Source organism: Olivibacter ginsenosidimutans (assembly GCF_039542865.1).
GTDB classification, from domain to species: domain Bacteria; phylum Bacteroidota; class Bacteroidia; order Sphingobacteriales; family Sphingobacteriaceae; genus Olivibacter; species Olivibacter ginsenosidimutans.
This window is the reverse complement of the sequence record NZ_BAABIQ010000036.1, coordinates 57,672-115,342: the sequence shown is the minus strand read 5'-3', so window position 1 is coordinate 115,342 and position 57,671 is coordinate 57,672. Positions and strand designations below refer to the sequence as shown.

Genomic DNA, 57,671 nt, shown 5'->3' with positions numbered 1-57,671 from the left:
GTACCTGGAATTGACTACCGTTTACTTTGGGTAACACATCGCGTCCAATAGTGGTCATTAATAGCGCCGCTAAACTGCAAATGATCAATAAGTAGGCAATAACGATTACCTTTCGGTAAGGTATCATGCGTTCAATGAAGCGTAAATACCGTATTCTTAACCGCTCAAAATAGCTGACCTTACCGTTAGGATTTCGGTCTGGTGATTCCACTGCAGTTATCTTTTGTTCTATTTGTGCCTGTTTATCGTCACTAATAAGTCCAGCACGATCAAATTCTTCTGCATCCGTTAAGTTGTCTCCATTTGGTTTTTGATGATGTTTCCCTTTCATAATCCAGTTAGCCATGATGGGTACAAAGGTTTGGGCTAAGAAATAGGAAACAACCATACTAAAGCCAATGGCTAATGCTAGGGGTAAGAATAATGATCCGGGTATACCGCCCATGGTAAAAGCAGGTGCAAATACTGCTAAAATGCAGAAGAGAATGAGTAGTTTTGGGAAAGCAATTTCCTTACAGGCATCCCAAATGGCCAGCGCTTTTGGTTTACCCATATCCAGGTGTTGGTGGATATTTTCGATGGTTACCGTACTTTCGTCTACCAAGATACCGATGGCTAAGGCCAAACCACTTAAGGTCATGATATTGATGGTTTGTCCGAAAAGATTTAAGAAAAGCACACCCGATATAATCGATGTAGGGATGGTTAAGATGACAATAAGTGCGCCGCGTATGTCGCCCAAGAAAAGGACCACCATTAAACCTGTTAAGATTGCTCCAATGGCTCCTTCACTAAGTAGGCTTTTTACCGAATTCATAACATAGATCGACTGGTCAAATTCGTAGCTTACCTGCACATCTTCTGGGAGTTGGCTTTGTATTTTGGGAATAGCGGCTTTCAGATTTTTAACCACCTCCCAGGTTGAAGCATCGGCACTTTTAGCGACATTGAGGTATACCGAACGTTTGCCATTAACTAATGCATAACCTGAGGTAATATCAGCGGCGTCTTGCACGGTAGCCACGTCGCGTAGATACAAATTCTGGACACCATTTTTGAATAAAGGAATATTTTCAAAATCTTTAATGTTTTTGAGCAGTGTATTTGTTGGGGTAATATAGTTTTTATCGCCTATACGTACATTGCCCGAAGGAGCTGTCTGGTTGTTCAATTTTAACGCTTCAACCAATTGGTCAGGTGTCATATTATGGGAGCGTAGCAGCTTCGGATCGGCGTTAATGACAACAGTCCGCACATTTCCTCCAAAAGGTGGGGGAGCCACTAAGCCGCTAATAGAGGTGAAAGAAGAGCGTACATAGGTATTAGCCAAATCAGCCAGTTCATTATTGCTTCGCGTTTTACTGCTGAGCACCAATTGGCCAACAGGTAGGGTAGAGGCATCAAATCGAATAATAAAAGGTGGGTTAGAGCCTGGAGGAAATATAGCCTGTATCCGGTTGGTAAAAGAACCCAATTCAGCCGCCGCTTGAGCCATATTGGTGCCCGGATAGAAATTTAATTTCATAAGTGTTAATCCCTGGATATTTTTGGTTTCGATACTTTTCAGTCCGTTTGTATACAATAAGATATTAATGTATTGCTTGGCAAAGAAAGACTCCATCTGCTCGGGCGTATAACCTGTAAAGGGATGGGAAATATAGATTACAGGCATATCCAGTTTAGGAAAGATATCAATCTTAATGGAAGTAACTGCTTTTATTCCGAAGAAGAATAGCCCTGCCACAATAACCATTATGGTTATAGGTTTACGTAATGCAAAGCGGATAAGATTCATGATTTTTGTAAAATATTAATGGTTGTCAAACGTAAAAAACGATTACTCTAGGGAATAATCTTTTCTGTGAATAAGCTAAAATCTCCAGTAGCCGCCGCTTTATACAACAGGGCTTGCCAAACGTTGTTATAGGCAATATCACGATCCGTTTCAGCTCTGATTAAGGTATAAAGCGCCTGTGTCACATCTACTAAATTTGTTAAGCCATTTTTGTAGAGTACTGACTTTTGTAGAAAAGCATCAGAGGCCGCTTTAACTTGTATCGGAACCTCGTGGTAATTGTGCAGGGCGTTTTGTATTTTGGTTTCAGATAATGCCTGTTGTGCTTTTAGCTGTTGTTCAGCGAGCTCAAATTCATTAGCCAAAGCTTCGTTAACAAAATATTGGCTTTTTACTTGTTTTGATACCCGTAAGGGTTGTGTGATATTCCAGGTTAAGCCAACACCGATTAAGTAATTGGTGCGTGTGGGTTTAATGCCATCGAAATAATTCGATGTATACGCATGCTGATCGAGGGTATAATCATTTCCGAATCCAGATCCTCGGGTTTGGAAAATGCCAATTAATGAAAATGAGGGGTAGTATAAGGTTTTTAAGTAATTTCGTTGTTCCTTACCCAGCGCGATGCGTGATTGATACCATTGCAGGATGGGATGCTTCGTTGTATCCATAGCCGTCTGTTCTTCTATCCCCTGAGGGATATGCGCGATGAATACGCTATCCAGTATAAAGGTTTGTGATGGTATACCCATTAATTGAGCAAGTAGGTTACTTTTCTCCTGTTCAAAATCTTTAGCTTTGGTAAGCGCAATTTTAGCATTGGACACTTCGGCATTTGCCAGGGATGAGTCGACTCCGGCAATCAGACCATTGCGTGCACGGGTGACGACCACTTGCCTAAAAGTGTCTGCTCGGTGGAGATTTTTTTCGTATGATAAGGTAAGTTTCTGAGCAGCAAGTAAGTTAAGGTAGGCTGCCGCAACTTTTACTTGATGATTAAAAAGCTCTTGTTGCAGGTCTTTATCGTCTCGATTTGCAATTCCTTGAGCTACTTTTATCCGTTCCTTAGCTTTTCCAAAGGAAAAGAATTCCCAATTCATATTGGCCAAATAAAGCGAACCAAATGCCGCATTCCAATTTTGATTGGGAAGAGCTGGCCCGGATGATGCTACGCCGTAGCCACCAAAACCATAAAGTGGTCCATTTTGCCCGTTTATAGTGCCATAGTCTTGTTGGCCACTTAAAATTAAATTGGGTAAATAATCCCGTTTAGCCTGATCTACTGCAATTGACGATGCGTGCGCATAATTTGCTTTAGCTTTAAGGGTACCGTAATTATGTACGGCCAATTGCAAGGCTTGTTGCAGTGATAATTTTTCCTGTGCTGGTGAGTGTACGGCTGAGAATAGTAGTAAAAGGCTTGAAATACAAAGTCTTATTACTGATTTTTCTGTAGATTTCACGAAGACAATTAACGTATTAGTATCTGTTGTAAATCTGCAGCGTAATTTTGAAGACAATTTGAAGAAATCGCCCAAAATTCATTTATTTTTGTTGCCGAATTGTAAGAATTTAATTACTTAATAGCGGAGATGAGTGCAAATTAGCAACGGTTTTTTGTGAAACAGTTTGCGGAGCAAATATGACGCTTACAATATGCCGCTCATTTTCATAAATATAAGAAACTTCAAAATTGTTTAATTCACAAATTCTTTTCACGATGGAAAGCCCTAAACCGATGCTATTACTGCATTGGTCACTTTTCTTAAACCGTTGAAAGAGTTCTGCTGTCGGGCAGAAGGGAGCGGGCCCCGTATTACTGATATAGATTCCGGTTTGATTGACAGTCAGATCAATAACTCCATTTTTCATATTATGCCGAATAGCGTTGCTTAGTAAATTATCAAAAAGCATATCCGCTAAGCTTGCATTCATTTTGATATAGACGTGTTTGTCAATTTGCGGTACGAAGCTTAATTCTTTGATGGCTATACGATCTTCGTAAATCGTGGCCAGTTCGCGAACATAACGTGTAAAGTCAATGTCTTCAGCTGCCTCAAATTCATGGTTTTCAAGCTTTGTCAGCAGCAGCAAGGAGTGGTTGATTCTGGATAGTTTTTCGATAGCATTTTGCATATCTGCTAACAACACGGCTTGATCACTTTGGATATTAGTTTCCGTCAGCAGCTCGAGTTTAGTCCGTAAAATGGCCAAAGGCGTTTGTAATTCGTGCGAGGCATTTTCACTGAATTCTTTCGCTAAACCGTATTCCTTAATGGCTTTGTCGGTCATTTTTTTGAGAAAACAATTTAATTCTTTAAATTCCTGGGTCGCGGTTGGAACCAATGTTAACGGTTGCTTTTTCTTGATATTAAATTTCTGAATATTTTTCAGGGTTTGGTTAAATGGAGAAAGGATTTTCTTCGATACCAGTCGTACAGTTAATAATACAACCAAACTCGTTACGAGTATCTTTAGAATAGCTGTTTGTAGCATGCCGTTAAGCAATTGTCGAGATTGCATCACGTAATTATAGGATGATATACTATAATTTACACCAGCAATGGTAAAATAAGAAGTAACGGTAATCCGACATTCATCGGCTTTATTGGCATGGTTATATGCTGTCTTTTCTACCTGTACTTTTTCATTCGGCAAAGCTGTCTTTATTTGTCGAATTTCGATTGGTCTTCCCTGGGTATATTGAAAAGGTGTAATGTCATTTTTTAATCGATGGGCTATTTCTTCATTTACTGCCTTTAATCGTTCGATTTCTGAGTTATCAATACGTTTACGAATACCATTAAAAGTATTGAACATACTGATGGGGGTAATGATCAATATAATGCCGACAAACCAAAGTGTAAATTTATTCGCTAACTTCATTGCAGCTGGTTTATTCCTTGTTGGTATTGAATTTATATCCCAAGCCATAAACGGTATCAATATAATCCATACCTCCTGCTTGATTAATTTTTTTTCGAAGATTTTTTACATGTTGATAAACGAAATCTACATTGCTTAGATTATCGGTATAATCTCCCCAAAGGTGATTGGCAATTGCTTGTCTGGATATTACCCTATTTTTATTCACTAAAAAATATAATAACAGTTCAAATTCTTTACGGGTAATGTCTACTTGTTTTTTATTGACAATTAACTCAAAAGTATTGGTATTTAAGTGTAGTTCTTTAAAGGATAGGACATGATCTCCATCAAGGTTTTTCCGTCGGTGAATGGCCCGTAAACGCGCATGTAGTTCGGGTAGGTGAAAAGGTTTCGTCAGATAATCGTCGGCTCCGCTTTCCAGCCCTTGTATTTTATCATCTAATGCTCCCTTTGCCGAAACAATAAGTATGGAACTTTTAATTTGCTTGTTTTTAATAAAATGGAGAAGATCTAAACCATTTCCATCAGGCAGCATAATATCTAACAAAATGCAATCGTACGAATAGAAAAGCAGCTTTTCACGTGCTTCCACTATCGTATAAGCCAATTCACAGATGTAATTTTCGTGAGCAAGATAGTCATAAATACTACTGGCAAGTTCTTTATTATCTTCGATAGCTAAGATCTTCATATGGATCTTTAAATGGTGATAAATGTACTAATCTTTTAATAAAAATGGAGTAGTATTCGCTATAGAGAAGCAAGTTATTATGAAATTTTGAATGAATTTTGAAGTAGGAGGATTGAAAATTAGGTGCGCATGACCTTATTGAGTGCCATAGGTATGGCTAGTAAATCATAATCATTGGTGTAAACCAAGTATTTAGTTTGCCAGGTTGGATTAAATTTCTCTTTGAATTCCCTTAATCCCTTATAGTGTTTAAATTGTTGAAGCTTTTCATAGGCAAATTTAATCGTTTTTTGCGGAATACCTTCTGGTGCTTCAATACCTGAAAAAGGCGCAAGCCCCATATTTAGCTGTTCATACCCCTCTTCTTTAGCATAATTGATTAATGCAATGATGATACTATCCATATCGCCGTTTGGAGCATCGGCTGTTTTTCGAATAAGATCATATGTGATCTCGCCAGGTGCATAATCCGGAATGATATTTAAAAAGCTAACCACCTTTTCATCGTTATTTTCTAAGGTGATAATGACCTGCTGCTTCAGCTCGTCTTTGTCAAATGCTCCCTGCGAAAACACCATTTCCTCCCGCTGAAGAAGGCCTAACCATTCATCTGAAACAGACTTTAATTTTTGGATCAGACCTTCTTTAATCGGAGGAGAATAGATGTGCGTCGTAAAACCTTTTTTCTGAACGTTGTTGAGTGCGTTACGTAAAGACTTATTATTTTTTCCTTCTAAGGTGAATTGCTGCACCTTAACAATCGCTTCCTGACCAATAGGAAGCCATTTCTTTTTCAACTGTCCAAAGAGATTTAAACTGTTTTCGTCTATACGATAATAGATCGCCTTTAAACTGTTTTGAAGGCAGAAGGATTCAAAGGCAAGAATAATTTGTTCCTTTATGGCCAGTTCGGGAGGGCAAACCGGTTCATGTAAAACAACGGCAAAGTTGCCGCTGATTTTATAGGAGATCAAACTAGGCGTATCCTCACTAAAAAAGAGCAGTTTATCCGTAGCGATTTTAAAATGATCAACGGCCGACTGACCGTAAGTTGAAAGGATAAGTTGAGCTTTATTTCGTTCTTCCTCTTTTAATTGAGGGGTAAAAATATAAGGTTGGATGAAAGAATAGAAAAGGAAAAGAAGGGCAGACACGCCGAAAATGTTAATTGAATAAACAAATAGCTGAGCAAATTCTGTATGTGGGTTTAAATATGCTGTATCCAAAAGAACGAGACAAGCTAGGGAATTGATAAAAGATTCTATTAACGTAAAATCGTGATGGAAGTGAGTTGACTTGAGTAAATAAAATCCGATAGTTCCATAGATTAATACAGAAACGATGATGATCATAGCTGTGGCTATACTGAAGGTTTGGAGTTTTTTGTTCCCTTTAATATAGTACTGTTTGTACGTAAATAAAAGTGTAATCAGTGTAAAAAGTGCCAAGGACGCTTCCTCATAATCTATCGCTTTGGTGAGATGCCCAATGAACGAAAAGCAGCATAAAAAGAGCGCAATTATCCAAGCATTTCGCAATCCCTTTATTAAAAAAGCTGAGCAAATGAGCAGTAATATTCCCATTAGTAGCACCATATAATTAGAGAAATGGATAGTGACACTTGGTATAAAATGATGTAGGGTACGCATTCTGCTGGCAACAGCAGGTGTTAAAACGGAAGCAATATTAACCAGGCCTAAGGTAAGCAGTAAAATTGAGGGAAAAATGCGCAAGAATAAATTGCCCGCTTGAAAGACAAAACTCAACACGCCAAAAAACAAGGGTAACCAAAATTCGAAGAGTCGATAAAGGAGTGTGATGGTTAGGGCCTCCGTAGTGCTGAAACCAAATTGCCCCAAAATGGCTGTTAAAGAGATTTCAACCGCTCCAATACCTCGCATGAATGGAGAGATACACATAAATAGTGTCGCAATGACGTAACCTAAAATAGCGGTTGTGAATTGATTATGGAAGCCTTGCGCTTCCATGGCTATCAGCAAATGCGTAATTCCGACAAATTCAATAAAAGCCGAATATCCTAGGGTAATGAGTAAATGCTTTTTACTAAACCTTTCCTGCTTTAACTCCGACAGGATCGTTTCTGCGGCAGGGAAGTATCGTGTAAACCATTGATAGATGATTCCCTGTGTATAGATCGAATAGCTTACATAGATGATCAGTAAGAGGAGTATAACAAGAATAAAAAAGGCTTCCGTCATACCGGTGTAATGTCTATTGATAAATGTACTATATAGCAGTACCGGGACAGCCAATAATACAATGGAGAGGATACCGATTGTACCATATATATAAGATGCAAAATTTATTTTGGTTTTGCTTATTCCTTGTTTTTCTATCTCTTTAGTAAAAAAAACTAAAGAGGTAATACCACCTCCAGGCAGAAAGACACTAACTAAATTTCGTTTTAAAAAAAGGGAGATGGCCATTTTTAGGGAAATAGTTTTTCCAACCGACTTGAAGCTATGCACATACATCAAAGCTTGAAAAAGTACATAAATGAAAACAATCATTATTCCGGCCGATAGCCAACCTAAATCGCTTTGTGTGATTGCCTTTTTGACACTTATTAATTCGCCACGTTGTTGTCTTAAAAAGTAAATTCCGAATAATATAAAGAAGAAGCCTAAAATTTCTTTTATATAATAGGTTCGTTGTTTCAGTTTTTTTCTTAGACTTTCATGGTGGGTATCTACGGATAAAACGCCTTAAACTTAAGAAAAAGGTGTTAAAGTAATATTAAATAATCCATTTTCCTGCCACCCGAGATGCGGTAGATTTCCTCAAGGTCGTGGTGAACAAAATCTTTGATTATTCTTTGGTTATAAGGGAGAAACTGTTATTTTTGCAATCCTTTTTAGATTTGAAAGAGGAGAGGTGTCCGAGTGGTTGAAGGAGCACGCCTGGAAAGTGTGTATACGTCAAAAGCGTATCGAGGGTTCGAATCCCTCTCTCTCCGCATCCTAACAAGGAAAACATATCAAAACCCTATAAATAGCAGTATTTATAGGGTTTTTGCTTTTATAAGCCTTCCTAAATATTTCAGATTTCCTATTTCGTGCGAGACCCCAGCGAGACCCTAAAAATTGGTCTTCTAGGGTCTCGCTCAAATGTACAGGTTTGCACCTATACACACCTTGCCATCAGATGAACATCTTGACAGCAAGGCAAGTAAGAAATAAATTGAATAATGAAATAAAGCACCACCACCATGAAAGCAAATCTCACCCTCCACATCTATGCACGAGCAGCAAAAGCCAATGCTGCAGGTCTACATCCCTTGTATGTCCGGATAACAATCGATGGCAAGAGAACAGAATTCTCCAGCAAAAGATTTATCAATCCTAAGCAATGGGATCCAAAAATGATGAAAATGAAAGGCAGCAGCGAAGAAGCCCGTACAATTAACAGCTACCTTGAAACCATTAAAAGCAAAGTCAACCAAACCCAGATCATACTCGAGTATCAGGAAGAGCCAGTCACACTAGAAAAATTCATGAATGCGTACGTCGGAAAGAAGCTAGAAAAACAAAGGACATTAATCCCCATATTCCAGGATCACAACAAAAGACTAAAATCCCTTATAGGTGTAGAGTATTCCGCAGGCACACACGAACGCTATGAAGTATCACTCAAGCATACCCAAGACTTTATACAACACCAATATGGCGTTCGAGATATTCCACTACATAAAATCAATCATACCTTTATTGCAGATTACGATTTCTATTTGCGCACCGAAAGAAACTGCAGCAACAATACCACCGTCAAGTACATCAAAAACTTCAAGAAAATAATCCGTATTTGCATCGCCAATGGCTGGATAAGCCAGGATCCATTTCTTCATTACAAAACTAAGCTACAGGAAGTCGAACGCGGAGTCCTCACCCAGGAAGAGTTACAACAACTGATGGACAAAACATTCAGCATTGAACGACTAGAACTCGTCAGAGATATTTTTCTTTTCTCCTGTTATACCGGCTTAGCCTATATTGACGTTAAGCAACTCACCGAAGCCAATCTGGTAAAGGGGATCGATGGACAATTATGGATTAGCACACACCGGCAAAAAACCGATACTCCTTCCAAAATACCCCTACTAGATACCGCTCAATATATTATTAACAAATACGCGGATCATCCAAAAAGCGTTAATGAAAACACCTTAATTCCGATACTCAGCAATCAGAAAATGAATGCCTATCTCAAAGAAATAGCTGACATCTGTGGAATTAAAAAAGAACTCACCTACCATTGTGCACGGCATACATTTGCCACAACTGTCACCCTTTCCAATGGAGTACCCATTGAGACAGTATCCAAAATGCTCGGACACAAAAGTATCCGTACCACACAGCATTATGCGAAAATTACAGATCGAAAAGTAGCAAACGATATGCAAAATCTTAAGACAATACTACAAGGTGGGATTAAACAAACCCACTCGGACAAGAAAATTGGATAGCCATCAGAGCTCTTTTGATAACAGAACGAGCGAATATCTTTTATATCTTATTCAGATATAGATCACCATTAAAACCAAACTATGCATAAAACTCTACTAACGATCAACGAAGAAATCAAACATTACGTAGCAGACATCGAACAAGCGAATGCGCATGACTATTCCAAAATCACCGAACTGATGATTAGGTATATTTCTGATCGGCTACAGGTCGTGAAAGATAGATTCGAGCAGGACAAAAGCATTACTCCTGATGAAGAGATATTCTATTTCAAGAATATCAAATGCCATTTATTGGCATTGATCCAATATTACACGCTGGTGCAGAAGATCGAACTGAAAAAACCTCCGTTGCGTAAGAAAAAGCTAAAGCAATATTATCTCAACACACTCTATAAAATCAAAAAGAAACTACGAAAACAGCAGTTTTTCTATAACTATTACAAAGCCAACCTAAGCCAGTTAGACAATCAGTTTTTTCGACGGATCGACCACGACCTATTCGTACCTGCCGGTTCTTTTATCCTGGACATCGATAAACGTAACAATACACCTACTGTGCATATATTCGCCAAAGTGGAAGCATACGAAATGCTGCGGCACTATCTCAAGAAAAAGATTAAAGGCTATGGTGCGGGAAGCAAAAAGATACCACAAGCAGTTCTGCCAGCTCCCGTATTAAAATGGACCATATCCAAAACCGATCTGATCGAACTGATCTATGCGCTGCATGCATCAGGAACATTTAATAATGGCAAAGCGGATATCAAGGAGATTGCCGAGTACTTCCAGCAGGTTTTTAATGTGGAGCTTGGTCAATATAACCGCGTGTTCTATGATATCCGGGCGCGCAAGATCAACAAAACCAAACTCTTGGATAACCTGAAAGAGAATCTAATCAAACGAATTAAAGAAACTGACAATGAATTATTTATGTAATAATTTTTCACAACTTGTTAACAAGTTGTGAAAAATAGTCTTGTTTAATATGGAATTTTGCTGTTCACCAATCTATAAATATCATGGCAGTAGAAATTATTACCAAAGAAGATCTCATGAGGTTTAAGTATGAGTTGCTCAGCGAACTCCAAACACTCTTATCCAGCAAAATGCACCAACCAAAGAAATGGTTAAAGACCAGAGAAGTGGCAAAGATGCTGCAGATATCACCAGGTACCCTGCAGAACTACCGCATCAACGGAACTATTCCGTTCAAGAAGTTCGGGAACACCATTTACTATTCCCTTGCAGAAATTGAAAAACTGTTGGAGGAGGGTGGCAACAAACATAATTAATGTCCATCACATCAAATTTTATAAGCATGAACTACATCAAGCAACTGACACACTTTTTCAATAAGGCGCAGGCTGACGAGGATTTTTCCGCTACACATCTCAGTCTTTTTATGGCGCTCTTCCAATTATGGAACCAAGCACGCTTTGCCAAACAGATACAGATCATCCGGGACGACGCTATGCGTCTGGGAAAGATCAATTCCAAAGCGACTTATCACAAAGCAATGGCTTATCTGCATAAGCAGGGGTATATTGACTATCGCCCGTCTTACAATCCGTACAAAGGAAGTACGATTATTTTTTTTCCTCCACAATTGGCACACATTGAACCAAACGCTGAACCGGTTCAAATGCTGTCCACAAGACCAATAAACGAGCCATATAATAAACTATATAGTACTAGTATTATCCATGATAATACTAGTGATCTATCGATAGATAAAAATAAAGAGAAAAATCAAAAAACAGCAAGTTCAAATCAAAGCCAACTCTTATTTCCTAAAAAAGAAAAAGATTCCGCGCAAAAACTATTCTCGAATGAAAACACAATACCACCGCCATCAGAGCAAGTAGAAAAATTCTTTTTAGCAAACCAGTCTACCCTTCAGGAAGCCCACCGGTTCATGAATCACTATACGGCCAATGGCTGGCTCGTTGGTGGTAAGAGTCCGATGAAGGACTGGAAGGCGTCGGCCAAGAATTGGATCGGTAACAGTATCAATTTCACCAAATCTGCAAATTATGGAAAGTCAAACCGTGCGCAACAGCTCCACACCAGTACCCGAAAGAATTATTTCGAGCCACTATGATTACGGTAAGGTTTTCCAGTTTATTGATCAGAAGGGTAAGGAATTATATGGAAGTCGGTTCGCCTTACATACGGATGATCAAAGCATATTGCTTCAACTGGCTGCTTATTTTCTCCGCGACGAAGAATTATGTAAAAGGCATAAAGTAGATCTGGACAAAGGCATTATGCTGACCGGACCTATTGGCTGTGGCAAAACGACACTGATGAATCTGATGCGTTATTTAACGGGAAATGAGAATCGTTATATCATGAAGAGCACACGAGATATTACATTTGAGTTTATACAGGACGGTTATGAGGTTATCCACCGCTACAGCCGTGGTAAATTGTACAACACCGAATACAAAGACTTCTGTTTTGATGATCTCGGTACAGAAAACAACATCAAGTACTTTGGTAATGAATGCAACGTGATGGCCGAGGTACTTTTATCGCGATACGATCTGTTTGTTTCAAAGAAACTGGTTACGCATATTACGACCAATCTCTCCGCAACTGAACTCGAACAGACCTACGGCAATCGCCTGCGTTCGCGTCTCCGCGAAATGGTGAATCTGATCGGTTTTGATAAGGAGGTGACGGATAAAAGGAAATGAATATTGGGCATGGAATAAATCTCTAATTACAAAATTATCCATGCCCAATAGCTTAACTTTCTAATTCTAATAGGCTGGTTCAATAACCTGTTCAGAAAACTTTGCTTTTAATGCTTCGTAATGTTCTTGAACCAGCCTATTTGCCTCTTTCTTGCAGATGATGCATCTTTCTGATATTAGGCTTAGTTCACTCCAGTCTAAATCAATATTGGTCTTAACTCGCATATCTGTTAAAATACCCGTCAGCATCTTCCATCGTTTTTTCTCTTCAGAAGTGTTGTTTGGGAATATTTCACGGGGAAATTCCCATATCCCGGCAACGATGGGAAAAATACTCCTAAGCGCAAATTTTTGGGGTGTGTAATCGTAAAAATATTCTAGCAAACCTAGGAAGATCTGCTCTAATGCCAGATTATACATCAAGGTCTTGCTACATATATTTTCCACACATCCGATTGTATTGGCGCTTTCAAGAAAACCATCTGCCCGTTCAAATCTTTCTTCCCAGTTCCGCCATATTTTCTCAAGTTTCTTTTTGTTGCTGACACGTTCAATGTTATTTATGGTTGGCCATTTTATTCCACTCCCGTCTTTAAAGAGTAGTATTGCTTTTTGTAACGCATGCTGAAAGAACCATTTATTTTTCTTTAAATCCACCTCAATTTCCAGTTTACTATGGCCCAATAAATGCACAAAGTAATATGGCGATCCGTTCAGACTGTTTTGTAGTTGTAATATCTCTTCTCTGATATCCGTCTCGCTCACAAGTAATAATGTATAGTCTACGAATCTTTTGTTCGCACCAATAACCTCCATATTGTCCTGTCTGTACTGCTGTTCATAAAAAGAAATCAAGTAGATTTCTTTAATGTCCGAAAAAGACAGGATTTTCTCGAGAATGTCTTTTAGATAAGGATATTCCGGAAATTCCATCAACTGAATACCTGCCTGTGATATAGTATCATTCTCTACCTTAATATTATAGATATATTCAGATTCGAAGCTTGCTAAACATTCATGAAAAAGTTTTTCAGTAACCCCCAATAACGCATTCATTTTCATCTCCAGCGTATTGATATCTTCTTCCGATATTTCAAAGTCATCTTCATAACGGACTGCACAATAGGTCTCGTTCAGTAGGGATAGCAGACGGTCATCATTATCATTGACCTCAGAGAATACCGTATTTAACATACCCGTTGTCTTTCCTAGATATCGGTGATGGCTTCTGATATTATGGCTCGCCTTTTCTTTTCCCAAGGTTAGGATTTCCATACACCTGTATCGGAGTTCAAACACTTGGTGTAACATGAAAGCCGCCATAGAAAGGTTCCCCTTTTCCCGGTAGAAATCAAATCCATCCCTAAACTCTGTAATCTTAAAGTTTTCTCTATCAAAGAAACGCCGCAACTCGACGGCATTCTTCTTAGCGGTAAATTCCTCCGGATAAAGCTGAAACGAACACGATGGATTCTTAAAAAGAGTTCTGCTCGGATGACATGCATGGAACAAGAATATATTTCCCTGTACCAATTTCTCCTTTACCGATGCGGAGACAAATGTTACGTGATGAAAGCTTTTGTATTTCCGCAGATCAACAGTGATCTGTGGATCAATTTCTCCTATCGATCGAGTTTCTTTGTTCGACAAAAGGATAACAATTTCATATAAACTCTCTTCTTTCTCTGAAGAAAGGGGCTCTAGAAGGAAAAGGTAGTCAACCTTATACTTCGAAGTCAGTGTCAAAATAATATCCCTTAAATCATTTTGATCGTTTTTATTAGTCAGTTCTATCATGATCGTATTCAGTTAAAATCAGGTTGGTATTCAAGTATAGTGGCAATTTCAATCAGCTTTACAATAAATTCATAGGCCTCCCTTGCTTCATTCAGAATTTTTGAATCAGTATGATTGCTTAAAACCGCTTGTTTCCAGTTCTCTAAAATTGAACGCCATTCACTTAACGGTTTTTTGCGAAACCCCTTTAGTACGTATTTGAATGGTCGTTTCTTCTGCTTTCCGGAAAGATTGTGAATCGTCTCTAGTCTGTCCGCAGGGATCTGCCACCGCATCTTTGCCAATTCAGACATTCCCGGTGTATCCGTTATATATTCATGAAAAGATTCTATAATAAATAGAAATTCATGGAAGTAATAAAGAACATTTCCCGGATTCCCGTGTGTTTGCCAGTAATTACTTTCGCCTATTAGGATTCTTGCTTGATCGGCTATACTAATTAGATCCTTTGCACGCTCGTTTTCAAAAATATCGTAAATAGTGTCTGAATAGCCGAAGGTACTTGAATCCGTATCTATGCCAAATCCCACGTATTGTTCTAAAATTTTCATGTCGCACTCGGATATGTACCTTTCTGTGTCACTTGAAGATAGGACAAACAGCGATCTAATTATTTTACTGATATCCTGATAGGTGTCATAGATAAACTCATGAAGCGATGAATAGTAATCAACGCAATCGGGTTCCAGACCTTCAAATAGCAAATCATATAGATCGAGTTTTATACGGTAAAATCCATTCTGCGAATTGACTTTTGTGAGCAACTTGAAAGCTTCTTGCCTGCTTTCAATCAAAGCCTCCGTAAATTCATCGTCCCCTCGGATCGTCGGGTGAAGACCACTAGATCCGAACTTCACTTTTTGGACATAATTCGGTCTGATTTGCATGATCAAATAACCGGCCTCGATCAGTCTTACAATTTCTTTAAAGCATTCGTATAAGTACAAAGGGCTTTCAAATTTCATCCAATATGCTGGTCTTATCGCCGATGAAAATAGAGTCCAGCATACTTCCTGTATATCATCATCCGAAGCTTTGCCGTTGAAAATGTTGAGAATTAAAAACGGATTTAATATTTCTTCTTTAGTTAGATAGGAAATCCTGTTGTCACCGTATATGATATGGTTCATTGCTGGCATGTTTTAGGGTTACTAATATTTTTCAGTGTGCATTGTTCATCTACCTGTATTATTTTCATCCTAGGGTTTCCACGATAATCCATTTTACTACGCCCGTACAATCCAAACTCTAGCTCCTCTTCAAACCATATAGACGCCTTAGCCTCGTCGTGGACATGTACATTACCTTCCGACGCTTCCAGTTCCGATCCATCATAAACACTTCGTTGATGCGCCAAGACACCTGAGAAAATTGTTCTGCCGGACAGTTTTGCATAGGCACTTTTTATAACGGTACAGTCGAGAGAAAAAGCGTCTACGGCTATATTCAGATTTCCTTCTCTTACGATTATACCCATATTTTGTAGGGTGAGTGTCTCTGATGAGCGAACAAAGCATTTATCCAGCATCTGCAATCCTGTCAAGATTTTATAGGTGATCGTTATCTGCGGATAATAATCGTGTAGCAACAGGTAACCGTAATATTCGGGCTTGGTGTAGATGACTAATTGATCGTCGAGGATAGATATATTTACCCAATTCGCCTTTTCTCCATTTTCGTCGATGGAGAAAGACGATTGGTCGCCGTGTGATAGTGTAATCTTACAGCGCGTCTGTACAAGTAAAGTGTTAAAATCATCCATGTTTTTTCATTTAGTGTTCTTCCAGTATAGAAATATCCCCCTTATGCCTATTCTTTTCAAACCAACGTTTGAACCAATGCTGCATATACATATGGTTGCTTTTCCAAAAGAGTTTCATGTCCTCATGATCCATACCATCAATCGTTTTACGTATTTTTCGGTCAGCTTTTATTTCGTCAAACATCTGCTTGATCTGCTTTTTAGTGTACAGAGGCTGGCCATATTTGCAGGCTAGAAAGAACTTCTTTGCTATTTTTCGTTGTTTAGGTGTAGCTGAATTATGATGGGAGTAGCTTAACATCCACATAAAATCGTTTAACAGTTTTTCGACCTTGATATCTAATATGGCACACAACATTCTGAGATTTGATGGAATATCCAATTTTACCTCTCTAACTTTACTGGAATACATTTCATCGATTTCAGCATACTTGTGATACATGTCCACGGTTACAACCCTGGGATTCTTTTTCTTCTTCATATCAATTTATTTTGGTTTACACAAATGAACACAGCATCATCCACGTACCGAACCAAAACAGCGTGTATAAAACAAATAGCCTTTGTATCGCACAAGCAATATCTTGTTTTGTACCATCTCCAGATATTTCGTATCTTGAACGCTGAATATTTGTTAACTTTGGACTTATGAGTACAACCAACACGACAAACCATATAGGAAGAAAAATCAGCCGCATTCGTGAACTGCGTGGTATGAAGCAGGAAGCTTTAGCATTCGAATTGGGTATAAGCCAACAAGCTGTATCAAATATGGAGCGCAATGCCGAGATTGAAGCAAATCTATTGATTCAAGTTGCTGAAGCATTAGGGGTTACTCCACAAGCTATTGAGAATTTTAGTGAGGAAGCCGTGTTTAATATTATAAATAACACTTTCCAAGACAGCAGTTCAAACAATAACAATTACTTGTGTACAATTAATCCGCTTGATAAAATCATTGAATTGTACGAGCGCCTTTTGGAAGCCGAAAAATCTAAGGTGGAGTATTTGGAGAAGTTGTTGAAGGATAAATGATTTAGCTTCATTACTATATAAAAGACGTTCACTAAAAAGGTGTGTTCATTCCTGCTGAACACACCTTTTTAGTGAACTAATTTTCATCAAAGTCTTCAAGCGTAATATTTTCGGGTGTCTTCTCAATTAATTTCGCTCCTTTTTGAGCCACAAAATCTAAAACAGCTGGAGAGGGACCTGGATCAACCACATAAATCGGTACTCCTGTTTTCAATTTTTCATCTATTATCCTGTTAATGCCACTATCTAAGCAACCATAACCGATGATAATCAATTTATCAGATTCCGAAAGGTTTCTTTCTAAGTGACTAAGCATTACCCCAAAGTATTTCGGTTCAGCATATCTAGATTTTTTGAATATAGTTCCTGATAAAAAATCTGAGTGATAATTGGTAAAATCTAATATATCCCCCTGTTTATCACGTTTTTTTATATTGGTCAAATCTGTTCTCCATGGAAATTTAACGTAATCAGTAACATGGCCATCTCCGTGAAAGGGAATTATGTTGAAACTCCCGTGAAGTTTAAATAATCTGATATTACTTGGGTATTCATTAGTGAACTTCAGAAGTTTTTTATCGTATCCATCACTATCTTCGTAGTATTGTGTGTCATCGGTAAATCCATCTGACATTTCGCCACCGAATTCTTCAGTATACCTTAATGATTCTAGAAACAAATCGTGATTTAAAGTATGAAAATTCAACAGGTTGCCCTCATCTTTGAAGTGCCTAACTAGCGTCAAGAAACCAACGTACTTCTGGCGGCTAAAATCACTTACAACATTTGACGAATAGAATTTATCTTCACCTCCATCTGAAATTTTCCATGAAACTATTTGGGTAAATATTTTAATCAAATCTGACCTTAAATTCAACAAATCTTTATACCAGCCATCTTCATTGATGCATTTTCTTAAAATCGCTAACTCGTCGTCGGAAAATTTTGTCTCTTCAGTTAAAGTGAGGAAGTCATAAAACTCTTCGTAATTAAAGTTACCAGGATACCTCTTATCATATAGTTTGATTAGCTCTAAAAGGCATTCCTTCGCTAATTTATAGGATCCCAAGGTCCAGATATCTCGGCCATCCGGCGTAGGTGCAACATTGCCCGCCGCACTAACTATAAAATCACCATATTTAAGAGAAGTTATGGCTTGTGCCAATTTGTATGCAACAGGATATCCTTGATTCACTGAGAATCCAGCCCCTAATAAAAAAGATATATTTCTCATAATTTACATTTTAGTCCTTCGCTTTTATAATTAAACTGTCCTCATGCAACTGAGGATCGAACAGACAAACTAGCCCACTTATCACGTTTATAATACTAGCTTTCCAAAGGATAAAATCTCTATTTACTGGAATCTGTAAAACGTGACAAAACTTGTTATCCAGAGCGGTTTGATCTTTCAAATAGAACTGACCAGAAGTATTGCTACCTTCCCCAGGATAGATTAGAGCAACCTTTTCAGCATTAAAATACTCATGGTAAACATACATCTGCCGTAAGTCTTCTGGTGACGGTGCTTTGCCACCTAGGTTTTTCCATTTTGTATCCAATACTATTCGCTTATTGCTTTGCGGATTTGTCAAAACAATATCAGGGCGCATATTGGAACTCAAATGTTCGCTTTTCCAAAACTTTCTAGTGACTTGACCAGCTACAGTGTAGCTCTTCATAGATTTACGTAGCAAGTTTACAACAAATTGTTCCCATAAAGCATTCATATCAAACATTAAGGCTAATACATTCCTTCTTCCTTGACTAACATCCGGATGGTAATTGAGTAATAGCAACTCTGCAATATCGATTGCTTTTTTATAAATGATAGTCTTCCGATCATAACGGATACGTTCGAATGCCTGGGGGGTAACTTTTAATCTGGATTGTTCCGGAAAATTCAGCATCAGACTACCGATTCGAGAAGCCAAAATGCCATTCCTGTTTAATCGCGATAACAATTGCAACGTACAATATAAGATTTGATGCAGTTCGTGGTTAATCGTATATTGAGTAGTTTGGATATAAAACCGCTCTTTGTGAACGATGTTTTTTTGAAGATGCTTCGTTATGGATAACTTACCTTTCAGCGCTTTGGCATTACGTTCTTCACGAATATATTTTTTGACTAAACCTCGTCTTACCAAAAACTCTACTTCTACAACGAAGAGTTCGAAATATAAGTCTAGAACAGAATTATGTCTAAGTTTCAAATGCGAGCTTCCCGATTCCTTCACAGGAAAACCCCAAACTGAACGGATCATATTGACCAGCAAATTTTGCCACATACCCGTATCGTTAGAATTATCGGCTTTTGGCAAAACTTCAATCAACGTGTCGCCGATCTGTAAAGCTCCGACGTATTCACAAAACTGTACACCATTACGAATCAAACTATAAAAGGGCGAATGATTGCCATAATAATTCACCAGAGCTTGATATTGTGACTCTGAGAGATATTGTTCTCCTTGATCCACAAGAAGCTTCTGGTGTTCAAATACAACGATATGTTTAAGGTCCGGCTTAGCCATTACTCATCAAATGACCTATTGCTTCCCGAAACGTTCCTCCAGCCAGGGTATTTAGCCGATAATCGATGATTTCATAAACAGGGCGTTCTTCTAGTTCGGTTCGGGTTTATAATCATATTCAAACTCTGCAAACAAATCTGAATCAACAGCTTTTTTCTTAACGAAGCCTTTTCCCAACACTAAACCAATTTTACCGTAGTCCCCAAAGAAATATTCCTGTAACAAAGGGATAATGTTTTTATAAAAGGATTCTATAATTGTTGTTTCATCTTTTCCAATAAAATAAGCATGTCCGATACAGTGATCTCGGTCGATCAGCTTTTCTATCCGGTCATTGATCTTTTTTAGGATTTCTGCTGCTGGATAACCAAATATATGTTGTTGGATTTCGGGTAGCTGATAATTTGGTAACATCTCCTCAAATACGAACCGCCTACGCAATGCCGTATCAATAGCCTCTACTGAACGGTCTGCTGTATTCATTGTTCCGATAATGTATAGGTTTTCAGGGACGATAAATTTCTCTTTGCTATAAGGTAAAGTCACTTCCAAAGATTCTTCTTTCCCCTCTCTTTTAGACTCTTCGATGAGCGTAATCAGTTCTCCAAAGATAGCGGATACATTGCCACGATTAATCTCGTCAATAATAAGTACGTGAGGTAAGGTCTCACTGGATAAATTTTTATTTGTCTTATTGCCTTTAGACACAATTTTGTTATTGATAAAATTGAGCACCGACCAATAGGCGGTTGAATTCATACCGCCAATCACAGCGCGGAACTCTTTATCGATATTTTTTACCACTGAAAGATTTGGGAATGCGTGTTGAAGTTTTTTAGAACGCGCATAGCTCACTACGTATTCCTTTCCACTTCCTTTGGACGGTCTTAATTTGAGGTTGCCATTTGACGTGATCTCGGTCACAAACATGCCCATTTCGGGCGTCAATATACTCAGCTTGTATTCTTTTCCTGATTCAATCTGTTCGTTTGACAACTCAATCAATTCATTCCAGCCATCATCAAAAGTATACGAATATTCCTCTGAAGCATCTGTTCTTGATGCTAACATTCGATCCACTATCTTCTTTAAAATGCCGGGCTGTACATCATAGATCACTTGCTTATTCCCATCTGCATCCTCATCGATCAGCGGTTTAATCCCCTCCACAAAATCTTCGTAGCCTAGACTTTGGTGAAAGGTGGTGAAAACGATTTGTCCGGCATCGACCAAGCGCTTATATTCCGCTTTCACTAGATCGCGGCTTTGATTTAAATCAAAAGACGGATTAATAATGGATATCGCCTTGTTGATAGTGTGATAGGTCTTTCCAGTTCCGGGAGGACCGTAGAGAATTTGATTAAGTGGCATTGTGTGAGTTTGTCGGTTAAATTCGTCTTGTTTGTTCATCTCTAATTGTGGATCGCTTGAAAGCCCTAGGCTTACCATTGTATCTCTAAACAATGTTCTATTCTCTTTATAAAACTTTTCAAACTCCTTAACAATAGTATCATAAGAAAGGTCGGAAGAGTCTAATTCTGTCCAAGAATTTTTACTGGCATTGAGCGAAGCTTCATATGGTTGGTAAGAAGCAATACCCATAATATGAAACTGCATGGTTCCTTCTGATATACCAATAATAATGGCAAGCTTATCCCATACATTATCTTTAAATTCGATCGGATAAATTTTTGCCCATAAGTATTTTTGAAAATACTTGAACCCTCCACCTTGGTTTCTGGGGTCCTTGCGTATTTTGTAAACAAACTTATCCTTTGGTAAGCTTTTGCAAACAAACTCTAATTTATCGTAGATAGCTTTAAGTTCGCTTCTTTCCGGTTCTCTTATGGTTGTTCCCGCGCAAGCTACTACCTTGTCAAGATCTTCTTTTGTAATATTTTCCATCAGCTTCCGAATTCAAATTTGGCTAATTTTAATTGTTGCAAACGATACCTTAATGCTGCTTCCGAAACACCGTAACGTTTCGTTAATTCATCTCTTATCGGAACCCAGATGCCAAAAGTCCCATCGTTTTTAATGTGAAGAAAGTCTTTAATTTTTGCTTTCCGTGAGCGACTTAAGATCCCTAAAAAAGCATTTTTCACTTTCTCTTCCGGCATTAAGAGACAACTGGCGAAATGGTTTGCTTCTTGCTCAATAGTATCTTTCCAAGCACCTTCCTCAACGATTTCGTTTTTTGAGCAATAGAACGTATTCTGTTTCAATTGATGGGACAAAAAATAATGCCCTAATTCATGCGCCATGGTAAAATGCTTACGACCTTCATTATCGATAGCACAGTTAATCATGATATAGGTCTGGCCATTATTCCCTTTGGTAAGCGCACCAACAAAATCGTTACTAGAAGACTCTACTTCCCTAAACTTAATGCCTTCTGCATTCATGATTTCATGAAAAACTTTGTAAACGCCTCCACGTGTAACGTATTTTGTCAGAACCTCATTTGCGATATGTGCGATTTCACTATTTGTCTTCATCATCCATAGCATCGAATATTTCTCTTAACGTTGTCGTGTCTATATCGCCCCTTGCAGCAAGCCCTTGATTGGATAACCACGACTCAAAACGTGGATCTACTTCCAATGATTCGTTAGTAACAAAAGGTTCTAGTTTCTGGTATTCAATAGTTGACTCTGCCGCGATATTTACTTCTGGTATAGTGATGGAATGTTCATCGTTGCCGTTACTGCAATTGTCAATAACCTTTACCTGTCCATTCATCAGCATCGGCAATAGCCAATCTCGGAGTTGAGCAAGCTGTTGGTTTTGTTGGAGATTGATTTGCTTCTTCTCCTCAAAATTCTGGACAATGTTATAGTATTGCTCCACAATATCCTTTGGAGGTAGGACTATTTTATAGGAATTTATAAACGAATCGAACAAAAAGTTTTTGATCCCACTGGTTTTACCTTCATATCCAAAGAAAATGCCTGCATCATATAGGCGTTGCCATTCTTGTTGAAAATTGAAAATATATTTTTCGTCTTTTAATGAGACCGCTTTACAAAAATTTGAACAAATAACATCCGTATCAAATCTTTCAAAGGTCTTATTTGTCAATAAAGCAATTCTTCCCGTAGATTGTGTTGGACTACCTCCTGATATCTCTATAATGAAATCATTTGGTTTTAGCGCTTTTGATAAATTATTTTTCAAGATAAACCGTTGCGGTGCTTTTACTTCTCCTTTTCCATTTAGCCCATTGATGTCCGCTCCTCTAACACAATAGACTCTTTCGGTATAGTTTCCTTCTTCTATGTCTTTCCCCCAATCTCCAGCCTTGGTCTCCTTAATCCAATCACTAAACACCTGAACTTCCCATCCCTCTGGAATTTCCCTTTTCAAGACATTATTATATACGATTTTACCACCAGAAGATTTATAAGGTTTGCCGGCCTCATTCGGAAAATCAAACTGCACAAACCAGTAGTCATACAGTGTCTTAGCCATTTGCTCCAGTTCTGCATTGATTTTATTATTTAGCTGGATTTTATCGTCTAAGCATTTTAAAGCCTTTCCGATTTTTACTTGCTCAGACCTAGAAATATTAGGTACATTTATAAGATCGAACATTTTTGCAGAGATCCCGAACACAGTACTGCCAGAGGTATTTCTAAATATTTCTGTTTGACCTATATCTGATTGTAAAAAATACTTAATAAAATAGTTGTGGTTTTTATTATTTACCCTTAATGCAAACAATCTTTGACTCAGAACAATTTTCTCTTCTGATTCCCAAATTAGGATTTGGCCTGCAGGTGCTTCGGATGTAAGCAATATGTCACCTTTCAACACTTCCTCTTTCATCCAAAGCTTATAAAGACTTTCGTTAACAAACTTTATTTCATCAATATTTACAAGTCCATTAGTCTTTACGTTTAAGGCAGACAAAGCCCTATATCCGTTATTAGCCCAGTCTCCGCCAAGTTTTTTTGGGGTTTTTCCCCTGTAATCAATAACCTTTTCGAGGGTTTTAGATAATTTCATCCAATTACTCATACTTCAATCCTTTCAATTGTTTCTGAATTTCATCATCTAGTCTGTTTCCTTCAACAAAAAGTTCAGCCAATCGGCTTTCAAAGCCATTCATTTTATCTGCAAATTCTTCTGGCGTGATATCCACATACTCTATCTTCACCTCAAAATATTGGCCTGCAGAGAAGCTATAGTTTTTCTCTTTTACCTCGTCAGCATTTACTACCACGCTCAAGTCTTCTACTACTTCCTTATTATGAAAGGTGTTGACAATTCTTGCTTCTTCTTCTCGTGTCAGTACTGTGCGCTGATTTTTGCCTTCCTTGACCGTTTCACCCAATTTACTCGCATCCATCAACACGATCTGTTCTCTGCCTGCTTGCTTATCTATAAAAATCACAGAAACATTAGTACCGGTACTTGCAAAAATATTACTTGGCATACTCACCACACCCCGCAGCCAACCGTTTTCAATTAGTCGTTTACGTATTTTCTTTTCAATTCCACTTTGCGCAGTAATAAAACCTGTTGGAACTACGATAGCTGCTTTACCCGTATCATTTAAACTGTGCATAATATGCTGAATAAATAGTAGGTAAATAGCCATGGATTCTTTTTTTGCTTTGGGGACATTAGGAATGCCCGCAAAAAAACGTTCTTTGAACCGATCTGTATCCAGGTCCTCTCTAAAATCAGAAAAATCCAATTTAAAGGGGGGATTGGACACGATGTAATCAAATTTTTGCTTTTCTAAATAATAGGGTTGCGCAATGGTGTTCGTCTTGATCACATTGGGAATACTATGCGTCAAGTTATTCAAGATCAAATTCAAACGCAACATGGTACTCGACTTCTGCGAAATATCTTCCGAATAAATGGTACATCTGTCTTCGCGGATATTATGTGCCAAGGACATCAATAGGGATCCTGATCCCACACTAGGGTCATAACAGCGGGCTTTCTTTACGTCTCCTTCTACTAATATATTAGCAATGATACGGGCCACGGCATTGGGTGTATAATACTCCGCATATTTTCCTCCCGAATCAGAGTTGTAGTCCTTGATGAGATACTCGAAAATATCTTTAAAGAAATCGTATTTCTCCGTAAAATAATCTTCAAAACTCTCCTCAAAACTAAATTCAAACAATTTGTTGATTAGTGCTTTGCAAAAGTCATCCCGCTGGGATGAGTCTGTGATGTAATTACTTAATTCATCGAATAATTTATCTTTCGCACCCGAAAAGGATTTGATAGAAAATACATCGGCATTCTCTATACTGATATCCCGTAAGGTATCATCAAATGTTTTAGCGAAGTCGTCGGAGTTTTGGATGTTGTACAAATGTGAAATAAGTTGATGAGGCTTCAGACGAGGTACATTTTCATCCAGTAAGTCCATCAATAATTCGTACTGATCAGCTTGTGTATCGTATAGATTTTTTAGATCCTGATAAAACTCTTTATTATCGGCCAATTCGGGTCGCAGTCTTTTGACTTCGAACCGGAATTTATCGTTTAAGAACTTATACAGAAAGACTTGTGTTATAATTTTAAATTCATTACCATCGTTGCCCAAACCGTAATTGGCACATACGCTTTTTAGGCTATCAATCAGCTGTTTGGTTTTTGTGGTATAGGTAATATCGTGTGTCATGTTTATATATTTCCGCGTAATTCGTAATATTCTTTTCCAATCAAATTACTTATGTTTTGACGCGTCGTAGCGTCTAGTTCCATTTTCTCATTTACAACAAACTGTTGAGCGACTAACTTGACTACATAGCGATCGAACCAGGCTTGGTTTTCCAATATATCCTCTTGCCCTTCCAGTTTTTCATCCACTTCGAGCTTCACTTGCATCAATGCTCTGTGCAACTGCATTTCCTTGGCCGATAAACTTCCCTTTTCAGTCAAACGTTTATGGATACGTGCATATTTTTCATCATGATCATACTTCGCTCGTAGCAAGGCATTTTTACGGTTTAACTCCTTCGCCTGATCATAAATTTGACGAAGCAATTGCATATTTTCGACCATATCCTCCTGATTGGTTTCAGAAAGATTCTTTTTCCGAAAGATGCGTTCCAATTCTTCTTTTAAACTGATAAAAGCTGGATCGCCGGTGTCGAAATTCTGCTGTAAGGCTTCCCTTGTTTTGCGAAGTTGATCTTTGTACTCATCTGCTAAGCGCAATTCTTCTTCACCTACTTTAATAAACTGAAAAACGATATCCTCTAACGCAGCGTCTAACAGATTACTGGTTTCGTCACCGCTCTCTAGACTTTCTACAAAGTTTAGATTATCCAATCGGCTTTGCGCTTCCAAGAGTAATCGATTCAGCACGGCAAAGTCCACTAATTCTCCCAGACCTTCATAGCCATTAATCGCAATAATGTTTTTCAACTCCTTCGCCGTACGTAATGCTTTGACCAGTCGTATCAATTCATGCTTATCGTGTATCGCTGCAATTTGCTGAGAGAAGATTTCTCGATTCTGCGTGTCGTAATGAAATAATGTTTCTTGAATTTCATTTATTTCGGTGCGGATTTCGGCTTCGGACTTGAATAAATGTGAATACATTTCCATCTCATCGCCCAATTGTTCCTGCAACTCCTGAAAATATAATTGGTTGGTGCGGTCGAAGGCTTTTGAAATATCTGCAAAATCCACTACATAACCATATTGATAATTTTTATAGGGACGGTTCACCCTCGTCAACGTCTGCAACAAATTATGATCCTGAATAACTCGGGCCAAATACAGCTTTTTCAATCGTTTGGCGTCAAATCCAGTCAATAGCATATTGTAAACGAATAGAATGTCAATCTTTCCGCTTTTGAAGGCTTCAATCAAATCTTTGCGGATCTGCTTATCATTCTCGTCATGTAATATTAAAGCGGCAGTCAGCTTTTCTTTTCGTCTATTGCCATAGGGAACTCCGGGATCAGCAGCTATCGATAAATTCTGTACATGTATCTCTTGTTGACCATACCTTTCTTCAAATAACTGGAAGAGCATTTTAGCCTGCTTGGACGAATCACAAACCACCATTCCGCCGAGCGTTTCATCCCTCCAGTAATCCCTGAAATCCTCGATGTCTTTGGCGATATAATCCAACAATCCTTGTGCAAACCTCCGGTCAGCATAGACATCAGATGTCTTGATATCACCCCTGAGCACTTTAATTTGCTCCATGACTTCTTTCATCTCCATCTTGAAACTGCCTTCAATTTCTTCACGGATCAGTCTTAGCGTATATCCGTCAGCAATGGAACGATTGTAATAGTATTTATGGATATAATTGCCAAAGAGTAGTTTAGAGTCATATTCTTTCGCTACTTCCTTTAATAGTGGTGTACCTGTTAAAGCAATTTTTACCGCATTTTTATCGGAATTGATTAAATTGGCTAAATAGTTTCCCTTTGGATTGTAGCTTCTGTGCGCCTCGTCCAAAAAGAAAATGCGTTGCATATTGATATCGTATCCGATATTTTCGGGGACAGTAGCATCTTCGCTGAATTTTTGAATATTTACGACCGTGATTTCTGCTTGTCCACTATCGTTATGGATTGCACCAATAACGTTTAAATCTGCTACAAATTCTTGTCGGGAATTAACCCTATTGACTTTCAACCCACGTTTAACAAATTCATTAGAGGCTTGAATTAACAAATCCAAGCGGTCTACAATGAAGTAGAACTTAGGAATAATGTGTTTCTTCTGATAATAGTCGGTAAGATGCTTTACATTGTAAAACGCCAAAGCTGTTTTTCCCGAACCTTGTGTATGCCAGATAATCCCCTTGGTTTTTCCTTCTTCCAATTTTGCAGCAATCGCCATAGTCGCAAATACCTGAGGGTACCGCATGATATGCTTTTGCAATCCGCTTTCTTCACGAACATACGCAATAGAATAACGTAAGAGGAAAGCCAATCGTTCTTTGCTGAACAAAGAGGTCAGTATGCGGTGCGTAGGTGTATACGGCTCTTTGTTGGTTTTGAACTCAGGACTGTGTTTGATGACTAGGAGATTGTTATCTTTCAAAACAAAATTTTCCAGCTCATCAGACAGTACTAATAATTCCTGTTTTACCGGATAATCAGCATCTTCACGAAAATAATTAAAATGCAAATCGGAATAGGCTGAAGTAGAATAGAAAGCCCCAAATACAGGTTCGACGATGCCATCTTCATATTCCATATTATTGGAAAACACCATCAACTGTGTCGCATTGGCAAACTTTCTAAAATGCTTCTGTTTGAAACGCGCGTTGATACGGCGTCGCTCGGCCAAAACACCTTCTTTGTTATGTGGTTTCTTTACCTCTACGAATGCGAGGGGCATTCCGTTGATAAGCAAGGTGATGTCTGGACGAAATTCTTCATCTCCATTCTTGCAGATCAATTCAGTGGTAACGTGAAAGCTATTGTTGTTGAAGTTTTTAAGATCAATCAGCTTGATGCCCGAAGTCGCTGTTAAGCGCTGGTAGAATTTTTCACCAATATCTTCATAATCAAGTTCCAAGCTTACTTCATCCAATACTCTTTTTAACTCGTCTAGTTGAACATTCGGATTGATTTTTTGCAAGCTTTCTAAAAATATCGACTCGAAAATATTGGTATCTTCTCTTCGGATTTGTTCTCTTAAGGGAATATAGGTGTAGCCCAACTTCATTAAGTGGAGGAGGGCAGGGATTTTTACTCGTGAGTTTTCATTAAATGCCATTATATCGTTTCGAAGATCTGATCAAACAATAATTTCAAGTCCTTTTTTACCTCGTCAAAAGCGGGCAGTTTTTTTGTAGAGATTTGATGTCCCAAGCTTGATTTCCAAGCTCTTTTCACCGTATTTTCACTCCGAGCGTTAAGTAATTGATCTACTCCTGTAAATTCAAGTCCTTTAAATGCCATTTTCGCTAAGAAAGCCTGCTTAATCGCTGTCCAATCAAGATCACTCGCACACTTGGATAAATACCATATATCGTAATAGTCGCGAGGTGCCGTATACGAGCGTTGTATCAAAGCTCTTAATTTTTCAGATAACACTTCTTTGATATCATAACAGGCAATTTCATTGACTGCAGAACTCAGCTGATCGGAATAATCATGATAAACTGTTTTCAACGTCGGTGCGAATAGCATCTTCTCGTACAGAATAATTTCAACCTTAATTGAAGTCGTCCAACGGGACGGATCTGGTGGAATTTGGTCCTTGGAATGATCGGCTCCCCAAAACTTAACAACCGCAGCGTAGCCAGTCGGCATATCATTGTGCCGAAGATCGGTGAGTTTTTCAAGATGTAATTGCATTCCAGTACGTTCTTGTACTAACGACATGATTTCTCTCAACAAATTTTCATCCAATTGAAAATCCGGATTGATGGATGTGAAATCTAAATCTTCTGAAAAACGATAATCCGCGATATAACATTTCCGTAAACATGTTCCCCCTTTGAAGATTAGTGCTTTCCTGCAAGAATCTATCGAAAATATAGCATCGACAAAATGTCCTAATACCCAATCCTTGTCGATGGTACTTCTGGACACTTCGTGTTCCAAAGCTTTTTTCTCTATTTCCTTTTTCAGTATCATTAGTATTGTTTATTGGATATGTCTAACAATTCCTCCCTGCTGATATTCAATCGCAATCGCCATTCTGCGACAAATTCACCTTCTTCCAATCCCTGAGGATCAAACAAGTTATATTTATTCTTTACCTGCATCTTGGCAAAATCTATAAAAGATTCCATGCTTGGAATTTGGAGAAGCTCAACCAAATAGCCAATACGTTTGGTAACCGCAATATTATTTACAGCCTGGCAGTACTCGATTAATTTAGAAGATTGCATTTGCGCTTGACCAACTGCTCTGATCAATTCTGCATAGCCACCAGAATGTTGAGGTAGATCAAAGCAATCAACTATTGTTTTCTCTACATCAGTGATCGGATACTGAAGGTTGCCATAACCATTGTGTATGATCCCTGTTTTTTTATTAGCTGCTATCCTAACGAATTTATAAGAAGTGCCGAGAATTGATTTATCGTACTTTTTATGTGTCGTTTGAATAAAAACCGTATTAGAGAACTGTTCTGTCAATCCATGTAAATTCAATGCAGACCAATATGCGACAGCACTATTTTCAGCAACGAAAGTACCGATGACATATTCGTCCCGAAAACCTTGTTTGCAAAATTTGCCTTTTTCTATTCGCACAAGTAGTTCCTTGTCGACTAGATTTTCTAGGATTTCACTTAAGTTGTCAAACTTTTGTTCTAGCAACTGCTCAATTTCGGAGAATTTGAACAACTGAATTTCATAGTCGTCCAGCAACTTTAAGAATTCGAGCTGTGGTTTAGTTAAATGTTCCGATATATAAACGCTGTCTGCCATATTACCTTTTGTGGAACGATAAGACCTAAAAATTGGGTCTTATCGTTCCACGATTGGTAAAGATAAGTAACAATTCACCAAAAAGCAACGTTTAATACCAAATCTCAGTAAGCACTCTGAATAAACGAAAGCGTACCAGATAATTAATATTTTTAAGATGTATATTCCAATTCATTATCTTAATACCAAAATAAAAACAAGTGGAATTCACAAACGACGACATAATCTATTTTCTCAACCTTTTTAAAGGTCGTGAAGATGTATTTGCTTTACGCTGGGAGAAGGGAAATAAAAGCGGGTACATGCCGGCCTATAACTATGATCCATATCATTATAGACTACATAAAGCTAATGGCGGCACTTTTCAAAGCTATGCCCACAAAACCTACCTGCCATTGTCAGAAATAGAAATTACTAAGCATCTTAACGGCCTTCAGCATATCGGAATTTATCCACTGTTGCAAGACAATACTACTTGGTTTTTAGCGGCTGATTTCGATAAATCTAATTGGAAAGAACAGGCATTGAAATTTTTAGAAGCGTGTACTGCTAAAAACGTTCCTGCTTACCTTGAACGCTCCCGTTCCGGCAATGGGGCACATGTATGGATTTTCTTTGAGACCCCTTATCCAGCAGCCAAAAGTCGTAAGTTATTTACGCATATCTTGGAAGGGTGCGGTGCATTCTCGCCATTTGATAAGAGTTCCAGCTTTGACCGTCTGTTTCCAAATCAAGATTACCTGTCGGGTAAAGGTTTAGGAAACCTAATTGCACTGCCCTTATTTTTGTCGGCTTTACAGAAAGGCAACAGTTCCTTTGTCGACCCTAAAACAATGGATCCATTTCCTGATCAAATCGCATATCTAAAAGAAGTAAAAAGAGTAAGTTTAAATTTACTAGAGGAATTATATAACGATACTGGGGCTACTAGTGCAGATAGCTATATCCCAGCTATTGACGAAAAACTTAAGATTACCCTAAGCAACACGATCCGTCTAAATAGTCACGCTATACCTTTTGTACTAATCAATTTTTTGAAGGAGCAACTTAATTTTGCTAATTCAGCCTTTATTATCAAGAAAAAGTCAGGGAGAAGCACTTTCGAAACGCCAAGATTTTTTAAATTAATTGAAGAAACGGAAAATGAAATCCTTATCCCAAGAGGATTTATTGGAAAATTGCTACGATTCTGCAGAGAAACACAGGTAGCACATGACTTTGTTGATAATAGACATGAACTCCCGGCAATCCAATTCTCTTTTAATGCCGCATTGCGAAAGCATCAAACCAATGCTGTAGCGGTAGTAGAAAAAAAGGATTTCGGTGTAATTGTCGCACCACCAGGAACAGGAAAAACTGTTATTGGGTTGAAGATTATTGCAATCAAACAACAACCTGCACTTATTGTCGTGCATCGTAAACAGCTGTTAGATCAATGGATAGAACGTATTGAATCATTCTTGGGGATACCAAAAGCAGATATCGGAATTATAGGGCAGGGAAAAGCAAAATTGGGTACCAGTAAGATAACCATTGCAACGATACAAAGTCTCCCTAAATATATCGAAATTATTCAAGACAAATTTGGTACAATTCTAATCGACGAATGCCATCATATTCCAGCGGAATCTTACCGTACCACCGTCGGAAAACTTAACAGTGTTTATTGCTATGGTCTCACAGCGACTCCTTTTCGGAAATATAATGATGATAAATTGATCTTTACTTATCTCGGTGATATCATTACGGAAATCCGACCAGAGGAAATTGAAGATTACAAAAGGGCAAATATCATCGTCCGGAATACCAAACTCCATGTTCCCTATAATTCTAAAACCGACAGTTTCGAAACACTTTCCCAAATTCTAATTCATGATACAGCAAGAAACCGATTAATAGTAGACGATGTATCCGCAGAGCTAAATCAAGGAAAAAAGGCGGTTATAATTACCGAAAGAAAAGAACATATCGAGACGCTTAATCTATTGCTAAAATCAAATTATGAAACCATAACGCTCAGCGGAGATGATTCAGACAGTAGTAAGAAAGCGAAATGGAAAACATTGTCAGAAGGTAATTTTCAAGTACTGATTACGACAGGTCAATATTTTGGAGAGGGTTCGGATATTCAGCATATCAGCACACTACTTTTGGCCTATCCCTTTGCTTTCCATGGAAAATTGATTCAATACATCGGTCGGGTGCAGCGATCCGAGATCAATCCAACTATATACGACTATCGGGATGTACAGATCGATTATCTAGACAAGATGTTTCTAAAACGGAATATCTATTATCGTAAAATCACCAAACAAGCTACACTTTTTGATGAACCAACAGTGGACTATAACGCTCAAGTTGGTCATCTATTTAGTTTAGAAAAGATAACCAAGATCCCCATTGAAGACCTATCGTTCCATTATGGTCATGTAGCCTTCACTTATAAAGTGGAAGAGATGCATACGATTTTGGAATTTCAAATCGAAAATTTGGAGATTAGGCCTGAATTTGAGGTATTAAAACCTTACTTCATCAAGATACTGAAATCTAAAAATATCACTGTTCACCTAAACGCTGAATTTGAGTACGGAAAACTGGTCGCGCAAATCGCTACTTCCGATGATATAGAACGAATAAATAAAGAAATTGTAGAAGGTGTGAAATTCCAGTTTCTGAGCAAGGGACTATTAGGCAAGCTACCTTTGCAAAAACAAAATATTTTGACTTCAGATCAGTTACAGAATGGCGATACTGTATATCAAAACGCCGAAGAGTTACTTTCTGAAATCCTTAAGTTACGAAAATACAAACACTCTCGTCAAGTTCAATTTTTAGCCGATCACCACCAGAGCAGTATTATGAAGATTAGGTTCGTGCTTAGTCCCTTTGCATTTGTATTTCTTCTATCCGGAGACAGCCAGTACCACATCATCCTTGAAACCTTAGATACGGAGGAGGCGACTTATATCTGGCACACAGATAAAAATAAAACCGTCTTGAAAGACGATGTTGCGATGATAGATAAAGATCTCCAGATTATTCGTGAAAAAGGTAGACAGGTTTTCTTAGAAAACCATACTCCCGAAAGATTTAGTCGTATCCTTCATGACTACAGCGACCCGGACAGAGGTTTTATCCTTTGGAAAGCATTCTTGGACGAAGTAACACTTTGAGTGAATTTTAACTCCTTTTCTGATAGGAAATAAGGCATTCGTTGTCCTCCTTCAGCAAGTATGTCGCCAATCCAAATAGACCCTATCCATGGGTGCTCAATTCCAAAAGCATTGGGATAGCGTCTATTTGCCCTACGGGTGCTGCGCAGATTGTCACCATCCTTGCAGTTCAGTTCGTCCTCCTCATAGGCGGCTACTTTGTCTGGCGTGGAGCTGTATTCCATTTCATTCCATGTAGCACCACGCCATCCACCGCCGTCTCGAGTTTGGCTCGCCTGCAGGTCGCTCGGGCTGCGGTGGCCATAGGCAGGCCAAAGCACTGATCGCAATCTCCTTTTGCAAAAAATAACGCCAATCCGATAGGCACTACACGCCCTTTCACAATTCCGATCCAGTGTAGAGCCTATTCGCCCTTCGGTTGCTACGCAGATTGTCATTATTTTTGCATGACCAGTCGGTTGCTCCGGCAAGTGATTTCGTTCTTCCATGGAGCTGTCCTGCGGGGCGCCTTCATTTTGCTATGGTTCATTATCGGCTACGCTGTCCAGCACCATTCCAGTTCTACATCACTTACTTTTCCGCATGCATGCCTAGTCCACCTTGTGTAGGCGAGCTTTCGGCTGTCACCATTTTTGAAACTCCCAAACCACAAATTCCACACATCAAAAATACCGCCAGCCAAGCTCACCTACATATGCCGTCCCCCGGTACTTCGTACCTCTTGGTCCGGCACCCTCGCTCCACTCGCAGGCGGCTCGCGAAGCTTGGTAGCTGGTCAGCAATCCGCTGCGCTCATTGCAGCCAGCTACCAGCCTTAGCAGAAGAAATAAGCTCTCTGATAAAAATGCATACAATAAATATAACAGCCCATAAAAAGCAAAAAAGCAAAGTAAGATAATGCGAGATGGCTAAACAGCAAGGTCAAGAACGAGCTTTTCCCAAAAATCTCCATCCTCTGGATAGTATTTTTAGGAAAAACCTTGCTTTATTAGCCAGTCATTCATTGAAATACCACTTTCTTTTTTTCTCTTTTTTCTTTTGGAATGAGTTTAATAACTTCACAAAAAACACTTATTCAATGAAGCTAAAGGTTATTTATAAAATCACTTATCCTAATGGAAAAATTTATATTGGAAAGGATCTTACCAACACCTTGAATTACTTCGGTAGTGCTAATAGCCTACTGATAGAAAATGACTTCAGCTTGGAGCAACGAAAAGATTTTACAATACGGAAGGAAATTATTTGGGAATCGTATACAGAAGATCTAAGGGAGGTAAACGCTATGGAGGTACAGTTGATCCGGCAGTATAAATCAAATGACCCTAATATTGGGTACAATATGTGGCCGAAATTTCTAAAATAACGAAAGCCCGGCATTCGCCGAGCTTTCTAATGAATAAAGCCACCACAACTTTATCGTTTTCTTTTCACTAAATGCGCAAGTAGTAAAGATACAAAAAAACTGACGGTTGCGCCAACTATTGCTAGTATGACGGTGCGGAAAATATCGCCGATGAGCAATGATGGAAAAATCCCCATCAACAGACCACCGCAAGTTCCCATACCTACTGCAGATCTATTCATCGGGAGCCTCCTTTGAACCTTCCGGCTTATCTTTGTCATCTACCGTAATCTGGCTAATGGTAGAAAGTACACCACCTGCCACAGTCAAATAACCACCGATAGTCACCAAGGCAACCGGTAGCGCCACTGGGGCTGTAACAATTGCTCCGCCGACGGCAGCAACGATCAAACCTATACTGCGCAGCACCTTGAAAAATTTGGGTGTAGGAGCCTGAGCTCTTTCTAAAACATTCATACGTTCTCCTTTCTTTCAATAATCAATACAACTTCCTGTTCCTGATCCAAAGCAGCGTAAACAGCTCCTTTCAACTTTTCAAATGCGACTCTTGATCTTATCCCTTTGCCGTCCCCTGTCAACTCGCTAACAGGCGCAATACATCCACGCAATTCTTTCTTCGCATTATTCGCTGGATGAAATAAAATGGCACTTCGCATCGGTACATCTCTTACCAAAATGTGCCATCCAAATCGTTTGCTGTATCGCTTGACCAATGGGTAAGTTCCTTCAGGAATACAGGAAATGTTACGGACGTTGTCGCGCCAAGGCAATTCAATGGTATAACACTCCAAGTCACCACCAATCCAAATCTCACCATTAGTGCCTTGGTCACTGTACGCCCGCAACAATTTCACCACCAACATTACACACCTGTATCAACTAACACCAAACTCAAAACATTATATGCACCGTTGTTCAACGCGTAGAATGTTCCATTAACCTGTTGCAGAAACTCAATCCCGAATACCAGGAACAACGGTTTTGTAGATTCCTCCACACCAATATCATTGCTTAAACTAATAGCTCCACTAGCCGTATTGTCAAATGCAATCTCTGCAGAAGAGCTTTGTGCCAACGCAAAAGTTTCATTCTCAAAATCAACCTCCACACCAGCAGAAATCAAACGAAAATGCGTCGTGCCTCCCGGAGCTACAATTTGACTGTCCGGGACAAAGCTGGCTACGTTCACCTCCAATACGCCGGTCGCACGACCGATTGCCGTGGTATATGGAGCATATACCGTCGCACTCAAGCGGGCATTCCCGTTGAAATCAAATCCCTGTAACAGGATCAGCTCACCATCCAATACATTTCGCAATCCACGATTGCTAATCTGGTCCGCTTTGATCACCTGCATCATCGATTTCACCAAGCGTGAGATCATACGCGAATCCTGCGTTTTGTTCAATACCGGTCGGATGGCTGTACACAATGCCTTGCTTGCTTTGCCCGCTCGCGCAAATTCCGCTGCGTTCTCCCTCGTTCGCTGAAATTTCGGATCGTTATGAAAGCGCTCGTTATCAACGCCGCCTTTTTGTCTGGCCAAATAGCCATCCTTGCTTTTGTAAAAGGTAATATCCCCGATAGTACCCTTCAATTTAATAATACCTGATTGTCTTGCCATATCACACTCACTTTTAAACTCACCTTTGCTGCAGCTAATCAGTGATTATAGGTTAAAAATTGGTATAATAAAGCCAACCTAAAAGTGCAGGCGTACCAAATGGCGGTATTGGATCAATATGGTCACATATTTCCTAAGTTTATTTTGTAAATTGCAATAGCTCATAGGTTAATTAGAGAAATATGATAGATAGTTTTTGGAAAGAATTTCAAAATGAAATGCCGGAATATAGTGGTGTAGAAACACCGCCGTCTTATTACTTCTGTGATAACGAAAAGGACGCAGACGAATGTGCCGAACTCGTAAGCGAGGGTATTAAACAAGCTACCACACATTCCTTACCCGGGTTGCAAATCAATGAAGAAAAACTGCCTGCAATCGGAGATATGGCCATCGTGACCGATTGGGATGGAATACCCAAAGCGATCACCAAAACCGTCAAAGTGCAGCTTGTAAAATTTAAAGATATCACAGCGGAATACGCGTTTATTGAAGGGGAAGGAGATAGAAGCTTAAGCTATTGGCAAAAAGTGCATTGGGATTATTACACACGAGAACTTAGTGATCATGGCTTGCAACCGTCCGAAAATATGGAGCTTGTCTGCGAATATTTTGAGACAATTTGGCCGAAAATCTAAAAAGCATGGATATACGCCCACTCACGCTCCAAGATTTACCTTCAATGCGTCATCTCCAACCAGAAGGATGGGGGGATATTACCATTTCCTTAATGGAATACTGTCTTCAATCTTTTTGCATGCCTGTTAAAGTTATTTTTAAAAATAAAATCATCGGTGTTGGAGCTCTAATATTACACCAAAATTCAGCTTGGTTGGGGCACATAATCGTGGAGCAATCATATCGTGGTCAAGGAATCGGTTACATGATTGTAAGCTACTTAATAGACTTAGCTATTAAAAATGGAGTAGTATCCGTCAATTTGATCGCAACAGATCTAGGAGCTCCAGTTTATAAAAAAGCTGGTTTCAGAATAGTTGGTTCATACCAGTTTCTCAAGCGTGAGCGTTTATGGCCGCAACAATCATTGCCAGATCAACTGAAACCATCCTCGCCTTCCTTTTATGAGCAAATTCATAAACTAGATCAAGAAATAAGTGGAGAAAATAGGCGTGAATTAATAGATAGTCATCTTAAACAAGCTGTAATCTTTGAACACGAAGGTATGGTCGAAGGTTATTATTTTCCAAAGCTCGGTCAAGGTCCAATATATGCTAAGACAGAGCGCGCAGGTTTAGGATTAATGAGTCTCAAGTATAGTGGAACGGATGCCGCTATTTTGCCATTAGACAATTTTGTGGGGCTTCAGTTTCTTGTCAATAACGGTTTCGAAGTTCAAGACACAACTGCAATAAGGATGACATACGGAGAGGATACAATATGGCATCCCGATAAAATATTTAGTCGAATTGGGGGTAATTATGGCTAATGATGATTTGAAATTCGATTGTACCGTTTCCTTTTCACCTGATGAAAAAAAAATGTTATGCAACTTTGGAATAGTGAGTATCCAGCAAAATTAGCGTATGATAAGGTAGAAGATTTTAACACTTATATCAATGGGTTAGAAAGTCCTACGCATATACTTGTTAGATTAAACAATGAAATTGTTGGATGGGCAACAAAGTTTTATCGCAACCAGGAAAAATGGTTTGCAATAATCCTATCCAGTTCGATTCAAGGGCATCGTGTCGGTTCGAAATTAATGATGGATTTAAAAGAGAATGAAGAAATGCTTTGCGGTTGGGTTATCGACCATAATGACGATCGTAAAATTAACGGTGAACTTTACTTATCTCCGCTCAACTTTTATTCAAAACAAGGCTTTGACATCTTAAAGGAGCAACGTTTGGAACTTCCAACATTATCTGCAGTCAAAATAAGCTGGAAAAATATTTCCTAATTATATTCGTAAATTGCAACAAGATTCCACCTCAGCTTTATACCAACTTGTTAGTAAGTTGGGTATCTGAATGATGAATAGCTACGCCAGTCCATCTTCATGTCAAATGAATAGATAAAGCGTACATAGAGTATAGAAATGAGAAGAATCTATATTTATCCGAAGGACATATCTCGTATCACCGGCAAGAGCTACCGGCAGAGTTTACGTATATACAATACGGTTAAAAAAATACGAGGCAAGCAAGCTCACCAATTGCTTAGTATAGAGGAAGTCTGTGAATATTTAGGCTTGGACAAAGAGGAAATTAAAGCAGCTCTATAACAGATAATTAGCTGTACTTTTCTTTCAGTTCCAACTTCTTAATCCGTGATGTAATAGCACCTTCTTTACGTTGGAAGATATTGGCCAGTTCCTTGACAGTCTTTCCTTCACAAAACAAAGCTTCCAGTTTTTCATCATCTTCGGGCAACCATGGCAAATAAGCTTGTGGATGCTGTTCGCGGATATCGTCCAAAGTATAACTTTTCTTGTCACTTTCCAGATCGGTAAGCTTTTCCAATTTTTTGACAGCACGGTTAAAGCCTTTTTTGAAGTCTTTGATATCCTCTTCAAAGATCAATATCTTGTATTTTTCGAAGCCATCGTCGATGAAAGATACAAACCACCATTTTCTGACCTTTTTACATCAAAGAAATAAGTACGATTGCCTTTCGTGATTTTATCCGTGAATAGTTCTTTATTATCCATAATGAAGTTATTTATTCGTAATAAGCGATTGGTACAACGAATATACTAAAACTATCCTACATAGCTAAAAAACAGCCAACTAACAATCTCAAATAATGCTACTTATCCGTGAAAAAGACAGGTTTATTCAGTATATTTGTATAGCAAAACGAAATAGGGAATATAAGAAAACAGTATTGCGAGACCCTAGCGAGACCTCGTAAAAACGGAACTTATAAAAGATATTAAATCAAAGAGTTACAAGGATAGTTCGAATCCCTCACTCTCCGCTTATTAAAAAGGTAATTGGCTGTTAACTAGTTAGTTACCTTTTACTTTTTAATGCAGGTGGCAAAAAAGGTAGCAATTATAAACTAAAATTCCATATTATGTTAACTATTCAGATTCCGGAAATAAACTTTCCCAGAATAATACAAAACAAAGCAGAATATATTTTTAATGATGTTTTTGGTGGTCGTGTAGCTATTAGAAACGTTGCTGTTGGAATTCGCACAGAAAGTGATTGGATCGATAAGCTAAAGTCGTCAATTTATAAAATACCATCTTCTGACAGGATAGCTGTAACTACAAAGATAATTTCAATATTTGCGAATTACCAGACCGATTTAAAGAATAGCTCTTCTAATGAATCAGGGCAAATTTTAGACTATATCGAGGAGGCTTTATATCAATTGTATGGTGTTCTAATGGAATTTGGTGTAGATGTAAGGCAAGATTTGTTTTCAAAAGATGAGTCCGATTCTATTCACCGTCAGCTGAACAGCATAATAGATGCGTTGCCACATAATGGTTATACTGAATCACTTCAAGAAATAAAAGAAGCAATAAATCAATTAAAGGATGCTGTTCTTCTGGGGAAGAATAGTTTTAGAGATAAAATACTTGGTTTTTTATTTCAGCATACAGGAGAAAAAATACTTGACGGTGTTTGGCCTTCAATAGTCGCTATAGCTCACGAGGTGTTCACTAAATATTTTCCTAAATTAGAATCGTTGGTAAACAATCTCCTAAATCCTTAGATCTCACTGCTATTTTTATTGTATATTTGCTTCACCTTTCAATGCTAAAGGTAAAAACTCACGAAACCCACGCAATAAAATGTGTGGGTTTTGGTTTTGTTGCTTGGGTGTCATGGGGTGTAAGGTAGGCACTATATTTGTAACCTCTCTGTAGAATTGTACAAAAATTTTTGTACGTTTTGTTGAAAACTTATTGAATTGTATTATGTTTGTAAAGTTGAACAATGCTACACACCTCATAATATGGGACATATATTAAAACCAGCAACTATAAGTGGTAAATCACTAAAATTGCAGTATGATACAGTTGTCACATTAGATGCACCTATGAGTGCGTTAAAAAGCAAAAGGCAGACTATAAATCTATCAAAAAGAACATCGGATGACCTAAAATCCTCTAGATGTTCAGCGTACGCGTACCTTGTGCCTTAATGTTTGACGGTAGTTATCATTTCCAAAAGGTTGGAAACCAGATACCAAATGGTAGGCCATACCTTGAAAGATTACTCACATTCACATTCCGAACAGATCCTGTATCGAAACGCAATAAAGGACATATTTATATTGTCGAGGTTGAAAAATACAATCATAACATTTATGTTATTAAATATTATCCAAAGCGTTTAAAAAATAGTCCTAAAAGATTCAACATACTTACCGGAGAAAAGAAATGCTCAAAAATTGTTGGCACATGCTTGCAGATAATGCTATACATACTGGAACGTGACAAATTTGCGAATTTTGGTTTTTTGGGATCAAACAGTTACGACCCCTCAACCCAAAAAGAAGAAAGCAAGTCAAACACGAAGAGGTTTAGGGTTTATAAAAGAGCAATGGAAAACACTTTTGGAGATGAAAACTTTACACATTTCAACGATATTGAAAGCAGTGTTTATATTATTATGAATAACAACAACGATAATCACGAAACAACGGTACAACAAGCTTCTGATATGTTTGAATACTTATTTCCAGACCTCGAATAACTCAACACAAACGTATTGTAACCTGGACACGTAATTTATACCTACCTTTACGTTTGACTAGCAATGGTGCTGGTTGTTGACTAAAAAACAATGACGGAACGTAAAATAAGGAAAGTTACAAATGTATTTCCTAACGAAGAAAAAAGTGTCTTTGAATTGAAAAATGATGACATAGGAAAAATCTTTTGTTATCGCAATGAATATGGTGAATCTAAGATGTGTAAACTATTGAGCTACGATAACTTTTATCAAAAAGCTATTGTTGGCAAAACTGTTCCTACCAGATATTCCCGTACATTTGACATACCATTAGAAAAATTACCTAAAATAACTGTACGGTATTCTGATTTGAATTATGCAATTGTAACTTAAAAACACCTTATAGGATTATAAGGATGGGATGTTATCTAATTATATCCTACATCTCCCCAAGCGTCACGCGTATGCCATTCTTGTGAGATAATAGCACCATCTTCGTTCCTCGCAATCTCAAGCCAGGTTATAAAGCAAAATCCTTTCATCGACCGCTGTCCCTCCCCGACATTCCCTGTTTTGTATTGTTGGCAATTGTTGTCAGGTACCCTACTGCGTTCTTTAGTTCCGATACCGTCGCCGCCGTGTTTCTTTCTATTCCCAAAGCAGCATCTAAGTTCCTTGTGGCAATGCTTAAGTAAGATTGCTGCAATTTGGTCTGCACTAAAGCCTCCGCATAATGGTTCTTGGCAATTGTGTACATGTTCAATTGAACTCCCATCCACTTGTTTGCGGTATCTTCGGTGATGGAGCGTCCTATTGTACCTGCCAAGCCATCACTACCTGAACTGTTGCCACTTTTTTCCAATCCAAGTCCTTTATAGGCTTCATCTAATGCGCTAGAGAAGTCTTTTCCGGCATCTTCCAATTGCTGTCTCCATCCGGTAAAATCGTACCCAGCCAACGACTGATCATTGCCCATCATGTATTTTGTTAGGTCATCGGTCATGTTCTTGATAAGCGGCTCGATCAGTTTCAGCTTAAGTGAATTCGCCAAGGCATTTTTGATGAACTGGTCAAACGTGTCGTCCATGGCCTTAATGCCATCCTCTCCTGCCTCGAATGCACTCAGTAAAGCATTGGCGATATTATCAGACAACTGCTTGAAATTGGTCTGCAATAATTGCTCGCTTACCGATTTATTGATGTCCTCAATGGCGTTCTGGGCGTTTATGATCGCCTCGTTATATCCATCTATCGCCGACTGATCCTTTTTCTTTTTCTTGCTTTCTGCGTCCCTTGCGGCTGCTAGGTTTTTAATCTGTTGTTGCAGGTTGGCAATAGCGGCCTCACTATCATTATAATAACTTTTACCTACGCTATCGTCGATTTTGCGTTGCAGCTGGTCGTATTGGTATCCCAATGCCTTTAGCGCGGTTTCATACCCTTTAATCTGCTTCTGCAAACGCTTATCCTTGGTGTTGAAATATCATGTGACTACGGTATGTATTGGCAAGCCGCGGTTCAGTTTTTTCCGTCTTATACGGGCAGGAAGTATGTTAAAACATTTACTGAAACAATTATCAAAAGACAGTATCGATCTGATTATACTATCGTCATAATCGCCATTGAAGAACATAGGTTGGCCTTTACCAATTTGAATAAGTTCAACTCATGCAAGCTTCAATGCCAATAAAAGAACAAATTTATTCCACTGAAACCGAGATGGAAATCATATTGTCACACAGGACGATAATTATTCCCGTCGAGCGCTCATCAGCTATAAATAAAAGATAAATAGATGAAAATAAAAACAAAACTGACTTTAGGGGTGGGACTCCTATTCCTGCTGATCGTCACGCTATCGGCTATTAGCATCTGGAATCTTCAGCAAATGAAAAAAGATACGGAGCTGATTTTAAAGGCTAATTATAATACCCTTACGTATTCCAGAAATATGTTGAGAGAGTTGGATCATTTTCGGAACGATTCCCTTGCTATTAAATTGTTCGAAGAAAATCTTGCCAAACAGCGTATCAATGTAACAGAAAAAGGTGAAAAGAAGGCTACAGAAAATCTGACAATACATTTTGGGCAGTTGGCAAACAATAAGGAAAATACCTTACTTTATCCACTTATTCGTCAGGATATTTTGGATATCATGATGTTGAATATGCAAGCCATATCCCGAAAAAGCGCTTCGGCTATGCAAACTTCTGAAAATGCAAATTTGTGGATCGGTACCACCGGTGCTCTTTGCTTTTTAATTGCTTTTGTGTTATTGGTCAACCTTCCAGGAAATATTGCCAATCCCATTGCCGAACTGACGGCCAGTATCAAAGCAATTACTGACCGAAATTACAGGCAACGTGTACATCTAGATGGACACAGCGAATTCAGCGAACTGGCTAGCTCATTTAATACAATGGCAGAAAAATTAGAAGAGTATGCCGGAAGTAATCTGTCCCGCCTGCTGATGGAAAAAAAGCGTATTGAGACACTCATCAACAACATGCATGACCCCGTTATTGGGTTGGATGAGCAGCAGATCGTACTTTTTGCCAATGACGAAGCATTCAGAATCATTGGCTTGAACCGGGAAGATATCTTAGGAAAAAGGATATCAGAACTAGCGGTACAGAATGACCTCCTTCGCTCCCTATGTAACGATCCTGCTTTAGAAAAACCAAGAACCGGAACCATTCGCATATATGCCGATGGAAAAGAAAGTTTTTTTGAACAAGAACTGATCCCGATTAATATTGTTCCAACCGGAGAAAAGGATGAACAGTTTATCGGTTCAGTTATACTCCTACGGAATATTACTCCTTTCCGTGAGTTGGATTTGGCCAAGACTAATTTCATAGCTACGGTTTCACATGAACTGAAGACACCTATCGCCTCGATCAAGATGGGCTTACAATTGCTGCATAACGAAACAACGGGCAAACTGAATCAGGAGCAGGAAAACCTTCTACAAAGTATAGGAGAAGATAGTGACCGACTGCTACGTATTACCGGTGAATTGTTGAATATGTCGCAGGTAGAAACGGGCAATATACAGCTTAACATTCGACAATGCAATGCACATGAGATGATTAGCTATGCTGTTGATGCTACCCACATTGCCGCCGAAAGCAAACACCTTCATGTTCGAATAGACATGCAAGAGCATCTTCCATTGATCAAGGCAGACCCGGAGAAGGTGGCTTGGGTACTAACCAACTTTCTCAGCAATGCTATTAGGTATTCGCCAGAACAGGGTGACATCATCGTTGGCATAACGCTGAAAAAAGAAAAAATATGCTTCAGTGTTCAAGACCATGGGAAGGGAATTGACAACCGTTATCAGCAGCGTATTTTTGAACGTTATTTTCAAGTACCTGGAAGTAACCGAACAGGAACGGGACTGGGTCTTGCTATAAGCAAGGAGTTCATCGAGGCACAAGGAGGTGAAATCGGTCTGGAAAGTAAACCGGGCATGGGAAGCACCTTCTATTTTTATTTGCCACTTTAATTATATTATGTGTGTAGCGGAGGCCCAACTACCCTATCTCATGCGGAAACAAGATGGTTCGGGGTGTGTAAACACGTTAGTCCTCTTTTATTGCTTTAATGGGGTTGTTTGTAGCAGCAATGAAGCTACGGATAAAAACAGTTGTTCCTGCAACAAAAAAAGTGGACAGTAATCCCACAATAAAATATAAGGGTGAAATTGTAATCTGATAGGCAAATTCTTGCAACCAGCTATACATGGCATACCAAGCAATGGGTACTGCTATAATAAAGGCAATTAGTATCAATAAGATAAAATCTTTTAAAAAGAGCATCACAATATTTTTTACAGATGCACCTAAAACCTTACGGACACCAATTTCTTTTACGCGTTGAACAGCCATTAACGATACCAGTCCCAGTAAACCTACACCGCTAATAACTAAGGCAATGAACGTAAAAAACTTAAACGTATTATAAAGAGTTTGCCTGCGAAAGTTTTACAACACATCCCATCGACTTTTTGTCTAAGCCTATTGCCTATGATCGGTTGAAACAAGCAGTAAGTTGGGCACTTGAGGCAATTACCGGGATAGGGCAAAGAGCAGTAAAGGTAGCACAGCCCTATATATTTGTAAGGGATGCAAAGGCCAAAAAAGAAGTCAAGATAGATCTTCATGATATTCAATACGTTCAGGTTAAGGGCAATACGTGTACCATAGGAACGCTTAAAGGGGAGGTAGAAACCCGGAAAACATTAAAAGAATTTAAGCGGAAGCTGGGGGAGGATGACTTCATGATGGTCGAACGTTCCTTCTTGGTAAACAAGTGGCTGATTCGGGAAGTCCAGGAAAGCAAAATTATTCTGGATGGCGTGAGCAGCCATATTTTAATTGGGCCAGAATATGCAAAGGCCATACGCGATTTTGTGAAGGAAAACCTATGGTAGCTACTGCCGGTCTGCTAAATCCAAAAGGTATAGCAATCGATGTTGCTGTAAAAAAGAGGATAGCTCATCGAAGAAACCTGCCGTAAATGCAGGAGATTGAATGATGTGCTTTGCCCCTAAATCGATAACATCTTTCAGGGTGTAAAAATGATGGGCTTTACAGCATTTTAAAAATGCAGGACTAAAGCCATGATGTTCAAGAGGGAGCAGGATGAAATCGTTAGTGGTTAGCATAAGAGAAGGGCCAAAAAATAGCGGGTCATCTAGAATCCCGTCATCAGACCTCTGAGATGGTACTACACGTAGAAACTGATGCCCGCATGCGCGAGCGATCAGTCTATTCTTCCTTCGTGTAGTTGTAAATTTCTCAGATTTAGATGACGAGGTAAATAGCTGTCGCTAAATATGTTATATATTTAAATTCTTTTTTTTATATCATGTTTATATTTTGTTTGTACTGAACAAACTTACATATATTTCAAAACATACCAAAAACCAATTAAAAACCATGATGCAAACCAAAATTGACGAACTGATTTCCTTAGTGAAGCAAATGCTTCAGGCAATTATCAATTTGCCCGATATTTTACGGCAGCTGCAAAACCAACCTGCACCGTTAGCCGCAACTCCCCGCATCTTAGACAATGCTGATGTGAAGCAAATGCTGAAAATTGGCGATACCAAATTATATTACCTCAAAAAGAAGAAAATCCTGAAACCCTATAAGCTGGATGGTAAGGATGTTTACCTGGAAAATGAAGTGCTGGACGCAATAAGAAGAACTGGGGAGCTGTGAAATGGATAATAAAAAGTAAGTCGTTATGCATAGCGGCTTACTAGCTATCAATTACCTAACAACCGTTATAGGTTAATATAACAATAACCCAACAGATACCCAACAACCACATAACAATCTCACAACAACGGGACAAGAACCGCACAACAAATACCCTACAAATAGCGAAGCACCACCCAATAAAATTCCTTGCCAAGCTATGTCTAAGCCCTTTCTAAGCATAACAAATACCCAACAAAAAGCAAACAAGCAGCTAAGAGATAAGAGTTCTTGATTAATTTTCTGGTAGCGCCGTAAAGCAGCGTGAGTTCCTTGTAAAACAGAGAAAGCGCGAAATAAACGAAATATAAATTTTCATAATCCTTCAACAGGCTTCAATAACCTTCATAATCATTCGCAACACATTGATAACCATTGATTTATAAATTATTTTGCTAACCTTTGCTCTTGTAAGTCAGACGATTGGGTACCCGGAACAGCTTACATAAACAGATTTTTTAACTTTTAAATTTTTAAGATCATGGCAAAATCATTTGACAACGAAGTAATGGCAGGAGCAAGCGGTCGGGTAGGCAAAATGTTGGTATTCCGTCAGCGGGGCGATCAAACCATTATCGCACGCAAACCTAGAAAGCGTAAGGATGGAAAGCTTTTCACCGATGTGCAGCTGCAGGTACAAAACCGTTTCCTGGATGCTTCGCTTTATGCTCGTAAGGCAATAGCAGATCCCGAATTGAAGGCAGCCTATCAAGCAAAGGCTAATGTTAACCAAACAGCCTATAACGTAGCCGTCAAGGACTTCTTTACGCCACCAGTAGTAAGACGTCTGGACGATAGAGCTTATACCGGAGTAGTGGGCGATTTGTTATCCATCCTCATTAAGGATGTACTCATGGTAACGGAAGTGATGGTTGAAATACTAGATGACGATGGTACGGTGATAGAAAGTGGTTATGCCGAAAGCGTAGATAACCAAGGTATAGAATGGTTTTATACCGCTACGGTAGACAACGAGGATTACAATACAGTATCCTTTAGGATTTCCATGGTAGATACACCGGGTAACCGCTACACCGAAGTGAAAACCTTTGGTCAGGATACCAACCTGTAACGCCCATCCAACCGGACCCCGAGGGTCCGGTTGCTTAATTAACATCAAACTTGCCTACCTCACACGGAGGCAACCAACAACCAATAACCAATAACGAACAACGAGTAACGAAAATCGAACAACGACAATGGAAAACTTCATCATCATTTACAGAAAATACCTGTTAACAACTCTTTTACTGGCCAGTATTCTGGCTTATCTCTGCTACCAACCCCTCATCCGTCTGGTGGACGTCACGGCAGCACCTATTGACTACGGTATATTAAGCGCAGTGCTCATTGCTGCTATTGCCGTACTCAGCTTTGTACAGCTCTGCCTTTGGGTGCTGCACCAAAATTGGCCATTCTTGGGCGAGTATGCCGCAGAACATTTTGAGCGGAACTTTAAATCCCTCTTATCATGGCAGAAAATAAGCTTTTATCTGGGGTTCTTCTTGGCTTTGCTTTATGCTTTCATATCGGCACTGGCGGCGATAGTGTAGCTCGTCTGCAACAGTTCACTGAAATTAAAATAAGTCGGAGTGGGTGCCTAGAGGTCTTGCAATAATTTTAGGTCTTTGGTAGAACGTTTTTTGAGAAGTTTTAGGTCTTTTAGAAACTTGGTTGAGGTAACAATTTCAAACATTAGGCTAAATCATAGCTGTTAAATAATTCGTCCACACTATTGAATTTTTTTCCTTTACCTGCTTTTAATTCATTCATAGCAGCTAGGGTAGTAGCATTGGGTTGCTTAGATTCCTTTTTTACTTTAATAGAAACCCCAAGCTCTTTTAAATAAGCTTTCACTAAAGTGAGTTTACTTTCAGGGACTTTTATTTCGAGCGTTTCCATAAATACAAAAATACGGGAATAGGTTCTGTTTTGCAAGAAATTTATAGAAACGGCATTCCTTCCCCATGTTAAACCTGCGACGTATAAACCGAGCCAATGAAGATATTAATGGTTACAAACTACGGCACGCTTGTAGACCGGCCTTGAAGGATACGGCAGCATCGAGCAGCAAAGTATCAGCAGAACCGTTCAATTTGCAGTATACCAAGCGTATTGAGGAAGCGAAGCGGCTGCAATACGCGCCATGGATACTTTGCAAACAGATGCAACGTAGCCTGCACAGCCTTGATTGTTTGGTTCTTTATTATCAAGAATAAAGAACATGAATAAAAATCAAGAAGAAAGGATTAATAAAAATCAATAAAGAACATTTAAAAAGAAATTGATATGAAAACTTTACTTATAATAAGCCTCCTGCTCATCATAGCAGTAAGCTTGTTAATCGCCTTTTCGACGGAGCATTCGAACAACATTACGTTAGTAGATGTGCCGTGTGCCGCTTCGCAAACACCTTTGCGCCAGCAAGTCAAAGCCATTTACGATAGCCAGGTCGGCGTACGCGAAGCTACCGGCCATAACGACGGCCCACAGGTAGAAGCATACCTGCGCTATACGGGCCTCGGCAAAGGCAATGCCTGGTGTGCAGCCTTTGTTTGCTGGGTGCTGGGGCAAGCTGGCGTGGAAAACCCCCGAACGGCTTGGGCCGCCAGCCTCTTCCCAAATGATAAACTCATATGGAAGCAAGGCAATCCCCTCACAACTCGTAACTGGCAACGCGCAACTAAAAAGGCTTCACGCACAACTAGCAACGCGCAACTGGCAACTATCTTTGGCCTCTACTTCCCCTCCCTCAAACGCATTGCCCACTGTGGCTTTATCGACCAATGGGGCGAAAAGGAAGTGATCACGGTAGAAGGTAATACCAATGATAGCGGTAGCCGGGAAGGCGACGGGGTATACCGCAAGCGGCGGCCCATCAAGAGCTTATATGCGGTGGCCGATTGGATGGGGAAGGAGCGCGGACAATGAGCAGATGCTACTTAATTTTCGGTATGGGCCTTCTGGTGGCCTGTACCGCTCATAAGTTAAAATATACGAGCAGTGAGGCTATACGTACCGCGCAGAACGTTTATAGTGATTCCAGTTTAACGAGATACCATGTTAATCGTTCTGCCCGCAGCGGTCAATCAGCCTACGATGCCGTCTGGTGGTTAAAGGGAAATGTGCATGTGCGTCCGGATAGCAGCTTAAGCGCAGATGAAGCATGGATACAGCTTAAGGGGCAGCAGACTTCACGAGAGCAACGGGTTGATAGCGCACAATACCGCCTGCAGCACACAGCTGCACAACAGCAATTAGCCCAAGAGCAGGTAAATCAAACACAAAAGGCAAAAAAAAGTAGAACAGCTTTACCGTGGTGGCTTTACGGTTTGTTGATGGCGGTTATGGGCTTATTGTTTTTTCGTTTCTTTCCTAAATAATATCAGGTTGCGTCAAAAAATGCTACCTTTCGAGCTTTTTTTTTGAAAAAATACATTTTATGCTTCGACTTGGGTAATATTGCTATGCTTTTGGTGTTTTTTTTATTTTTTTTATATAAAAATCATGATTTTCCTAGCATTATGTTATTTTTGGCTGTAATAAGTGTGCGTTATGCCTAACCTACAGGATAAAAGTGATCGGGAATTGTTCCACTTGATGGTTTTAGATGATGAAGCTGCCTTTAATGAAATCTATGACCGTTATTGGAAGGTATTATGCTATGCGGCTTATAAGCGAGTCAAGTCAACGGTAACGGCAGAAGAAATTGTACAGGAAGTTTTCATCAGTTTATATGCCAGAAGGTATGAAATTCAATTGGAGGTTTCGCTCCTAGCATACCTGAAACGTGCTGTTCAATATAAAGTTTATAACGTTTATCGTGACATGCTGATGCGCGAACGCTTCTTGGAGCAAAAAGCATACGAACCAGAAAAACAACCCATGCAGCCCGATCACCTGCTACAGCGAAAGGAATTAAGACAGAGCATTGATGATGTAACGAATACCTTGCCGGATAAATGCAGGGACGTCTTTGTAATGAGCCGATTGGAGGAACTTTCGCACAAGGAAATAGCTGATAAATTGCATATTGCAATAAGTACGGTTAAGAAACATTTAACGAAGGCCTTGACTACCCTAAGGCGTGAATTTTCAAATAAACACCTCGATATTTAAAGTCCTGTAATTTTTTTTAAGAAAAAGGTGCTTTTGTATAGCACCTTTTTCTTTTTGTAGTGACTGCCTATATATACAAGGTTAAAAAATGGATCGAGCGAATACAAGGATTTTACAACTGTTGGAGAAAGTGCACCAAAATACAGCTACAGAAGCAGAACTGGAGGAGCTGAATACGTGGTATGAACGCTTTGATAAGGAGGAAATTGCGGTAAAACCCTGGAATGAACAGGAGGAGGAAGAGATGGGGGCAGCGCTGAAGCAGCGTATTTGGGCATCGCTTGGAAAAGATAAGTATAAAAGGAAAAGAAAAATAGGCGTATTGGGCAGAAAAGATGTTTCGCGATTGATACCTTATGCCGCAGCAGCTTCCATGGTTTTAGTGTTGGGCTGCTTGTTCTTTTTTAGCAAGCATGATAAACAACAGAACAAGGAAAATGACCAGCGCCTGCTGCTCGGAACAGTGGTGGGAAATAAGGCTGTCTTGTCCTTTGATGATGGCAAGCGCTTTATCCTGGATAGTGCCGCTGGTACCATAAAAGTAAACGATGGGCAAGTGCTTTATACAAATGGTAAGCCGGTGTCAAATAAGCAAAGCGAAGATCAATTTATGGAGATCCGCACACCTAAGGGCGGGCGCTACACCGTAATTTTATCGGATGGAACAAAGGTGTGGCTAAATGCGGCAACAAAACTCAGGTATGCAGCGCAGTTTAAACCCAATGAAAAACGGGTGGTTGAGCTTGATGGTGAGGCCTTTTTTGAGGTAAGCCAACAAAAAAATAAACCTTTTATGGTGCGCACGCAGCACCAGGAGGTGGAAGTGCTCGGAACGGCTTTCAATGTCAATGCTTACGCAGATGAACCTGCGGTGAAAACCAGCTTATTAAATGGAAAGGTACGAGTAAAGGCAGACAACATGGTGCAGGAACTGCACCCCGATGAAGAGGTGGTATGGCAAGCAGGGAAATTAAGCAAGCGGAAAGCAGACATGCAACAGGTGCTGGCTTGGAAAAGTGGTCGCTTTGCCTTTGATAATAAAAATTTGCAACAGGTAATGCGTGAAATGTCGCGCTGGTATGATCTGGAGGTGGTATACGAAGGGAAAATCGAAGAACTCACTTTCTTTGGCGGAACACACGCCAACGCAGATATTGCCACCGTGTTGAATATGTTGGAAGCCAATGGGCTGGCTTACAGATTAGAAGGAAACCGAAGGCTGGTCATCGCTAAGGCTTTAAAATAAAACAGGGAATAATGAATAGAGTATAAACATTAAACGACATAAAATGGAAACATAACCACTACGCAATGACAAAAAGAAGGAGAGTGTTCCCGCACCCTCCTAACAGTCTGGAATTAAAATATTTATCTATTGAGCATAAACAAATAAAATGAGTTTAAACCAAACTACACAAATCTAATGATAAAATCTTATATCGTAAAAATGATGAGTTTGCAAGCCCTCTTCGTTTTCTGCTGCTGCTTACCGCTCAGTGCGGCCACTTATGCACAACGGGTCTCCTTAAAAGGAAAGAACCTAACCTTGATGGAAGTATTGAAAGAAGTACGACAGCAAACAGATTATGAATTCCTAGGCAATCAGTCTATGCTTGTTGGTGCTAAAACAATAACCGTAAATGCACAGGATATGCCTTTGCAGGATTTTTTGAATGTGGTGCTGAAAGACCAACCGGTGAAATACCGCTTGGTAAATAAAACCATTATGTTGGAGCGGGCGCAAGCGGCTACTAAAACGGAAGCGGTAGCTACAACAACCGTTAGGGCACAGCACGCGTTAACGGGTGTGGTGGTGAACCGCGAAACACAACAGCCAATTGCTTTTGCTGCTATCAAAGTGAAAAATACAAGCCAGGGTACTACCAGTGATGATAATGGGCGCTTTCACATAGGGGCACTGCCTGAAAATGCGGTGTTGCAGTTTTCTTCTATTGGATATAGCCCCATTGAAATTGCGCTGGAAAAAATAGAACAATTGGGCGAGGGGGTACTGACTGTGGGTGATGCCGCGATACGTAAAACGGCCGATGGCTTTAGCATCGGTTTAATGCCTTCCTTGGTGGCCTTGGATGAAACAGTGGTTACAGCTTATGGTACACAAAAACGATCGGCAGTGTCTGGCGCCATTAGTACCGTTTCTGGTGCAGTGGTAGAAAATGAACCGCATGCTTCAGTAGATAAAATGTTGCAAGGAAGGGTGGCAGGTTTGCAGTCGGTTGGTGGCAGTGGGCAACCGGGCGCTTTTCAGGATATCCGCATCCGGGGCATCGGGTCTATATCGGCTAGCTCGGCACCTTTATTTGTGGTGGATGGTATCCCCATCAATACGGGAAACATTACGCAGACCGCTACAACCTCCAATACTTTGGCGGGCTTAAACCCGGACGATATTGATAATATTTCGGTATTGAAAGATGCTTCGGCTTCTTCCATCTATGGTTCGCGCGCAGCTAACGGGGTAATCATCATTACGACAAAAAAGGGAAAGGCGGGAAAGGCAGTGGTTCGCTTGGATGCGGAAATTGGCGCATCGTATAAGGGGTGGATGAATGAGGAAAACCAACCGCTTAATACAGCCCAATGGAAAGAATTGATGGCGGAAGGATTGCTGAATAATGCAAGTATGGTGTCATTGAATAACCTGACGGCAGCGAATGTGGGCGATTATGTGGATAAAACTTATCGGAGCAATAATGGCGTAAATACCGATTGGATAGATGTGATTAGCAGAACCGGCAACCAGGACCAGCTGAACTTATCGGTGGATGGTGGAAACGAAAAATCTAAATACCATATCTCAGGTGGGTATTTTAACCAGGAAGGAGTGGTGTTGGCTTCTTCGTTTAAACGCTATTCCCTGAATGTCAACAATACGCAAGAGGTAAGTAAACGCTTATCTTTGGGTTCTAACTTGATGATATCACATACTGCTCAGGCCGGACCGAGCAATGGTGGTGCGGATGATAACCCGGTACTTTCGGCCTACTTTCTGCTGCCTATGTATTCGCCACGCAACGCGGATGGATCACCGAATATTACGGCTCCTGATTTTCCCGTCTCTGGTATCAATAACCCAGTGGCCATTGCCGAAATGGATAACCGTGATGTGGGAATCCTGAAAGGGGTGGGAAGTGTTTATGCCGATTTTAAAATCTTACCCGGACTGTCTTTTAATTCTAAATATGGTATCGATTTTAATTATGTGGAGGAAGACCGTTATTTTAACCCTTTCTATGGTGCCTATGTAAATGAGGATGGCGGAGCTTACCGGGCCAATACGCGCTTGTTCAACTGGGTGTGGACAAATATGTTTACTTACGATGCCGACTTGCTGAATAAAGAACACCTGCTTCATGCAAATATCAAAGCGGGTTATGAGGCGCAAAAAAACGATATGTACCTTAACTCCGTGCAAGTGCTGGGTATGGTACCAACATTGGATATTCAAGTGCCCTCTGCGGCGTCTACCTATAAAAGTGTTGTCGGAAATAATAGCAATTATGCTTTTGTTTCGTGGTTGGGTATTGCCGATTTTACTTGGGATAATAAATTTGTGGCATCGGCAAGCTTCCGTAGGGATGGCTCGTCACGCTTTGGCGCAAATAATCGCTATGGTAATTTTTGGTCAGTAGGCGCTGCCTGGAATATGGAACACGAAAATTGGATACAACAGCTTGACGTGTTCGATCAACTTAAGCTGCGGGCATCCTATGGTGTAAATGGTAACGCAGGTATAGGTGATTACAACTGGCGCCCCTTATACGCCTATGCTTCGGCATACACTTACCTCGGCCAAAATGGTAGTGCCCCAATCGTCGTGGGAAACAATAACTTAACCTGGGAAATTAATAAACCCCTAGATATCGGCTTCGATGCTACGCTACTGAATGCGCGCCTGAACGTGACTTTCGATTGGTATGCGCGTAAAACAACGAATTTATTGATGGCGCAGCCGCTATCACTTACCAGCGGATTCGCTAGTTTCTCCAATAATATCGGGTCGATGAAAAACACAGGGATGGAACTGGCTATTTCGGGAACACCTGTTATGGCGGGCGACTTTAAATGGGATGCTAACTTTAATATTTCTCATAATAAAAACGAAATTCTAAGCCTGGTGAATGGCGAAGACCAAATATCGGGTAATTTTATTAGACGGGAAGGGGAAGATTTCCAATCGATCTATGTACCTCAATGGGCAGGTGTAGACCCGGATAATGGAAATCCACTGTGGTATAAAGATGAATCACTGCAAGAAACAACGAGTAACTATAACGAATCAAAATATACGATTATTGGCTCGGCCTCGCCAAAAGTATTCGGTGGTTTTGGCTCCACTTTCTCTTATAAGGGATGGAGCTTGGAAGGACTCTTATACTATAACTTTGGTAACCTAGTGATGGACAAATATGCGAAGTATACACAGTCTGATGGAGCTAACCCAACGTTTAATAGGGTGGCATCACAAATGGATAGGTGGACGGAACCCGGCCAGGTTACTAATGTGCCTAAATATGTCTATGGTGGAAATATGGCTTCTAACTCTTTGTCAAGCCGCTATTTCTATAAAGATGACTACATCCGCCTACGGAACCTGACACTGGGATATACTTTTTCTGCTGCTGTTTTAGCTAAACTGCATATCGCTTCTGCCAGGATTTATGTAAGAGGTACAAACCTCTGGACATGGGTAAAGGATGAAAATCTGCCCTTTGATCCGGAAATGTCTGTTACGGGAAGTAGTAATTATGAGGTGTATATCCCGAAAACCTATACCGTTGGCTTTAACTTGAGTTTGTAATAATTAGCATTTTATAGATATGAATAGCAATAGCATATTAAAACAAGCTAGAAAGATCTTCTTGCTGGGCTTCTTGGGCTTCTTGGTCTCGGCATGTTCCAAAAACTTTTTAGATCAGAAACCTTATACTTCGGTAACACCTGAAGATGCGTTGGATGATGCATCGGACATTGCCATCGCACTAAATGGCGCCTACGCAGATTTAAGGGATGTTTCGCTCTATGGACGTACCCTGCCTGTTTTTGGCGACCTCTATGCAGACAATGCCTTTACCTCCATAAAAAATAGTGGTAAATATGTGGCTTTCGACAATTATACGGTCTTTGCCAATAATGGCGATTTCAGCGGAATCTGGAATATGTCTTACAACACCATTTTAAGGGTCAATAACATCATTAATGCACCTGTGGATGATGAAAGCGTGCGCTCTGATAAGGGTGAAGCTTATGCCTTGCGTGCGTTGATGTACTTTAACTTGGTTAGAATATTTGCACGGCCATATACCGAAAGTCCGCAGGCTTTAGGTATACCCATTGTCTTAACGTACGATCCGGCATTGAAACCGGCGCGGAATACTGTCGCTGAGGTATATGAGCAGATTTTGGCCGACTTAGATCAGGCAATCTCACGCGAACCGGTATATCACGGTTCTGCACGGATTTCATTATACGCGGCAAAGGCCCTTCAAGCTAAGGTATGGTTGTACATGGGCGATTTCGAAAAGGCCTTGGCTGTAGCAAATGATGTAATCAATAACAGTGGTTTCCAACTGGTTGCTAAAGATGAACTGCTAAGCTACTGGGCAGACGGTACTTACCATGGGGCTGATGTAAAGAAGGAAACGTTATTTGAGGTGGATGCAGATGAGGTTTCAAATATTTCGTTTAATGAGCTGGCTTGTATTTATAACCAGAATAGTGCTGGCGATCTGCTGGCCAACGAAACCTTGTATGGCTTGTATAGCGCAACGGATGTTAGAAGAGGACTTTTTAAAGAAGGTGCCCGCGAACAGGGTGAGCCGAATGCGGTGCTGGTGCAGAAATATAAAAATTATACCGGGAACTTCGATAATAAAAAGGTGCTGCGCTTCTCTGAAATGTACCTCATCGCTGCCGAATGTAATACCCGGCTGGGAAAGGATGAACAGGCCAAAGCTGTTTTGTCTACTTGGATGGCAGAACGTGACCCTGCTTTTACGACTGCTGCTTCCGGAGATGAACTGCTGGAACTGATTATCCAGGAACGTAGAAAAGAATTTGCGTTTGAGGGCGATCGCTTCTTGGATTTAAACCGACTACAGCTTGATTTACACCGTAAGGGCGGTAATTATGCGGTTAAAGATTTGGTATTTAGCGATTACCGACGTATTGCGCCGATACCTAAAGCCGAAATGGATGCTAACGGTAATATGAAACAGAACCCGGATTATACGGAATAGGAAACACAGCAGAAAGAATGAAAATTGAAATAAAAAAAATAGCATTAATCTGGGCAATAGCTGCTTTAAGTATAAACTTGGCCGGCACGGAATTACAGGCGCAAACGCTGTCGGATAAGTTAACCGGAACCTGGCGTCTGGTAAAAGATTCCAGCAACTACCTGCCTTATTTTTCTGGTTGTGAGTTGATACTGAAACAAAAACAGGATTCGCTTTCGGTTTCGTGGAAATGGATGTCCAAGGAACCGCATATAGATGCATATGTGGTACCGCTGAATGGGAAGAAACAACCCTATGCCATCCATAACAGGGTTTGGCCTTATGAAAATTTTATGGGTGTAAACTATGTGCCGGGTACGAAGGGTTCGGCAGCATATGTTGCGGGTAATGGTCCGCTAAGCTTTGCCATCCAAAACCAGTATCCCGTGAAGGTTTCTCAGGGTGTAATGGAAATGGAACATCGTAATGCATATCAATTGTCGCCCGATGGTCATAACCTGCAGGTACTGCATTATAGAAAGGGGCGGTCTGAACCTACACGATACTATTTTGCTAAAATAGGGGCGAAAAAGGCATATGTGCACCAAATGAAAAACGATTGGAAGCTGAAGGGCGGCGTTGCGGATAATGCCTTCTTTGTAAGCCTGCAGGGATTGGTGAACAGGGAAAAGGCACAATTGTATTTGGATTATCCGGCCGACTGGGAATATAAGGAGAGCAATTCGTTGCGCGGCTTTTATGAAAGACGCTTGGATTATGATTTTGAACAGTTGGCATCGGCAGATCAGGCCTTGGCACAATTTGCTGAGCAATTGAAAGGTTATATCGTTTGGGATAGGGATTCCCGATCGTCTCTCTGCGTAGCTTTTACGGTGGCAGGCTTGGAAGATGCCGTGGTGGTAACGCCTGATATGGTGCCCTTGATGCAAAAATATAAGCTGCCCTTGGTTAAGGATTTTTCTGGCCAATTTAATGGGCAATCTGATGAGGCTATTTTCCGTTGGGCTTACCAGACTTACGCGCCGCGATGCAGTAAGGATTACATCGTGTGGATGGGCGGGAATACCGGCGATCAGATCATGCCGGGTATTGCAGATTTTGGAGTGGCCAAAAAGGCTTTCTT

General features: G+C 39.7%; 55 protein-coding genes and 1 tRNA gene (2 of these 56 cut by a window edge). 28 read left to right on the top strand and 28 right to left on the bottom strand.

All coding sequences use genetic code 11. From position 1 onward, the window contains the following. The 5 genes from ABD930_RS12855 to ABD930_RS12835 all read right to left on the bottom strand — a co-directional run. Positions 1-1,795, bottom strand: partial view of an efflux RND transporter permease subunit gene (locus ABD930_RS12855; RefSeq protein ID WP_345232131.1) — the 5' portion only. Its footprint begins 1,484 nt before the window's first position; only the first 1,795 of its 3,279 coding nucleotides appear in the window; it begins with the start codon at positions 1,793-1,795; its stop codon lies off the left edge, out of view. 47 nt (positions 1,796-1,842) lie between these two features. After that, on the bottom strand, positions 1,843-3,258 hold the full coding sequence (locus ABD930_RS12850) for a TolC family protein (protein WP_345232130.1): 1,416 nt from the start codon (positions 3,256-3,258) through the stop codon (positions 1,843-1,845). Between the two features lie 109 nt (positions 3,259-3,367). Next, positions 3,368-4,681 carry a sensor histidine kinase gene (locus tag ABD930_RS12845; RefSeq protein ID WP_345232129.1) on the bottom strand — a complete coding sequence of 438 codons (1,314 nt, stop codon included), beginning with the start codon at positions 4,679-4,681 and terminating at the stop codon, positions 3,368-3,370. A gap of 10 nt (positions 4,682-4,691) precedes the next feature. Further along, on the bottom strand, positions 4,692-5,375 hold the full coding sequence (locus tag ABD930_RS12840; RefSeq protein WP_345232128.1) for a response regulator transcription factor: 684 nt from the start codon (positions 5,373-5,375) through the stop codon (positions 4,692-4,694). Between the two features lie 119 nt (positions 5,376-5,494). After that, a complete protein-coding gene (locus ABD930_RS12835) occupies positions 5,495-8,026 on the bottom strand; it encodes a phosphatidylglycerol lysyltransferase domain-containing protein (RefSeq protein ID WP_345232144.1) in 2,532 nt (843 codons plus the stop codon). A gap of 238 nt (positions 8,027-8,264) precedes the next feature. Here ABD930_RS12835 and ABD930_RS12830 point away from each other — a divergent pair. The 6 genes from ABD930_RS12830 (at position 8,265) to ABD930_RS12805 (ending at position 12,560) form a co-directional block, all read left to right on the top strand. Then, a tRNA-Ser gene (locus ABD930_RS12830) sits at positions 8,265-8,352 on the top strand. Positions 8,353-8,604: 252 nt separating this feature from the next. Continuing rightward, a complete protein-coding gene (locus tag ABD930_RS12825) occupies positions 8,605-9,858 on the top strand; it encodes a site-specific integrase (RefSeq protein WP_345232127.1) in 1,254 nt (417 codons plus the stop codon). Positions 9,859-9,939: 81 nt separating this feature from the next. Next, the gene (locus tag ABD930_RS12820; RefSeq protein WP_345232126.1) at positions 9,940-10,797 is read left to right on the top strand and encodes an RteC domain-containing protein; all 858 of its coding nucleotides are present in this window, start codon (positions 9,940-9,942) and stop codon (positions 10,795-10,797) included. Positions 10,798-10,880: 83 nt separating this feature from the next. After that, positions 10,881-11,153, top strand: a complete 273-nt coding sequence (locus ABD930_RS12815) for a helix-turn-helix domain-containing protein (RefSeq protein ID WP_130139960.1) — start codon at positions 10,881-10,883, stop codon at positions 11,151-11,153. Positions 11,154-11,179: 26 nt separating this feature from the next. Beyond that, complete coding sequence (locus ABD930_RS12810; protein ID WP_345232125.1) at positions 11,180-11,962, top strand: hypothetical protein; 783 nt, start codon at positions 11,180-11,182, stop codon at positions 11,960-11,962. Beyond that, on the top strand, positions 11,895-12,560 hold the full coding sequence (locus ABD930_RS12805) for an AAA family ATPase (RefSeq protein ID WP_345232124.1): 666 nt from the start codon (positions 11,895-11,897) through the stop codon (positions 12,558-12,560). The genes ABD930_RS12810 and ABD930_RS12805 overlap by 68 nt, the downstream gene beginning before the upstream one ends. A 66-nt stretch (positions 12,561-12,626) precedes the next feature. Here ABD930_RS12805 and ABD930_RS12800 read toward each other — a convergent pair whose 3' ends face one another. Genes ABD930_RS12800 through ABD930_RS12785 form a run of 4 tightly spaced genes read right to left on the bottom strand, consistent with a single transcriptional unit; the run spans position 12,627 to position 16,600 of the window. Continuing rightward, entirely contained in the window at positions 12,627-14,357 is a 1,731-nt protein-coding gene (locus tag ABD930_RS12800) for a HEPN domain-containing protein (RefSeq protein ID WP_345232123.1), read from the bottom strand. An 8-nt stretch (positions 14,358-14,365) separates the two neighbouring features. Further along, a complete protein-coding gene (locus ABD930_RS12795; protein ID WP_345232122.1) occupies positions 14,366-15,487 on the bottom strand; it encodes a hypothetical protein in 1,122 nt (373 codons plus the stop codon). Then, entirely contained in the window at positions 15,484-16,119 is a 636-nt protein-coding gene (locus ABD930_RS12790) for a GIN domain-containing protein (RefSeq protein ID WP_345232121.1), read from the bottom strand. Before ABD930_RS12790 ends, ABD930_RS12795 begins: the two co-directional genes overlap by 4 nt. Positions 16,120-16,129: 10 nt before the next feature. Then, positions 16,130-16,600, bottom strand: coding sequence for a hypothetical protein (locus tag ABD930_RS12785; RefSeq protein WP_345232120.1), 471 nt, complete (start codon positions 16,598-16,600; stop codon positions 16,130-16,132). Between the two features lie 167 nt (positions 16,601-16,767). Between ABD930_RS12785 and ABD930_RS12780 the strand changes: the two genes are divergently transcribed. Next, entirely contained in the window at positions 16,768-17,154 is a 387-nt protein-coding gene (locus tag ABD930_RS12780) for a helix-turn-helix domain-containing protein (protein ID WP_345232119.1), read from the top strand. Positions 17,155-17,230: 76 nt separating this feature from the next. Here ABD930_RS12780 and ABD930_RS12775 read toward each other — a convergent pair whose 3' ends face one another. From ABD930_RS12775 to ABD930_RS12735, 9 genes are all read right to left on the bottom strand, one after another. Beyond that, a complete protein-coding gene (locus tag ABD930_RS12775; RefSeq protein WP_345232118.1) occupies positions 17,231-18,388 on the bottom strand; it encodes an SIR2 family protein in 1,158 nt (385 codons plus the stop codon). Between the two features lie 10 nt (positions 18,389-18,398). After that, entirely contained in the window at positions 18,399-19,688 is a 1,290-nt protein-coding gene (locus ABD930_RS12770; protein ID WP_345232117.1) for an McrC family protein, read from the bottom strand. A 90-nt stretch (positions 19,689-19,778) separates the two neighbouring features. Continuing rightward, positions 19,779-21,593, bottom strand: coding sequence for an McrB family protein (locus ABD930_RS12765; protein ID WP_345232116.1), 1,815 nt, complete (start codon positions 21,591-21,593; stop codon positions 19,779-19,781). Continuing rightward, positions 21,593-22,189 carry an ImmA/IrrE family metallo-endopeptidase gene (locus ABD930_RS12760; protein WP_345232115.1) on the bottom strand — a complete coding sequence of 199 codons (597 nt, stop codon included), beginning with the start codon at positions 22,187-22,189 and terminating at the stop codon, positions 21,593-21,595. The genes ABD930_RS12765 and ABD930_RS12760 overlap by 1 nt, the downstream gene beginning before the upstream one ends. Next, on the bottom strand, positions 22,173-23,696 hold the full coding sequence (locus ABD930_RS12755; protein WP_345232114.1) for a restriction endonuclease subunit S: 1,524 nt from the start codon (positions 23,694-23,696) through the stop codon (positions 22,173-22,175). Before ABD930_RS12755 ends, ABD930_RS12760 begins: the two co-directional genes overlap by 17 nt. A 4-nt stretch (positions 23,697-23,700) precedes the next feature. Beyond that, positions 23,701-25,341 carry an HsdM family class I SAM-dependent methyltransferase gene (locus ABD930_RS12750; protein ID WP_345232113.1) on the bottom strand — a complete coding sequence of 547 codons (1,641 nt, stop codon included), beginning with the start codon at positions 25,339-25,341 and terminating at the stop codon, positions 23,701-23,703. A gap of 2 nt (positions 25,342-25,343) precedes the next feature. Then, positions 25,344-28,412 carry a type I restriction endonuclease subunit R gene (locus tag ABD930_RS12745; protein WP_345232112.1) on the bottom strand — a complete coding sequence of 1,023 codons (3,069 nt, stop codon included), beginning with the start codon at positions 28,410-28,412 and terminating at the stop codon, positions 25,344-25,346. Beyond that, positions 28,412-29,278, bottom strand: a complete 867-nt coding sequence (locus ABD930_RS12740; protein WP_345232111.1) for a nucleotidyl transferase AbiEii/AbiGii toxin family protein — start codon at positions 29,276-29,278, stop codon at positions 28,412-28,414. Before ABD930_RS12740 ends, ABD930_RS12745 begins: the two co-directional genes overlap by 1 nt. Next, a complete protein-coding gene (locus ABD930_RS12735) occupies positions 29,278-30,078 on the bottom strand; it encodes a type IV toxin-antitoxin system AbiEi family antitoxin domain-containing protein (protein ID WP_345232110.1) in 801 nt (266 codons plus the stop codon). The genes ABD930_RS12740 and ABD930_RS12735 overlap by 1 nt, the downstream gene beginning before the upstream one ends. A 200-nt stretch (positions 30,079-30,278) precedes the next feature. Between ABD930_RS12735 and ABD930_RS12730 the strand changes: the two genes are divergently transcribed. After that, positions 30,279-33,251, top strand: a complete 2,973-nt coding sequence (locus ABD930_RS12730; protein WP_345232109.1) for a TOTE conflict system archaeo-eukaryotic primase domain-containing protein — start codon at positions 30,279-30,281, stop codon at positions 33,249-33,251. Here the strand turns inward: ABD930_RS12730 and ABD930_RS12725 are convergent. Then, the gene (locus ABD930_RS12725) at positions 33,188-33,688 is read right to left on the bottom strand and encodes a hypothetical protein (RefSeq protein ID WP_345232108.1); all 501 of its coding nucleotides are present in this window, start codon (positions 33,686-33,688) and stop codon (positions 33,188-33,190) included. The genes ABD930_RS12730 and ABD930_RS12725 overlap by 64 nt on opposite strands. A 641-nt stretch (positions 33,689-34,329) precedes the next feature. On the opposite strand from ABD930_RS12725, the gene ABD930_RS12720 reads away from it, so the two are divergent. After that, positions 34,330-34,617: a GIY-YIG nuclease family protein gene (locus ABD930_RS12720; RefSeq protein ID WP_345232107.1), complete on the top strand. Its 288-nt coding sequence runs from the start codon at positions 34,330-34,332 to the stop codon at positions 34,615-34,617. A 213-nt stretch (positions 34,618-34,830) separates the two neighbouring features. On the opposite strand, the gene ABD930_RS12715 is transcribed toward ABD930_RS12720, so the two are convergent. The 3 genes from ABD930_RS12715 to ABD930_RS12705 are packed head-to-tail and all read right to left on the bottom strand — an operon-like array spanning position 34,831 to position 36,241. Beyond that, complete coding sequence (locus ABD930_RS12715) at positions 34,831-35,073, bottom strand: hypothetical protein (protein ID WP_345232106.1); 243 nt, start codon at positions 35,071-35,073, stop codon at positions 34,831-34,833. After that, a complete protein-coding gene (locus ABD930_RS12710; RefSeq protein WP_345232105.1) occupies positions 35,070-35,480 on the bottom strand; it encodes a DUF5675 family protein in 411 nt (136 codons plus the stop codon). The genes ABD930_RS12715 and ABD930_RS12710 overlap by 4 nt, the downstream gene beginning before the upstream one ends. Beyond that, a complete protein-coding gene (locus ABD930_RS12705; RefSeq protein WP_345232104.1) occupies positions 35,480-36,241 on the bottom strand; it encodes a hypothetical protein in 762 nt (253 codons plus the stop codon). The genes ABD930_RS12710 and ABD930_RS12705 overlap by 1 nt, the downstream gene beginning before the upstream one ends. Before the next feature lie 182 nt (positions 36,242-36,423). Here ABD930_RS12705 and ABD930_RS12700 point away from each other — a divergent pair, with 182 nt between their 5' ends. The 3 genes from ABD930_RS12700 to ABD930_RS12690 are packed head-to-tail and all read left to right on the top strand — an operon-like array spanning position 36,424 to position 38,162. Continuing rightward, positions 36,424-36,879 carry an ASCH domain-containing protein gene (locus ABD930_RS12700; protein ID WP_345232103.1) on the top strand — a complete coding sequence of 152 codons (456 nt, stop codon included), beginning with the start codon at positions 36,424-36,426 and terminating at the stop codon, positions 36,877-36,879. Positions 36,880-36,884: 5 nt separating this feature from the next. After that, positions 36,885-37,688 carry a GNAT family N-acetyltransferase gene (locus tag ABD930_RS12695; protein WP_345232102.1) on the top strand — a complete coding sequence of 268 codons (804 nt, stop codon included), beginning with the start codon at positions 36,885-36,887 and terminating at the stop codon, positions 37,686-37,688. Between the two features lie 57 nt (positions 37,689-37,745). Continuing rightward, positions 37,746-38,162 (top strand): GNAT family protein, encoded by a 417-nt coding sequence (locus tag ABD930_RS12690; protein WP_345232101.1) that lies wholly within the window; start codon positions 37,746-37,748, stop codon positions 38,160-38,162. Between the two features lie 331 nt (positions 38,163-38,493). On the opposite strand, the gene ABD930_RS12685 is transcribed toward ABD930_RS12690, so the two are convergent. Together ABD930_RS12685 and ABD930_RS21875 are read right to left on the bottom strand one after the other, a co-directional pair. Further along, the gene (locus ABD930_RS12685; protein WP_345232100.1) at positions 38,494-38,784 is read right to left on the bottom strand and encodes a hypothetical protein; all 291 of its coding nucleotides are present in this window, start codon (positions 38,782-38,784) and stop codon (positions 38,494-38,496) included. Beyond that, positions 38,781-38,912 (bottom strand): DUF3276 family protein, encoded by a 132-nt coding sequence (locus ABD930_RS21875; RefSeq protein ID WP_425571132.1) that lies wholly within the window; start codon positions 38,910-38,912, stop codon positions 38,781-38,783. The genes ABD930_RS12685 and ABD930_RS21875 overlap by 4 nt, the downstream gene beginning before the upstream one ends. A 368-nt stretch (positions 38,913-39,280) precedes the next feature. Between ABD930_RS21875 and ABD930_RS12680 the strand changes: the two genes are divergently transcribed. The 3 genes from ABD930_RS12680 (at position 39,281) to ABD930_RS12670 (ending at position 41,289) form a co-directional block, all read left to right on the top strand. After that, on the top strand, positions 39,281-39,931 hold the full coding sequence (locus tag ABD930_RS12680; protein ID WP_345232099.1) for a hypothetical protein: 651 nt from the start codon (positions 39,281-39,283) through the stop codon (positions 39,929-39,931). Between the two features lie 431 nt (positions 39,932-40,362). Beyond that, positions 40,363-40,917, top strand: coding sequence for a hypothetical protein (locus ABD930_RS12675; protein WP_345232098.1), 555 nt, complete (start codon positions 40,363-40,365; stop codon positions 40,915-40,917). Positions 40,918-41,007: 90 nt separating this feature from the next. After that, entirely contained in the window at positions 41,008-41,289 is a 282-nt protein-coding gene (locus tag ABD930_RS12670; RefSeq protein ID WP_345232097.1) for a hypothetical protein, read from the top strand. A gap of 145 nt (positions 41,290-41,434) precedes the next feature. Here the strand turns inward: ABD930_RS12670 and ABD930_RS12665 are convergent, their stop codons facing one another. Next, a complete protein-coding gene (locus ABD930_RS12665) occupies positions 41,435-42,355 on the bottom strand; it encodes a hypothetical protein (RefSeq protein ID WP_345232096.1) in 921 nt (306 codons plus the stop codon). A 336-nt stretch (positions 42,356-42,691) separates the two neighbouring features. Here ABD930_RS12665 and ABD930_RS12660 point away from each other — a divergent pair, with 336 nt between their 5' ends. Beyond that, entirely contained in the window at positions 42,692-44,407 is a 1,716-nt protein-coding gene (locus ABD930_RS12660; protein ID WP_345232095.1) for a HAMP domain-containing sensor histidine kinase, read from the top strand. A gap of 76 nt (positions 44,408-44,483) precedes the next feature. Here the strand turns inward: ABD930_RS12660 and ABD930_RS12655 are convergent, their stop codons facing one another. Further along, a complete protein-coding gene (locus ABD930_RS12655; RefSeq protein ID WP_345232143.1) occupies positions 44,484-44,837 on the bottom strand; it encodes an ABC transporter permease in 354 nt (117 codons plus the stop codon). Positions 44,838-44,908: 71 nt separating this feature from the next. On the opposite strand from ABD930_RS12655, the gene ABD930_RS12650 reads away from it, so the two are divergent. After that, positions 44,909-45,334 (top strand): LytR/AlgR family response regulator transcription factor, encoded by a 426-nt coding sequence (locus ABD930_RS12650; protein ID WP_345232094.1) that lies wholly within the window; start codon positions 44,909-44,911, stop codon positions 45,332-45,334. Here ABD930_RS12650 and ABD930_RS12645 read toward each other — a convergent pair whose 3' ends face one another. Continuing rightward, positions 45,335-45,568, bottom strand: a complete 234-nt coding sequence (locus tag ABD930_RS12645) for a hypothetical protein (RefSeq protein WP_345232093.1) — start codon at positions 45,566-45,568, stop codon at positions 45,335-45,337. A 274-nt stretch (positions 45,569-45,842) separates the two neighbouring features. Between ABD930_RS12645 and ABD930_RS12640 the strand changes: the two genes are divergently transcribed. The 3 genes from ABD930_RS12640 to ABD930_RS12630 all read left to right on the top strand — a co-directional run bounded on the left by ABD930_RS12640 (position 45,843) and on the right by ABD930_RS12630 (position 47,722). Then, positions 45,843-46,130, top strand: coding sequence for a hypothetical protein (locus ABD930_RS12640; protein WP_345232092.1), 288 nt, complete (start codon positions 45,843-45,845; stop codon positions 46,128-46,130). A 520-nt stretch (positions 46,131-46,650) separates the two neighbouring features. Then, complete coding sequence (locus tag ABD930_RS12635) at positions 46,651-47,241, top strand: hypothetical protein (RefSeq protein WP_345232091.1); 591 nt, start codon at positions 46,651-46,653, stop codon at positions 47,239-47,241. Positions 47,242-47,368: 127 nt separating this feature from the next. Next, the gene (locus tag ABD930_RS12630; protein ID WP_345232090.1) at positions 47,369-47,722 is read left to right on the top strand and encodes a hypothetical protein; all 354 of its coding nucleotides are present in this window, start codon (positions 47,369-47,371) and stop codon (positions 47,720-47,722) included. A gap of 142 nt (positions 47,723-47,864) precedes the next feature. Here the strand turns inward: ABD930_RS12630 and ABD930_RS12625 are convergent, their stop codons facing one another. Next, a complete protein-coding gene (locus ABD930_RS12625) occupies positions 47,865-48,071 on the bottom strand; it encodes a hypothetical protein (RefSeq protein WP_345232089.1) in 207 nt (68 codons plus the stop codon). A 65-nt stretch (positions 48,072-48,136) separates the two neighbouring features. Here ABD930_RS12625 and ABD930_RS12620 point away from each other — a divergent pair, with 65 nt between their 5' ends. The 8 genes from ABD930_RS12620 to ABD930_RS12585 all read left to right on the top strand — a co-directional run. Then, on the top strand, positions 48,137-48,388 hold the full coding sequence (locus ABD930_RS12620; protein WP_345232088.1) for a hypothetical protein: 252 nt from the start codon (positions 48,137-48,139) through the stop codon (positions 48,386-48,388). Between the two features lie 70 nt (positions 48,389-48,458). Further along, entirely contained in the window at positions 48,459-49,100 is a 642-nt protein-coding gene (locus tag ABD930_RS12615) for a C40 family peptidase (protein WP_345232087.1), read from the top strand. Next, the gene (locus tag ABD930_RS12610; RefSeq protein WP_345232086.1) at positions 49,097-49,552 is read left to right on the top strand and encodes a hypothetical protein; all 456 of its coding nucleotides are present in this window, start codon (positions 49,097-49,099) and stop codon (positions 49,550-49,552) included. The genes ABD930_RS12615 and ABD930_RS12610 overlap by 4 nt, the downstream gene beginning before the upstream one ends. Positions 49,553-49,724: 172 nt before the next feature. Beyond that, on the top strand, positions 49,725-50,288 hold the full coding sequence (locus ABD930_RS12605) for an RNA polymerase sigma factor (protein WP_345232085.1): 564 nt from the start codon (positions 49,725-49,727) through the stop codon (positions 50,286-50,288). A gap of 88 nt (positions 50,289-50,376) precedes the next feature. Then, a complete protein-coding gene (locus tag ABD930_RS12600; RefSeq protein ID WP_345232084.1) occupies positions 50,377-51,534 on the top strand; it encodes a FecR family protein in 1,158 nt (385 codons plus the stop codon). A gap of 177 nt (positions 51,535-51,711) precedes the next feature. Continuing rightward, positions 51,712-55,110, top strand: a complete 3,399-nt coding sequence (locus tag ABD930_RS12595; RefSeq protein ID WP_345232083.1) for a TonB-dependent receptor — start codon at positions 51,712-51,714, stop codon at positions 55,108-55,110. Between the two features lie 19 nt (positions 55,111-55,129). Beyond that, positions 55,130-56,548, top strand: coding sequence for a RagB/SusD family nutrient uptake outer membrane protein (locus ABD930_RS12590; protein ID WP_345232082.1), 1,419 nt, complete (start codon positions 55,130-55,132; stop codon positions 56,546-56,548). A 17-nt stretch (positions 56,549-56,565) separates the two neighbouring features. Further along, positions 56,566-57,671, top strand: the 5' portion of a protein-coding gene (locus ABD930_RS12585; RefSeq protein WP_345232081.1) for a GxGYxYP domain-containing protein. It continues 979 nt past the right edge of the window; the window shows 1,106 of its 2,085 coding nt (coding positions 1-1,106); it begins with the start codon at positions 56,566-56,568; its stop codon lies beyond the right edge, outside the window.

Coding starts and splice junctions, on each gene's coding strand:
- ABD930_RS12795 (WP_345232122.1), bottom strand. CDS start 15,487: ATGAACCATATCATATACGGTGACAACAGGATTTCCTATCTAACTAAA.
- ABD930_RS12610 (WP_345232086.1), top strand. CDS start 49,097: ATGAGCAGATGCTACTTAATTTTCGGTATGGGCCTTCTGGTGGCCTGT.
- ABD930_RS12810 (WP_345232125.1), top strand. CDS start 11,180: ATGAACTACATCAAGCAACTGACACACTTTTTCAATAAGGCGCAGGCT.
- ABD930_RS12760 (WP_345232115.1), bottom strand. CDS start 22,189: ATGATGAAGACAAATAGTGAAATCGCACATATCGCAAATGAGGTTCTG.
- ABD930_RS12660 (WP_345232095.1), top strand. CDS start 42,692: ATGAAAATAAAAACAAAACTGACTTTAGGGGTGGGACTCCTATTCCTG.
- ABD930_RS12595 (WP_345232083.1), top strand. CDS start 51,712: ATGATAAAATCTTATATCGTAAAAATGATGAGTTTGCAAGCCCTCTTC.
- ABD930_RS12705 (WP_345232104.1), bottom strand. CDS start 36,241: ATGGCAAGACAATCAGGTATTATTAAATTGAAGGGTACTATCGGGGAT.
- ABD930_RS12640 (WP_345232092.1), top strand. CDS start 45,843: ATGATGCAAACCAAAATTGACGAACTGATTTCCTTAGTGAAGCAAATG.
- ABD930_RS12735 (WP_345232110.1), bottom strand. CDS start 30,078: ATGGCAGACAGCGTTTATATATCGGAACATTTAACTAAACCACAGCTC.
- ABD930_RS12750 (WP_345232113.1), bottom strand. CDS start 25,341: ATGACACACGATATTACCTATACCACAAAAACCAAACAGCTGATTGAT.
- ABD930_RS12710 (WP_345232105.1), bottom strand. CDS start 35,480: ATGTTGGTGGTGAAATTGTTGCGGGCGTACAGTGACCAAGGCACTAAT.
- ABD930_RS12815 (WP_130139960.1), top strand. CDS start 10,881: ATGGCAGTAGAAATTATTACCAAAGAAGATCTCATGAGGTTTAAGTAT.
- ABD930_RS12780 (WP_345232119.1), top strand. CDS start 16,768: ATGAGTACAACCAACACGACAAACCATATAGGAAGAAAAATCAGCCGC.
- ABD930_RS12825 (WP_345232127.1), top strand. CDS start 8,605: ATGAAAGCAAATCTCACCCTCCACATCTATGCACGAGCAGCAAAAGCC.
- ABD930_RS12720 (WP_345232107.1), top strand. CDS start 34,330: ATGAAGCTAAAGGTTATTTATAAAATCACTTATCCTAATGGAAAAATT.
- ABD930_RS12635 (WP_345232091.1), top strand. CDS start 46,651: ATGGCAAAATCATTTGACAACGAAGTAATGGCAGGAGCAAGCGGTCGG.
- ABD930_RS12715 (WP_345232106.1), bottom strand. CDS start 35,073: ATGAATGTTTTAGAAAGAGCTCAGGCTCCTACACCCAAATTTTTCAAG.
- ABD930_RS12615 (WP_345232087.1), top strand. CDS start 48,459: ATGAAAACTTTACTTATAATAAGCCTCCTGCTCATCATAGCAGTAAGC.
- ABD930_RS21875 (WP_425571132.1), bottom strand. CDS start 38,912: ATGGATAATAAAGAACTATTCACGGATAAAATCACGAAAGGCAATCGT.
- ABD930_RS12800 (WP_345232123.1), bottom strand. CDS start 14,357: ATGATAGAACTGACTAATAAAAACGATCAAAATGATTTAAGGGATATT.
- ABD930_RS12785 (WP_345232120.1), bottom strand. CDS start 16,600: ATGAAGAAGAAAAAGAATCCCAGGGTTGTAACCGTGGACATGTATCAC.
- ABD930_RS12725 (WP_345232108.1), bottom strand. CDS start 33,688: ATGACAATCTGCGTAGCAACCGAAGGGCGAATAGGCTCTACACTGGAT.
- ABD930_RS12820 (WP_345232126.1), top strand. CDS start 9,940: ATGCATAAAACTCTACTAACGATCAACGAAGAAATCAAACATTACGTA.
- ABD930_RS12695 (WP_345232102.1), top strand. CDS start 36,885: ATGGATATACGCCCACTCACGCTCCAAGATTTACCTTCAATGCGTCAT.
- ABD930_RS12690 (WP_345232101.1), top strand. CDS start 37,746: ATGCAACTTTGGAATAGTGAGTATCCAGCAAAATTAGCGTATGATAAG.
- ABD930_RS12675 (WP_345232098.1), top strand. CDS start 40,363: ATGTTTGACGGTAGTTATCATTTCCAAAAGGTTGGAAACCAGATACCA.
- ABD930_RS12775 (WP_345232118.1), bottom strand. CDS start 18,388: ATGAGAAATATATCTTTTTTATTAGGGGCTGGATTCTCAGTGAATCAA.
- ABD930_RS12745 (WP_345232112.1), bottom strand. CDS start 28,412: ATGGCATTTAATGAAAACTCACGAGTAAAAATCCCTGCCCTCCTCCAC.
- ABD930_RS12630 (WP_345232090.1), top strand. CDS start 47,369: ATGGAAAACTTCATCATCATTTACAGAAAATACCTGTTAACAACTCTT.
- ABD930_RS12625 (WP_345232089.1), bottom strand. CDS start 48,071: ATGGAAACGCTCGAAATAAAAGTCCCTGAAAGTAAACTCACTTTAGTG.
- ABD930_RS12790 (WP_345232121.1), bottom strand. CDS start 16,119: ATGGATGATTTTAACACTTTACTTGTACAGACGCGCTGTAAGATTACA.
- ABD930_RS12765 (WP_345232116.1), bottom strand. CDS start 21,593: ATGGAAAATATTACAAAAGAAGATCTTGACAAGGTAGTAGCTTGCGCG.
- ABD930_RS12770 (WP_345232117.1), bottom strand. CDS start 19,688: ATGGCTAAGCCGGACCTTAAACATATCGTTGTATTTGAACACCAGAAG.
- ABD930_RS12600 (WP_345232084.1), top strand. CDS start 50,377: ATGGATCGAGCGAATACAAGGATTTTACAACTGTTGGAGAAAGTGCAC.
- ABD930_RS12645 (WP_345232093.1), bottom strand. CDS start 45,568: ATGCTAACCACTAACGATTTCATCCTGCTCCCTCTTGAACATCATGGC.
- ABD930_RS12680 (WP_345232099.1), top strand. CDS start 39,281: ATGTTAACTATTCAGATTCCGGAAATAAACTTTCCCAGAATAATACAA.
- ABD930_RS12805 (WP_345232124.1), top strand. CDS start 11,895: ATGGAAAGTCAAACCGTGCGCAACAGCTCCACACCAGTACCCGAAAGA.
- ABD930_RS12605 (WP_345232085.1), top strand. CDS start 49,725: ATGCCTAACCTACAGGATAAAAGTGATCGGGAATTGTTCCACTTGATG.
- ABD930_RS12740 (WP_345232111.1), bottom strand. CDS start 29,278: ATGATACTGAAAAAGGAAATAGAGAAAAAAGCTTTGGAACACGAAGTG.
- ABD930_RS12590 (WP_345232082.1), top strand. CDS start 55,130: ATGAATAGCAATAGCATATTAAAACAAGCTAGAAAGATCTTCTTGCTG.
- ABD930_RS12845 (WP_345232129.1), bottom strand. CDS start 4,681: ATGAAGTTAGCGAATAAATTTACACTTTGGTTTGTCGGCATTATATTG.
- ABD930_RS12840 (WP_345232128.1), bottom strand. CDS start 5,375: ATGAAGATCTTAGCTATCGAAGATAATAAAGAACTTGCCAGTAGTATT.
- ABD930_RS12620 (WP_345232088.1), top strand. CDS start 48,137: ATGTTAAACCTGCGACGTATAAACCGAGCCAATGAAGATATTAATGGT.
- ABD930_RS12755 (WP_345232114.1), bottom strand. CDS start 23,696: ATGAAATTATCTAAAACCCTCGAAAAGGTTATTGATTACAGGGGAAAA.
- ABD930_RS12700 (WP_345232103.1), top strand. CDS start 36,424: ATGATAGATAGTTTTTGGAAAGAATTTCAAAATGAAATGCCGGAATAT.
- ABD930_RS12670 (WP_345232097.1), top strand. CDS start 41,008: ATGACGGAACGTAAAATAAGGAAAGTTACAAATGTATTTCCTAACGAA.